This window comes from Citrobacter sp. Cf116, assembly GCF_030336505.1.
GTDB lineage: Bacteria > Pseudomonadota > Gammaproteobacteria > Enterobacterales > Enterobacteriaceae > Citrobacter > Citrobacter freundii.
The window spans coordinates 633,793-691,463 of sequence record NZ_JAOWEQ010000034.1; the positions used below are offsets into that span (position 1 = coordinate 633,793).

At 51.9% G+C, this 57,671-nt stretch carries 53 protein-coding genes and 1 other RNA gene (2 of these 54 only partly in view); 23 read left to right on the forward strand and 31 right to left on the reverse strand.

What is annotated here, in order from left to right:
• From OGV74_RS08420 to garP, 14 genes are all read right to left on the reverse strand, one after another.
• On the reverse strand, positions 1 to 394 hold the 5' portion of the coding sequence (locus tag OGV74_RS08420) for an L-cysteine desulfidase family protein (protein ID WP_086504594.1). Its footprint begins 917 nt before the window's first position; only the first 394 of its 1,311 coding nucleotides appear in the window; its start codon is at positions 392 to 394; the stop codon falls past the left edge of the window.
• A 24-nt stretch (positions 395 to 418) separates the two neighbouring features.
• Positions 419 to 1,750, reverse strand: a complete 1,332-nt coding sequence (locus OGV74_RS08425; RefSeq protein WP_016151027.1) for an SLC5/6 family protein — start codon at positions 1,748 to 1,750, stop codon at positions 419 to 421.
• Between the two features lie 283 nt (positions 1,751 to 2,033).
• Complete coding sequence (tdcG, locus tag OGV74_RS08430; protein ID WP_003024868.1) at positions 2,034 to 3,398, reverse strand: L-serine ammonia-lyase; 1,365 nt, start codon at positions 3,396 to 3,398, stop codon at positions 2,034 to 2,036.
• An 87-nt stretch (positions 3,399 to 3,485) separates the two neighbouring features.
• Entirely contained in the window at positions 3,486 to 3,881 is a 396-nt protein-coding gene (locus OGV74_RS08435; protein WP_003024870.1) for an enamine/imine deaminase, read from the reverse strand.
• 13 nt (positions 3,882 to 3,894) lie between these two features.
• Complete coding sequence (gene pflB, locus OGV74_RS08440; RefSeq protein WP_086504595.1) at positions 3,895 to 6,189, reverse strand: formate C-acetyltransferase; 2,295 nt, start codon at positions 6,187 to 6,189, stop codon at positions 3,895 to 3,897.
• A 28-nt stretch (positions 6,190 to 6,217) separates the two neighbouring features.
• Complete coding sequence (gene tdcD, locus OGV74_RS08445; protein ID WP_003024873.1) at positions 6,218 to 7,426, reverse strand: propionate kinase; 1,209 nt, start codon at positions 7,424 to 7,426, stop codon at positions 6,218 to 6,220.
• Positions 7,427 to 7,457: 31 nt separating this feature from the next.
• The gene (gene tdcC, locus OGV74_RS08450; protein WP_003024875.1) at positions 7,458 to 8,789 is read right to left on the reverse strand and encodes a threonine/serine transporter TdcC; all 1,332 of its coding nucleotides are present in this window, start codon (positions 8,787 to 8,789) and stop codon (positions 7,458 to 7,460) included.
• Between the two features lie 22 nt (positions 8,790 to 8,811).
• The gene (tdcB, locus tag OGV74_RS08455; RefSeq protein ID WP_003024877.1) at positions 8,812 to 9,801 is read right to left on the reverse strand and encodes a bifunctional threonine ammonia-lyase/L-serine ammonia-lyase TdcB; all 990 of its coding nucleotides are present in this window, start codon (positions 9,799 to 9,801) and stop codon (positions 8,812 to 8,814) included.
• 98 nt (positions 9,802 to 9,899) lie between these two features.
• On the reverse strand, positions 9,900 to 10,838 hold the full coding sequence (gene tdcA / locus OGV74_RS08460) for a transcriptional regulator TdcA (RefSeq protein ID WP_003024882.1): 939 nt from the start codon (positions 10,836 to 10,838) through the stop codon (positions 9,900 to 9,902).
• Between the two features lie 1,076 nt (positions 10,839 to 11,914).
• Positions 11,915 to 12,291: RNase P RNA component class A (gene rnpB / locus OGV74_RS08465), an RNA gene on the reverse strand.
• A 32-nt stretch (positions 12,292 to 12,323) separates the two neighbouring features.
• A complete protein-coding gene (garK, locus tag OGV74_RS08470; protein ID WP_286520650.1) occupies positions 12,324 to 13,469 on the reverse strand; it encodes a glycerate 2-kinase in 1,146 nt (381 codons plus the stop codon).
• A 65-nt stretch (positions 13,470 to 13,534) separates the two neighbouring features.
• Positions 13,535 to 14,425, reverse strand: coding sequence for a 2-hydroxy-3-oxopropionate reductase (garR, locus tag OGV74_RS08475; protein ID WP_003024889.1), 891 nt, complete (start codon positions 14,423 to 14,425; stop codon positions 13,535 to 13,537).
• A gap of 30 nt (positions 14,426 to 14,455) precedes the next feature.
• The gene (garL, locus tag OGV74_RS08480) at positions 14,456 to 15,226 is read right to left on the reverse strand and encodes a 2-dehydro-3-deoxyglucarate aldolase (RefSeq protein ID WP_003840018.1); all 771 of its coding nucleotides are present in this window, start codon (positions 15,224 to 15,226) and stop codon (positions 14,456 to 14,458) included.
• Positions 15,227 to 15,241: 15 nt separating this feature from the next.
• Positions 15,242 to 16,576, reverse strand: coding sequence for a galactarate/glucarate/glycerate transporter GarP (gene garP / locus OGV74_RS08485; RefSeq protein ID WP_086504597.1), 1,335 nt, complete (start codon positions 16,574 to 16,576; stop codon positions 15,242 to 15,244).
• A gap of 402 nt (positions 16,577 to 16,978) precedes the next feature.
• Between garP and garD the strand changes: the two genes are divergently transcribed.
• The 7 genes from garD to OGV74_RS08520 all read left to right on the forward strand — a co-directional run bounded on the left by garD (position 16,979) and on the right by OGV74_RS08520 (position 25,373).
• On the forward strand, positions 16,979 to 18,550 hold the full coding sequence (gene garD, locus OGV74_RS08490) for a galactarate dehydratase (protein WP_086504598.1): 1,572 nt from the start codon (positions 16,979 to 16,981) through the stop codon (positions 18,548 to 18,550).
• A 355-nt stretch (positions 18,551 to 18,905) separates the two neighbouring features.
• On the forward strand, positions 18,906 to 20,165 hold the full coding sequence (locus OGV74_RS08495; protein ID WP_057064124.1) for an ABC transporter substrate-binding protein: 1,260 nt from the start codon (positions 18,906 to 18,908) through the stop codon (positions 20,163 to 20,165).
• A gap of 78 nt (positions 20,166 to 20,243) precedes the next feature.
• Entirely contained in the window at positions 20,244 to 21,188 is a 945-nt protein-coding gene (locus OGV74_RS08500) for a carbohydrate ABC transporter permease (protein ID WP_057064126.1), read from the forward strand.
• Between the two features lie 10 nt (positions 21,189 to 21,198).
• Positions 21,199 to 22,023, forward strand: a complete 825-nt coding sequence (locus OGV74_RS08505) for a carbohydrate ABC transporter permease (RefSeq protein WP_003024907.1) — start codon at positions 21,199 to 21,201, stop codon at positions 22,021 to 22,023.
• A gap of 11 nt (positions 22,024 to 22,034) precedes the next feature.
• Positions 22,035 to 23,141, forward strand: a complete 1,107-nt coding sequence (locus OGV74_RS08510) for an ABC transporter ATP-binding protein (protein ID WP_003024911.1) — start codon at positions 22,035 to 22,037, stop codon at positions 23,139 to 23,141.
• 36 nt (positions 23,142 to 23,177) lie between these two features.
• Complete coding sequence (locus OGV74_RS08515) at positions 23,178 to 24,434, forward strand: Gfo/Idh/MocA family protein (protein WP_003840006.1); 1,257 nt, start codon at positions 23,178 to 23,180, stop codon at positions 24,432 to 24,434.
• An 18-nt stretch (positions 24,435 to 24,452) separates the two neighbouring features.
• Positions 24,453 to 25,373 (forward strand): ROK family protein, encoded by a 921-nt coding sequence (locus tag OGV74_RS08520; RefSeq protein ID WP_003024918.1) that lies wholly within the window; start codon positions 24,453 to 24,455, stop codon positions 25,371 to 25,373.
• A gap of 37 nt (positions 25,374 to 25,410) precedes the next feature.
• On the opposite strand, the gene agaR is transcribed toward OGV74_RS08520, so the two are convergent.
• Together agaR and OGV74_RS08530 are read right to left on the reverse strand one after the other, a co-directional pair.
• Positions 25,411 to 26,181, reverse strand: coding sequence for a transcriptional repressor AgaR (gene agaR / locus OGV74_RS08525; RefSeq protein ID WP_003024920.1), 771 nt, complete (start codon positions 26,179 to 26,181; stop codon positions 25,411 to 25,413).
• Between the two features lie 324 nt (positions 26,182 to 26,505).
• Positions 26,506 to 27,312, reverse strand: coding sequence for a DeoR family transcriptional regulator (locus OGV74_RS08530; protein WP_003024922.1), 807 nt, complete (start codon positions 27,310 to 27,312; stop codon positions 26,506 to 26,508).
• 249 nt (positions 27,313 to 27,561) lie between these two features.
• Between OGV74_RS08530 and kbaZ the strand changes: the two genes are divergently transcribed.
• The 8 genes from kbaZ (at position 27,562) to kbaY (ending at position 34,939) form a co-directional block, all read left to right on the forward strand.
• Positions 27,562 to 28,857: a tagatose-bisphosphate aldolase subunit KbaZ gene (kbaZ, locus tag OGV74_RS08535; protein ID WP_286520654.1), complete on the forward strand. Its 1,296-nt coding sequence runs from the start codon at positions 27,562 to 27,564 to the stop codon at positions 28,855 to 28,857.
• 19 nt (positions 28,858 to 28,876) lie between these two features.
• Positions 28,877 to 29,350, forward strand: a complete 474-nt coding sequence (gene agaV / locus OGV74_RS08540) for a PTS N-acetylgalactosamine transporter subunit IIB (protein ID WP_003024925.1) — start codon at positions 28,877 to 28,879, stop codon at positions 29,348 to 29,350.
• 10 nt (positions 29,351 to 29,360) lie between these two features.
• On the forward strand, positions 29,361 to 30,140 hold the full coding sequence (gene agaW, locus OGV74_RS08545) for a PTS N-acetylgalactosamine transporter subunit IIC (protein WP_003839998.1): 780 nt from the start codon (positions 29,361 to 29,363) through the stop codon (positions 30,138 to 30,140).
• A complete protein-coding gene (gene agaE / locus OGV74_RS08550) occupies positions 30,130 to 31,008 on the forward strand; it encodes a PTS N-acetylgalactosamine transporter subunit IID (RefSeq protein ID WP_086504600.1) in 879 nt (292 codons plus the stop codon). Before agaW ends, agaE begins: the two co-directional genes overlap by 11 nt.
• Positions 31,009 to 31,024: 16 nt before the next feature.
• Entirely contained in the window at positions 31,025 to 31,459 is a 435-nt protein-coding gene (gene agaF, locus OGV74_RS08555; RefSeq protein ID WP_003024930.1) for a PTS galactosamine/N-acetylgalactosamine transporter subunit IIA, read from the forward strand.
• Positions 31,456 to 32,589, forward strand: a complete 1,134-nt coding sequence (gene nagA, locus OGV74_RS08560) for an N-acetylglucosamine-6-phosphate deacetylase (protein WP_194857373.1) — start codon at positions 31,456 to 31,458, stop codon at positions 32,587 to 32,589. The genes agaF and nagA overlap by 4 nt, the downstream gene beginning before the upstream one ends.
• Positions 32,590 to 32,890: 301 nt before the next feature.
• Complete coding sequence (locus OGV74_RS08565; RefSeq protein WP_086504602.1) at positions 32,891 to 34,045, forward strand: AgaS family sugar isomerase; 1,155 nt, start codon at positions 32,891 to 32,893, stop codon at positions 34,043 to 34,045.
• 12 nt (positions 34,046 to 34,057) lie between these two features.
• A complete protein-coding gene (gene kbaY / locus OGV74_RS08570; RefSeq protein WP_003024936.1) occupies positions 34,058 to 34,939 on the forward strand; it encodes a tagatose-bisphosphate aldolase subunit KbaY in 882 nt (293 codons plus the stop codon).
• A gap of 55 nt (positions 34,940 to 34,994) precedes the next feature.
• Here the strand turns inward: kbaY and rsmI are convergent, their stop codons facing one another.
• Positions 34,995 to 35,858 (reverse strand): 16S rRNA (cytidine(1402)-2'-O)-methyltransferase, encoded by an 864-nt coding sequence (rsmI, locus tag OGV74_RS08575; protein ID WP_003024942.1) that lies wholly within the window; start codon positions 35,856 to 35,858, stop codon positions 34,995 to 34,997.
• Between the two features lie 63 nt (positions 35,859 to 35,921).
• Between rsmI and OGV74_RS08580 the strand changes: the two genes are divergently transcribed.
• From OGV74_RS08580 to dolP, 4 genes are read left to right on the forward strand one after another with little or no spacing between them, the layout of a single operon-like run.
• The gene (locus OGV74_RS08580) at positions 35,922 to 37,973 is read left to right on the forward strand and encodes a penicillin-binding protein activator (protein ID WP_086504604.1); all 2,052 of its coding nucleotides are present in this window, start codon (positions 35,922 to 35,924) and stop codon (positions 37,971 to 37,973) included.
• On the forward strand, positions 37,931 to 38,326 hold the full coding sequence (locus OGV74_RS08585; RefSeq protein ID WP_003024946.1) for a YraN family protein: 396 nt from the start codon (positions 37,931 to 37,933) through the stop codon (positions 38,324 to 38,326). Before OGV74_RS08580 ends, OGV74_RS08585 begins: the two co-directional genes overlap by 43 nt.
• A 34-nt stretch (positions 38,327 to 38,360) precedes the next feature.
• Positions 38,361 to 38,951: a DnaA initiator-associating protein DiaA gene (diaA, locus tag OGV74_RS08590; protein ID WP_003024948.1), complete on the forward strand. Its 591-nt coding sequence runs from the start codon at positions 38,361 to 38,363 to the stop codon at positions 38,949 to 38,951.
• A gap of 9 nt (positions 38,952 to 38,960) precedes the next feature.
• Complete coding sequence (gene dolP / locus OGV74_RS08595; RefSeq protein WP_003024954.1) at positions 38,961 to 39,536, forward strand: division/outer membrane stress-associated lipid-binding lipoprotein; 576 nt, start codon at positions 38,961 to 38,963, stop codon at positions 39,534 to 39,536.
• Positions 39,537 to 39,629: 93 nt separating this feature from the next.
• Here the strand turns inward: dolP and OGV74_RS08600 are convergent, their stop codons facing one another.
• Together OGV74_RS08600 and OGV74_RS08605 are read right to left on the reverse strand one after the other, a co-directional pair.
• Entirely contained in the window at positions 39,630 to 40,265 is a 636-nt protein-coding gene (locus tag OGV74_RS08600; protein WP_003024957.1) for an NAD(P)H-binding protein, read from the reverse strand.
• 37 nt (positions 40,266 to 40,302) lie between these two features.
• Positions 40,303 to 40,731, reverse strand: a complete 429-nt coding sequence (locus OGV74_RS08605; protein ID WP_003024960.1) for a YhbP family protein — start codon at positions 40,729 to 40,731, stop codon at positions 40,303 to 40,305.
• Between the two features lie 43 nt (positions 40,732 to 40,774).
• On the opposite strand from OGV74_RS08605, the gene OGV74_RS08610 reads away from it, so the two are divergent.
• A complete protein-coding gene (locus tag OGV74_RS08610; RefSeq protein WP_086504605.1) occupies positions 40,775 to 41,083 on the forward strand; it encodes a GIY-YIG nuclease family protein in 309 nt (102 codons plus the stop codon).
• Here the strand turns inward: OGV74_RS08610 and OGV74_RS08615 are convergent.
• Together OGV74_RS08615 and ubiT are read right to left on the reverse strand one after the other, a co-directional pair.
• On the reverse strand, positions 41,070 to 41,573 hold the full coding sequence (locus OGV74_RS08615; RefSeq protein ID WP_003024966.1) for a GNAT family N-acetyltransferase: 504 nt from the start codon (positions 41,571 to 41,573) through the stop codon (positions 41,070 to 41,072). The genes OGV74_RS08610 and OGV74_RS08615 overlap by 14 nt on opposite strands.
• Complete coding sequence (gene ubiT / locus OGV74_RS08620; RefSeq protein ID WP_003024968.1) at positions 41,567 to 42,091, reverse strand: ubiquinone anaerobic biosynthesis accessory factor UbiT; 525 nt, start codon at positions 42,089 to 42,091, stop codon at positions 41,567 to 41,569. The genes OGV74_RS08615 and ubiT overlap by 7 nt, the downstream gene beginning before the upstream one ends.
• Before the next feature lie 220 nt (positions 42,092 to 42,311).
• Between ubiT and ubiU the strand changes: the two genes are divergently transcribed.
• From ubiU to OGV74_RS08635, 3 genes are all read left to right on the forward strand, one after another.
• Positions 42,312 to 43,307, forward strand: coding sequence for a ubiquinone anaerobic biosynthesis protein UbiU (ubiU, locus tag OGV74_RS08625; RefSeq protein WP_003024971.1), 996 nt, complete (start codon positions 42,312 to 42,314; stop codon positions 43,305 to 43,307).
• Between the two features lie 8 nt (positions 43,308 to 43,315).
• On the forward strand, positions 43,316 to 44,194 hold the full coding sequence (locus OGV74_RS08630; protein WP_003024974.1) for a U32 family peptidase: 879 nt from the start codon (positions 43,316 to 43,318) through the stop codon (positions 44,192 to 44,194).
• A 176-nt stretch (positions 44,195 to 44,370) separates the two neighbouring features.
• Positions 44,371 to 45,378: a luciferase-like monooxygenase gene (locus OGV74_RS08635; RefSeq protein WP_003024976.1), complete on the forward strand. Its 1,008-nt coding sequence runs from the start codon at positions 44,371 to 44,373 to the stop codon at positions 45,376 to 45,378.
• An 87-nt stretch (positions 45,379 to 45,465) separates the two neighbouring features.
• Here OGV74_RS08635 and mtr read toward each other — a convergent pair whose 3' ends face one another.
• From mtr to nusA, 10 genes are all read right to left on the reverse strand, one after another.
• Positions 45,466 to 46,710: a tryptophan permease gene (gene mtr, locus OGV74_RS08640; protein WP_032950309.1), complete on the reverse strand. Its 1,245-nt coding sequence runs from the start codon at positions 46,708 to 46,710 to the stop codon at positions 45,466 to 45,468.
• Positions 46,711 to 46,855: 145 nt separating this feature from the next.
• A complete protein-coding gene (locus tag OGV74_RS08645) occupies positions 46,856 to 48,784 on the reverse strand; it encodes a DEAD/DEAH family ATP-dependent RNA helicase (protein ID WP_032950310.1) in 1,929 nt (642 codons plus the stop codon).
• The gene (gene yrbN / locus OGV74_RS08650; protein WP_010723222.1) at positions 48,777 to 48,857 is read right to left on the reverse strand and encodes a protein YrbN; all 81 of its coding nucleotides are present in this window, start codon (positions 48,855 to 48,857) and stop codon (positions 48,777 to 48,779) included. The genes OGV74_RS08645 and yrbN overlap by 8 nt, the downstream gene beginning before the upstream one ends.
• Positions 48,858 to 48,963: 106 nt before the next feature.
• Positions 48,964 to 49,848, reverse strand: a complete 885-nt coding sequence (nlpI, locus tag OGV74_RS08655; RefSeq protein WP_003024982.1) for a lipoprotein NlpI — start codon at positions 49,846 to 49,848, stop codon at positions 48,964 to 48,966.
• Positions 49,849 to 49,957: 109 nt separating this feature from the next.
• Positions 49,958 to 52,090, reverse strand: a complete 2,133-nt coding sequence (gene pnp, locus OGV74_RS08660) for a polyribonucleotide nucleotidyltransferase (RefSeq protein ID WP_003024984.1) — start codon at positions 52,088 to 52,090, stop codon at positions 49,958 to 49,960.
• 246 nt (positions 52,091 to 52,336) lie between these two features.
• Positions 52,337 to 52,606, reverse strand: coding sequence for a 30S ribosomal protein S15 (gene rpsO / locus OGV74_RS08665; protein ID WP_000059465.1), 270 nt, complete (start codon positions 52,604 to 52,606; stop codon positions 52,337 to 52,339).
• A 273-nt stretch (positions 52,607 to 52,879) separates the two neighbouring features.
• Positions 52,880 to 53,824, reverse strand: a complete 945-nt coding sequence (truB, locus tag OGV74_RS08670) for a tRNA pseudouridine(55) synthase TruB (protein WP_003844848.1) — start codon at positions 53,822 to 53,824, stop codon at positions 52,880 to 52,882.
• Complete coding sequence (rbfA, locus tag OGV74_RS08675) at positions 53,824 to 54,228, reverse strand: 30S ribosome-binding factor RbfA (protein ID WP_003024988.1); 405 nt, start codon at positions 54,226 to 54,228, stop codon at positions 53,824 to 53,826. The genes truB and rbfA overlap by 1 nt, the downstream gene beginning before the upstream one ends.
• A 146-nt stretch (positions 54,229 to 54,374) precedes the next feature.
• A complete protein-coding gene (gene infB / locus OGV74_RS08680) occupies positions 54,375 to 57,065 on the reverse strand; it encodes a translation initiation factor IF-2 (protein WP_003844847.1) in 2,691 nt (896 codons plus the stop codon).
• Between the two features lie 24 nt (positions 57,066 to 57,089).
• A protein-coding gene (gene nusA, locus OGV74_RS08685; protein ID WP_003024992.1) for a transcription termination factor NusA crosses the window boundary here: on the reverse strand, positions 57,090 to 57,671 show its final stretch. 906 nt of this gene lie beyond the right edge of the window; 582 of the gene's 1,488 nt are visible here — the last part of the coding sequence; its start codon lies off the right edge, out of view — the gene reads right to left on this strand; the stop codon is at positions 57,090 to 57,092.

Consider the following 57,671-nt stretch of genomic DNA (forward strand, 5'->3'; position numbering starts at 1 on the left):
CGCGGGAAAAGAGGATATCCTCGCAAGGTTCCTGCAGCATCACCGCAACCTTGCCAGCGCTCAACATCGCTTTCGCATCAGCGATTGCTTGGGGCGACGCATCTTTCAGTACCTCTAAACCAGCACGGGCATTTCCCCCCAGCGCACCCAGCGCCGCCGCGACAGGTAACCCGACCATTCCGGTACCCGGCACGGTAACGCCCATGCCGTTTTTCATCAGGTTCGGTGAGACCCACGCATCGATACGTTCAACCGCGCCGTCCAGCTCAGAGGATGCGACCGCTGCCGCCAGCGCCAGAGAGATAGGTTCCGTACAACCCAGCGCAGGCTTAACCTCTTCCTGTACCGCGCGGATAAAACTATCCCATAATGGATTCAATGTAGTCTCAAACATAACAACAACCTTTGCTCAGATAACTCAGGAAAATGCCAGGAACGGAGAAACGCACAGCAGCAGGCCCGTGATAATAATCAGATACAGGGAAGCGCCTTTGTATTTGTGCAGTGAAGGAACTTTGTAGACCAGCCAGGCCGGGATCAGACAACCCACCATGCCGAAGATAGGACTACAAATAGAGGTGAAGCTCAGTACTGGCGCATTGAGCACAATTGCACTCCAGGCCAGCAGGATGGCAAAAATCATAATGCCGCGCTGAACCAGGGTTTCGTTGATTTTCTCGGCTGGCATTTTGCGGCGCAGCACGTTCATTACGATCCCCTGAGTCGCTTCACGGAAACCTAAGTAGACGCCGAAGAAAGCGGTCATAACGGCAAAGATGTTCAAAACTACGCTGACGATTTTCACCCAACCAGCACCCGCACCGCTGATAAACTGCGCGGCAATCGCCAGAGCGGAAATATTCTGCTCATAAGCTTTAACCGCTTCGTCATGGCCCATCGCCAACGTGAAGGAAACGGCGTAGAAAAAGACGGTCACGAACAGAATACCGAACGCGATATTCATCGCTCGCAGGGCTTTATGGCGCGCCACTTCAATGGATTTGTTGCGAGAACGATACGAGATAACCATCGGGCTTAATGTCTGAATAAACAGAATTGAGGTCAGCGTAAATGGCAACGTTATGATCGCGTTTTTGATCAGCAGCGCCATCGGCGGCAGTAAACCTACGTTATACAAATGCCACATCCCAACCATCGATACGCCAAGCGCTGCCACTACCAGCAGCTTGGTCAGCACCATGCCGGTGGAGATTTTAAACAGCAGTTTTTCCCCGCGTGACGAGATGGCCACCAGGATGCAAATCAGCACCAGGCCATAGAACGGGCTGTCGGACAGTAAACCTTCAGTAACGCCAAACGTGTGCAGATAAGAGGCGCTATCGTTGGTGATGGCGGTGGAATAGACAAACATCCAGATAACCAGCATCACAAAATACAACGCACCTAACAGGATGCCCCAGTTCTTACCCAGATAGCCGCTGATCACGCTTGGGTAATCTTTACATTCCGGGGACTCAGCCAGCGTATTGATAAACAGGCGCTGGAACAAATACATGGCTGGATAGCCGATGATAGAAGAGAGTAAGAACACCCACAGCCCCATCAATCCTACCTGGACGGGAAGAAAAACAATCCCCGCGCCAATTGCCATACCGATACTCATAATGACCCAGCCAGTGTCCATGCTGTCGAATTTAATGGCTTCACGCCATTCACTTTCGGTCATCCCCGCCCGACGCGCCGGAGCAGATGCGTCGAGTATTACGCTGTTATTCGTTGCCGTTTCCATAAAAATCTCGCTCAAAATGTAGGGTAAGGTTTTATTATTTTTCCGTTCCGCATCAATGCGATACGCGGTACGAGTCGTGCAGGCGAGTTCGTTAGAATGGAGAAATCATACGCCGAGGGTCAGAGAAAAACTTCACATAAATACCCACTCATTTCATAATGTTTAATAAAATTTTTCTATTTTATATTTACAAAATGGGATTAATTTCCCTTTTTGAAGCGGATCACAACAAAAAAAAGGGCGCACTCAAGTGCGCCCAAAGGAGAAATAAACACAAATTTAGTTAAGTGCAAATCACTTTGATAGCCAGACCACCACGTGACGTTTCACGGTATTTGTCGTTCATATCTTTGCCCGTTTCATACATGGTCTCGATCACTTTATCGAGCGAAACGCGTGGCTCAGATGTTCGACGTAGCGCCATACGCGCGGCGTTGACGGCTTTTACCGCGTTGATCGCATTGCGCTCAATACATGGTATTTGCACTTGTCCGGCGACCGGATCGCAGGTCAGTCCCAGGTTATGCTCCATGGCGATTTCCGCCGCAATACACACCTGAGACGGGCTACCGCCGAGCAACTCGGTCAGCCCGGCAGCAGCCATTGAACAAGCAACGCCAATCTCACCCTGACAGCCCACTTCGGCACCCGAAATCGAGGCGTTCATCTTATACAGCGCACCTATCGCCCCCGCGGCCAGTAAGTAGCGGGCAATGGAGTTTGCATTCACCGGGCGGCGGAACTTGTCGTAATAGGCCAGGACAGCAGGGATAATCCCACATGCTCCATTGGTCGGTGCCGTCACAACCCGGCATCCGGCGGCGTTTTCTTCGCTCACGGCCAGCGCGAACATGTTGATCCAGTCGATAACGTTCATTGGGTCGCTGGACAGGTTATCGCTGGAAACCAGCAACCGACGTAATGCCACGGCGCGGCGCGGGACGTTCAGTGGACCCGGCAGAACGCCTTCGGTGTTCATGCCTCGCTCAATTCCAGCGTGCATAACGTCCCAAATGGCAGCAAAGCCAGCATCGATTTCTTCTTTGCTGCGCATCGCCAGTTCGTTTTGCATCATCAGGCCGGAAACAGACAGCCCGTTGCGCTCGCACAGTTTCAGCAGTTCGCTGGCGGAATGAAAATTGTAGGGTACGTGTGCTTCAACATCATGCGCCTGACCAAATTGCTCCTCTTCAACGATAAAACCACCGCCGACGGAGTAATAGGTTTTGCTTAATAGTGTCTCGGTACCGTTCCACGCGGTGATACGCATGCCATTTTCATGGCGCGGCAGCGTTTCGGTATGAAAGAGAATATTTTCGTCTGGGGAAAAATCGACAACATGCGTGCCCTCTGCAACCGGTAAACGTCCGGTACGGGCCACTTCCTGAGTAAAACCAGCGATAGAATCTATATTAACATTTTGTGGACTGTTACCGGCCAGTCCCATCATGATGGCGACATCTGTCGCATGACCTTTTCCGGTCAGGGAAAGCGATCCATAAAGATCGACCACAATATGCGTAGCTTTGGGGAGTTCCCCGCTGCTGACCAACAGATCGATAAAGCTTTTACCTGCGTTCATTGGCCCCACGGTATGGGAGCTGGAAGGTCCAATGCCAATCTTAAAAATATCGAATGCGCTAATCATATCCACACCCTCGGATTGCCGTTCAGTGAAGACCAGGTTTCACACTCATTAAGGATCGGGGCGATCCTGAGATCGCCCCGCAAGGGATTACAGCGTGTCGCCACGTACGGCGATGGCTTCAATCTCCAGCTTCACATCCTTGGGTAAGCGGGCGACCTGCACGCAGCTGCGCGTGGGGTAGATTGCCTTATGCTCATCAAAGAACTGCTGGTACACCTGATTGATGGTGGCGAAGTCGTTCAGGTCGGAAACGAAAACGGTGGTCTTGACGATATCGCTCACTTTCAAACCTGCAGACTCGACAATCGCTTTCACGTTTTCCAGGCTTTGACGCGCCTGATCGGATACGTTTTCAGCCACTTCACCGGTCTGTGGACACACCGGGATTTGACCTGACGTCAACACCATGCTGCCCAGATCCACACCCTGTACGTAAGGCCCAATCGCCCCTGGCGCACATTCGGTTGCAATAACTTTTCTCATAGTCCCTCCGGCGTCAAAGCGCCTGGGTGAAAGTACGTGAAATAACATCCTGCTGCTGTTCGCGGGTCAGCGCGTTGAAACGCACCGCATAGCCAGATACGCGGATCGTCAGGTTCGGATAGTTTTCCGGGTGCTCAATGGCATCCATCAACATTTCACGGTTCATAACGTTAACGTTCAGATGCTGCCCACCTTCCACATGCGCTTCATGGTGGAAGTAACCGTCCAGCAGACCGACCAGGTTGGTTTTACGCACTCCATCCTCTTTGCCCAGCGCTGCCGGTACAATGGAGAAGGTGTACGAGATACCGTCTTTGGCATAGGTGAACGGCAGTTTGGCGACCGAGGTTAACGACGCCACCGCACCTTTACGATCGCGGCCGTGCATCGGGTTTGCCCCTGGCGCAAACGGCGTACCCGCGCGACGTCCGTCTGGCGTGTTACCAGTTTTCTGTCCGTACACCACGTTGGAGGTGATGGTCAGAATGGACTGCGTCGGCACCGCATTACGATAGGTTGGCAACACTTTAATTTTCTTCATAAAGCGTTCGACCAGATCGCAGGCAATACTGTCTACGCGCTCGTCGTTGTTGCCGTATTGCGGATAGTCGCCTTCGATTTCGAAATCAATTGCCAGGCCGTTTTCATCGCGAATCGGTTTCACGCGAGCATATTTGATAGCCGACAGAGAATCCGCCGCCACGGACAGACCCGCTATACCACAGGCCATCGTGCGATAGACATCACGATCGTGCAGCGCCATCAGCGAAGCTTCGTAGCTGTACTTGTCGTGCATGTAGTGGATGATGTTCAGTGCGCTGATGTACTGCACGGCCAGCCAGTCCATAAAGTGGTCCAGGCTCTCCATCACCGTGTCGTAGTCCAGCACGTCATCCATCAGTGGTGCCGTTTTCGGCCCGACCTGGATTTTCAGCTTCTCATCCACGCCGCCGTTGATTGCGTACAGCAACGTTTTAGCGAGGTTGGCACGCGCCCCGAAGAACTGCATTTGTTTGCCGATAACCATCGGGCTGACGCAGCAGGCAATGGCATAGTCATCGCTGTCAAAGTCGGCACGCATCAAATCGTCGTTTTCATACTGCAAAGACGAGGTGATGATAGACACCTGGGCAGCGTACTTTTTAAAGGCGATTGGTAGCTGTTCAGACCACAGCACCGTCAGGTTCGGCTCTGGTGCCGGGCCCATGGTGTGCAGCGTATGCAGATAGCGGAACGAGTTTTTCGTCACCAGCGTGCGGCCATCAAGCCCCATACCACCGATAACTTCAGTCGCCCAGATAGGGTCGCCTGAGAACAGGGTGTCGAATTCCGGCGTACGCAGGAAGCGCACCATACGGATCTTCATAATGAAGTGGTCGATCAGCTCCTGCGCCTGCTGCTCGTTTAAAATCCCCGCTTTGAAATCGCGCTCAATGTAGATGTCTAGGAACGATGCGGTACGGCCCAGCGACATCGCGCCGCCGTTCTGCGATTTCACCGCAGCCAGGTAAGCAAAGTACACCCACTGCACCGCTTCTTGCGCATTACGCGCCGGGCGGGAGATATCGCAGCCATACTTCGCAGCCATTTCCTGCATTTGCAGCAGAGCGCGACGGTGCTCAGACAGCTCTTCACGCAGACGAATCGTGGCTTCAAGATTCTGGCCCCACTCCAGGTTCGACTGGAGATCGGCAAACTGCAGTTCACGCTCGCGCACCAGGTAGCGAATACCGTACAGCGCCACGCGGCGATAGTCACCGATGATACGGCCACGACCATAGCCGTCCGGCAGACCGGTCAGCACGCCGGATTTACGGCAGCGCAGCATATCCGGAGAGTAGGCGTCGAATACGCCCTGGTTATGGGTTTTACGCAGTTCAGTAAACTGGTATTCAAAATCAGCATCCATCTCACGACCATAAGCATCAAAAGAGCTTTTGATCATGTTGATGCCACCAAACGGATGCAGAGCGCGCTTGAGCGGCTTATCCGTTTGCAGACCAACGATTTTTTCCAGTTCTTGTTCAATATAACCCGCATCATGCGCGGTTATCGTGGTAGCAATATTAGTATCGAAATCAACCGGCGCGTGCGTCGAGTTTTCAATACGGATGCCCGCCATCACTTTTTCCCACAATGCAGTGGTCGCAGGCGTTGCTTCGGCGAGGAAAGATTCATCCCCTTCATAAGGCGTATAGTTGTGCTGAATAAAATCACGGACATTAATTTCTTCTTTCCAGTCCGTACCTTTAAAGCCATTCCAGGCTTCGGCATACAGCATATCGCTGGTATCGATATTTACCTTCATGAAAAATAATCTCTCTGCTGAAAATTAATTATGCAAATTCTACTGATGTATTAATTTTGCCTAATGCAATGGCATCACGTGCAATCATTTTCTCTTCGTTTGTGGGAATTACCGCACAAACAACACGAGCATCTTTATTTGAGATAATTCTTTCGCCATGGGAATTTGGCAGACTATTCATTTCGTTGTCGATATTCACGCCTAAAACAGCAAGGTGCTCAATAACCAGACGACGAATTAATACCGAGTTCTCACCTATGCCACCGGTGAAAATAATCCCATCAAGACGATGCAGCGATGCAGCATGGCCGGCGATATGACGCGCGATACGATGCACAAACGTTTTAATCGCCAGCTGCGCACGCTCATGTCCCTCGTGCCAGGCTTTTTCTAACGTACGTAAGTCAGAAGACAAACCGGAAATACCCAGTAAACCGGACTCTTTATTCACTACGCGCTCAAGGTCGCTCAGCGTCTGGTTGGTTTCGCTGGCAATCCACGCCATCGCGCCGAAATCGACGTCGCCGCTGCGTGTCCCCATCATCAACCCTTCCAGCGGCGTCATGCCCATTGAGGTATCAACGCTCTGCCCGTTACGCACCGCACAGATTGACGCACCGTTCCCCAGGTGAGCCACAACCAGACCCGAGTCATCACTCTGCAGGTCGAGAAGGTCATGCGCTTGCTGAGAAACATAGCGATGCGACGTGCCGTGGAAGCCGTAACGACGAACGCCCAACTCTTCGAAATATTTCCACGGTAAACCGTACAAATAGGCTTCAGGGGCCATCGTCTGGTGGAAGCTTGTATCAAATACCGCAACCTGCTGTACGCCTGGGAAAAGGTGCTGAGCAGATTCGATCCCACTCAGGTTCGCATAATTATGTAACGGTGCTAGCGGCGATACCCGGCGGATATTATCAATAACTTCGTCAGTAATAATTGCTGATTCGGTAAAGATATTTCCGCCGTGTGCAATGCGGTGGCCAATTAAGGCCACGCTGTCCATTAAATTACGTTTCTCTAGTTCAACGGCAATTGCTTTTAATGCGTCTTCGTAGCTGTGGTGAGCCAGCTTAGCTGGCTCTCCTCCATTAATTGCTATGAACGCATTTTCAGAGTTAATACCGTCCGCGATTCCCGCCATTAAAACTTCACAGTTAGCTGCATCCAGCACTGAGAATTTAATGGAAGACGAACCACAGTTAATAACCAGTACTACCGGAAACTCATTCATTTCACTACTCCGCTCATCCTGAGCTTAAGGATTAAAACAGTTTGTAGACAATGTTCAGGATGGTCAGCAGACCAATCACGGTAACAAACACGTTATCCAGACGGCCACGGTATTTCGCCAGTGATGGCGCTTTACGGATGGCATACATCGGCAGCAGGCAGAGCAGAGAGGCAATAATCGGCGCGCCCATTGCTTCAATAAGGTCCAGGATGTTCGGGTTGGCGTAAGCCACAACCCAGGTGGAGCCCATGATGAAGATCATGCTGATGGTGTTCAGTTTGCCGGCGGAAACTTTGGTCTTATCGCCTTTGTAACCAAACTTCAGCACCAGACCGTTCAGACCTTCCAGCGTACCCAGGTAGTGGCCGAAGAACGATTTGAAGATAGCAACCAGGGCGATAATAGAAGCACCGTATTCCAGAACGGTCGCGAAGGTGGACTTCGTCCCGGACAGTGAAGCGAAGTGGTTCGCCAGATAAGACAGTACTGGAATGTTCTGCGCTTTCGCATCCGCCATGTTTGCCGGAGACAGCGTGAACAGGCAGCTAAAGGCGAAGAACATTACCACCGCAACCATCAGCATACTGGCGCGGGAGATGATTTTAGAACATTTCTGCTCGGTAAATTCGCGACCGAAATCTTTCTCATACTCTTCGCGTTTAGAGACCACGAAGGAAGAAACGATTGGCGAGAAGTTGAAAGAGAACACCATGATGGAAATACCCAGCCATACGGTAACCAGGATGCCGTCATGGCCAGTCAGAGCGATATTGCTGATATCAACCTGATCGATAACCGCTGAGTTCCAGTAAGGAATCAGTGACAGAGAGATAAGCACCAGGCTGGCAATGAACGGCCATACCAGGTAGCTCATCACTTTAACCATCAGATCTTTACCAAACCAGATGACGAATGCCATCAGCAGCAACAGGAACAGCGCCACGAAGCCACGGTTCAATGCTGGCATCTGCAGCTGGTTTTCCCAGAAGGTCATAAAGGTGTTGGTAATGGTGACGCCATAAATCCACAGCAGCGGACAAATCGCAAAGAAGTAGAGGAACGTGATAACCACGCCGCCCGTTTTACCAAAGTGCTCTTCAACCGTTTCTGTGATGTTACCGGAAGGATTAGAACCGGAAAGACACAGGCGTGCCAGCGCACGGTGGCAATAGAACGCGATGGGGTATGCTAACACCAGCATGATCAGAATGGGGATCAGTCCGCCAAAACCTGCGCGGATAGGGAAGAACAGCACCCCAGCGCCGATGGCAGTACCAAATAAACCCAGTGTCCAGGTGGTGTCCGATTTGCGCCAGGACGACTGTTTTGTCTGGCTGGATACAATGCTATCAGTAGTACTCATATCCTATCCTCAACGAAGTATATTAAGCGTCAACTAAACCAGTAATTTGAGATACACGAGAAAGGTCGATATTACCGCCAGAAATAATGCTGACTGTTTTTCTGTTCTGGATATAGCTATCTAATTTCCCGCTTAATAATGCTGCGCATGCCAGCGCACCGGCACCTTCAGTTACAACTTTATTTCGCTGAATTAATGCCACCATGCTGTTGCGAATTTCATCTTCGCTGACCAGGACAATGTCATCCACCAACTCACGAACGATTTCATACGTTAAAGTACCCGGGCGAGAGACGTCACAACCATCTGCCAGGGTGCCGGTCGTTCGGTGCGTGGTTATTTCTCCAGCGTGGAAAGAAGCCGCCATGCCGTGAACGTTTTCAGACTGCACGCCAATAATTTTAATGGTCGGGTTAATAGATTTAATTGCCACCGCAATACCCGCAATCAGTCCACCACCGCCAATTGGCACAATCACGTTATCGACATCGTACAGATCTTCCAGAATTTCCAGACCAATAGTGCCCTGACCAGCAATAACTTTCGGGTCATCATATGGTGGAATAAAGATACGGCCTTCCGTTTCCACAATCTCGCTAACCTTAGCGATGGTGTCGTTGAAGTTGTCGCCATGCAGCACAACTTCCGCGGAATAATCGCAGGTTGCCGCTACTTTAGACTTCGGTGCGCCTTTCGGCATTACCACTTTGCCGTCGATACCGAGCATAGCGCAGGAGAGAGAAACCCCTTGCGCATGGTTACCTGCAGAGCAAGCCACCACGCCCTTCATTCTTTCTGCTTCTGTTAAGGAACTGAGCTTGTTAAAAGCGCCACGGATTTTAAATGAACCGGTACGCTGCATGTTTTCAAACTTGAGGAAAATTTCCCCTTTGCAACGTTCACTAAAATAGTTAGAGCGAGGCATTCCCGTTTTATAAATTTTCCCCGCCAGTCTTTTTTTCGCTTCGAGGATATCTTCAATTGCAACTGGGAGATCGTATGTAATGTGCATTAGAACCTCTTACTAGGGTATTAAAGTAAATAGATAGCCGTGACCATTGTCAGATATAGACAGATGGCGTTTATTTTTTGTTAAAACAATTTCAATCTTTAATCAATTTCAATTAATTGCCTTCGTCTCCGACAATTATATGATGAATACTCTTTGGCTAATTCCACCAAAATAGATGCTGCTTTTTTAATTCGATAATTTTTCGACCACACGGCGGCGTAACGCGCGACGGGTAAAGTTTCTTGTACCGGGATAGTAATAAACTGGTTTGAGCCAAACGGTGTGGTCATATCGCAGGGAATTACTGTTAAGAAATCAGCATTGAGAACAAGATTATAAATGGTGACGACGGAGTCAGTATTAACGATGTTTTCACTGCTGATGCCATTATTCTGTAACGTAGTAAGAAGTTCGCTGTAGTACCCCATATTCGTTTGTGGCAACACCCACTGTTCGTTTTTCAACGCGCTCAGCGAGGTGATGCCGGTGCATGTTCGGGACTTGCTGGCAACCAGGATAAAGTCTGACTCAAAGAGCGGCTCCACATGCAGATCGTGCAGTTTCATCTCATCGCTCAGCGTACCGATGGCAAAATCCAGACGCCCGTCACGGATTGCCGGTAAGAACGAGGAGAGCTGAGCTTCATACATAGAAACCTGTGCTTTCGGGAATACCTCTTTGAATTTTTTAATCATGCCGGACATGATGGTGAAGGCAATCAGTGAAGGAAAACCAAACGACACATCAACGACCGCATTGCTCGTCATGCTGTTCATCTCATCAACCATGTTTTTCATTTCACGGGTAATTGATTCAGACCATGAGAGCATCACCTGACCTGCCTGAGTCAATGTCACACCAGTATTTTTACGCACAACTAACTCAATACCAAAATAAGCCTCAACATCGTTGATGATTTTACTGACAGCGGGTTGAGTTAAACCTAATTCTTTTGCAGCTGAGCCGATAGAACCGCTTCTAATGACTTCCTGAAAGACCACTAAGTGCTGTGTTTTAGGGAGTGTAATAGTATTCATATCGACCTGCGTTAATTACTTTGTTGACGGCAGGAAGTGTACCAAATTAAGCAAACAAGGATATGTGCTACCCCTCACAAATCCCCTTGACTTACATTTTGTAAGACTATTATAAAAAATGAAACCACTTATAAATCATATAGATATAAAATACACATCTCACTTTACCCTGACTTTAATCAAAAAAAGATGGGGGGATAACGATTTTTTATGGCTATAACATCGCCATTTTATCTGTTATTTCTAAAAACCAGGAAAGGCTATATTTCAATCAATTACAGCGCAATTATCGGGCAGAATGACACTTAAATTTAATGAGTAATTTATCAAATATAATTATATTTTACCGTTTGTGGTGATTAAATAACGCCATGCATCACATTTTTTCGCCATATTTGTTTGTAAAGAAACATTGCGTTTATTAAAATTCAATCTAGACAATACAAATAATTATCATATGCAACATTGTATTAACACTAATTTTGTACACTTTATTAGCGCGTAATTTTGTGATGGCGATCGATTGCGTTCGATTATTCTCGATAAAAACGTATCGCTCAGCGTTTTGTGCTAGCCATCACAAAAACGAAAATACCCTACAACGCATTCCCTCAAATAAAAGACATTCAGCGCATAAATAAAGGTCAAATAAAGAGTAGATGAAGAGAAAATAAACGCCAGAGTCGTGTTAAACCAAGCGTAACGCGACAGATATCACGTCTGCCGGATGGCGGTGTAAACACCTTATCCGGCCTACAAAACCCGTTCCAGCCATCCCTGTAGGCCTGATAAGCGCAGCGCCATCAGGCATAACAACCTGCCCAGAAAGCAAAAAACCCATCAAAGCGGGGTTTTATAAAGAGTGAAGCTGACCGATAAGCCGCGTTCTTTTGAGCATAGCGTCGTGGACAGTCATTCATCTGGCCTATCCGGAAAGCAAAAACCCCGCCGAAGCGGGGTTTTATAAAGAGTGAAGCTGACCGAGAAGCCGCGTTCTTTTGAGCATAGCGTCGTGGACAGTCACTCATCTGGCCTATCCGGAAAGCAAAAACCCCGCCGAAGCGGGGTTTTATAAAGAGTGAAGCTGACCGATAAGCCGGGTTCTGTCGTGGACAGTCATTCATCTAGGCCAGCAATCACTCACTGGCTCAAGCAGCCTACCCGGGTTCAGTACGGGCCGTACCTTGTGAACCCCTATTTGGCCTTGCTCCGGGTGGAGTTTACCGTGCCACGGACTGTTACCAGCCGCGCGGTGCGCTCTTACCGCACCCTTTCACCCTTACCTGATCCCACTTACGTGGGCCATCGGCGGTTTGCTCTCTGTTGCACTGGTCGTGGGTTTCCCCCCCAGGCGTTACCTGGCACCCTGCCCTATGGAGCCCGGACTTTCCTCCCCTCCGCCCGTCTCCCCCGAAGAGGACGACGACGAAGCGGCGACTGTCTGGTCAGCTTCGGCGCGCAGTATAGAGGGTTTGCGGGGTAATGTCACCCCGCACTGCGCATTCCTATCGCCAACGTAGCGGCGATGTTTCTTGAGGCGCGATAAATATTATCAAATGCCCCACGGAAGGCCTCTTCCAGCGTGCTGATGCTGGTCAATACGCTAAACACCGCATCGATACCATATTGATGCACCACTTCCACATCGGGCGTCAGGCTGCCGCCAATACCAATTACCGGTTTGTGGTATTTCTTCGCGACATTCGCCACGCCAACCGGCACTTTGCCGTGAATACTCTGGCTGTCGATGCGTCCTTCGCCGGTCACCACCAGCGTACAGTCGTGAATATGCTCTTCCAGGTTGAGCGCCTGGGTCACAATCTCAATACCACTGCGCAGGTCCGCGCCTAAAAAAGCCATTAACGCGGCACCCATTCCGCCTGCCGCTCCTGCGCCGGGAACCTCTTTCACCTCAACCCGCAGCGATTTTTTAATGATGTCGGCATAGTGAGACAAATTTCGGTCCAGTTCGAGAATGCGTTCTTCCGTCGCCCCTTTCTGCGGGCCGAAGATGCGCGAAGCGCCAGTATCACCTGTGAGCGGATTGGTCACATCGCAGGCCACGCGAATGGAGCAGGTTTTTAATCGCGGATCCAGACCGGAAATGTCGATGCTGTTGAGGCTCATCAGACTGCCGCCCCCGTAGCCAATCTCTGTCCCGTTAGCGTCGCAAAGTTTCGCGCCCAGAGCCTGCACCATACCCGCACCACCATCGTTGGTTGCACTACCGCCAATACCGATAATAATGCTCTGCGCCCCGCTATCCAGTGCCTGCAAAATCAATTCCCCGGTACCACGTGACGTGGTGACTAACGGGTTACGCTTATCAGGAGGTACTAACGCCAGACCACTGGCTGCCGCCATTTCGATAAACGCAGTTTTACCATCTCCGGACATGCCCCAGCAGGCATTCACTTTTTCGCCCAGCGGGCCCGTTACCCACGCGGAATATTCACTCCCTTGCGTGGCGGCAATCATGGCTTCGACCGTTCCTTCGCCGCCGTCGGCCACCGGAACTGAAACATATTGCGCATCGGGAAATATTTCCCGAAATCCTTTTTCTATTGCCTGAGCGACCTCAGTGGCAGATAGACTTTCTTTATAAGAGTCTGGGGCAATTACGATTTTCATAGTTATGTAGCCTGACTGTGCCGCGCAAGGCAAGAAATACAGGGCGCACATCCGCGCCCTTCTTGTTAGCGTGTGACTTCCACTTTCGCCAGTTTTTCGTAGTAGCACGCGAGCGCGCTGTGATCGGCGGTGCCCAGCCCATCTGCGCGAAGCGCCTGCATCATCTCCATGACTGCAGCAGTCAGCGGCAACTGCGCGCCGACCCCATGAGAAGTGTCCAGCGCATTCGCCAAATCTTTGATATGCAGGTCAATACGGAAACCTGGCTTAAAGTTGCGGTCCATGACCATCGGCGCTTTCGCGTCCAGCACGGTGCTTCCCGCCAGTCCGCCACGGATCGCCTGATACACCAGATCCGGGTTCACACCCGCTTTGGTCGCCAGCGTCAGCGCTTCAGACATCGCCGCAATGTTCAGCGCCACAATCACCTGGTTCGCCAGCTTAGTGACGTTACCCGCGCCAATGTCGCCGGTATGTACCACTGAACCAGCCATCGCTTTCAGCAGATCGTAATACTTGTCGAAAATCGCTTTATCGCCACCGACCATCACCGACAACGTGCCATCAATCGCTTTTGGCTCGCCGCCGCTGACCGGCGCATCCAGCATATCCACGCCTTTCGCTTTCAGCGCCTCGCTAATTTCACGGCTGGCCAACGGTGCAATGGAGCTCATGTCGATCAGCACAGTGCCCGGTTTCGCACCTTCAATAATTCCGCCTTCACCCAGCGCCACTTCCTTAACATGCGGCGAGTTCGGCAGCATGGTGATGATCACATCGCACTGCTCGGCAATATCTTTCGCCGTGGCGGCGGTTTCTGCACCAGCGGCAATGACTTCCGCAATGGATTCCGGGTTACGGTCAGCAACCACCAACGAGTAACCTGCCTTGAGGAGGTTTTTACTCATTGGTTTACCCATGATACCGAGGCCAATAAAACCAACTTTCATTGTCATGTCTTTATCTCTCTCTACTGTCGATGGTGGTTATTTCTTAAAAGAATCAGCCAGTTTCTGCGTGGCTGAACGGAACACGCCAAGGTCGCTGCCAACAGCAACAAAGGTCGCGCCCCACTCCAGATAACGACGCGCATCCGCCTCTACCGGCGCCAGAATTCCGCTTGGTTTGCCATGTGCTTTCGCGCGGGCAAAAATGTGCTGGATAGCTTTCTGCACATCAGGATGTGACGCATTGCCGAGGTGGCCTAGCGCCGCAGCCAGATCGCTTGGGCCGACGAAGACACCGTCTACGCCTTCGGTCGCCGCGATGGCGTCAACGTTATCAACGCCCTGCTGACTTTCGATCTGCACGATGATGGTGATGTTCTTATTCGATTGCGCAAAGTAGTCCGGTACGGTGCCAAACATATTGGCGCGATGGGAGACGGACACGCCGCGAATACCTTCAGGCGGATAGCGGGTCGACGCCACGGCGTTTACCGCCTCTTCTTGTGTCTCAACGAACGGGATCAGGAAGTTGTAAAACCCAATATCCAGCAGGCGCTTGATAATCACCGGCTCGTTGGTCGGTACGCGTACGACCGGCGCGCTGGCGCTGCCTTTCAGCGCCATCAATTGCGGGATAAACGTCGAGATATCGTTCGGCGCGTGTTCGCCGTCCAGTACCAGCCAGTCAAAACCCGCCAGGCCTAAAACTTCGGTACTGATTGGGCTGGCCAATGCAGACCAGCAGCCAATCTGAATCTGTTGCGCCGCGAGGGCCGCTTTAAACTTATTCGGGAAAATCGTGTTATTCATCGCCTATACCTTTGTTTATTTCTGCAATTCCATACGTTTAATGTCACCGACAATAAACAGGTAGCAAACCATTGCCATCAGCGCCGAACACCCTACAAATATCAGCGCAGCATTAAATGAGTGCAGCTCGCTCACCAGATAACCAATCACCAGCGGAGTGACGATAGAGGCTACGTTGCCAAATACGTTAAATACCCCACCGCACAGACCAACGATTTCTTTCGGCGCGGTATCGGAAATCACCGGCCAACCCAGCGCGCCGAAGCCTTTGCCGAAGAACGCCAGCGCCATCAGCGCAACCACCAGGGTGGTGTTATCGGTGTAGTTACACAGAATAATGGTCGACGCGAGCAACATTCCGAGCACAATCGGCAGCTTACGTGCCAGGGTGATGCTGAAGCCACGTTTAATCAGATAATCAGAGAACACACCGCCGAGCACGCCACCGGCAAATCCGCACAGCGCAGGAATCGACGCCACCAGACCGACTTTCAGGATCGACATGCCTTTTTCCTGTACCAGGTAAATCGGGAACCAGGTAAGGAAAAACCAAGTGATGGTGTTGATAAAATACTGTCCGAAGAACACGCCAAGCATCATGCGGTTGGTCAGCAACTGCTTGATATAATGCAGTTTAGGACCACCTGATTTCACATCGCCGGGCTTTTTATGGTCCATATCCACGACCGCGCCGTTTTCAGAGATAAACTTCAGCTCTTCCTGCGACATACGCGGGTGATCGGTTGGGTTATGAATAAACTTTACCCACAGGCCGGTGAGCACAAAACCGATCACGCCCATCACGGTAAAGACGTGCTCCCAGCCCCAGGCAAAGGTCAGCCAGCCCAGCAGCGGTGAAAACAGCGCCAGGGAGAAATATTGTGCGGAGTTAAAAATCGCGGATGCCGTACCGCGCTCTTTCGTCGGAAACCAGGCGGCCACAATACGGGCGTTCGCCGGGAAGGACGGCGCTTCCGAGAAGCCCAGCATGAAACGCATGATGAACATTGAAATACCCGCCCAGGCCAGCGGGAACATATCGACAAAACCCTGCAGAAAGGTGAACAGCGACCAGAAGAACAGACTGTAAGTGTAGACTTTCTTCGAACCGAACTTATCCAGCAGCCAGCCGCCAGGGATTTGCATCAACAGGTAAGCCCAACCGAAGGCGGAGAAAATGTAACCCATTGAAATGGCACTGAGCTGCAACTCTTTCGCCACTTCCGTGCCGGCAATAGATAGCGTGGCACGGTCCGCGTAGTTAACGGCGGTAACAATAAATATTATTAGCAATATTAAGTAACGGGTGTGCGTACCTTTCTTTTTCTCGACAACTGTATCCAGTATCATTCTAATTACCTCGGGTACATAAAAGTTTTATTATTATTTGGCAGATATCCCTGGTGATAAATTACCGATAATAAAAACGTATAATAATTTATCAGACGCAATGAAACCGTGATTTAGTATAATCAGCAGCGCAACGTTAATCATTGTGCAAGCGCTCATTAAATATGCGTTATTAAATTAATGTTTTGGGCATATGCACACATGCATGGGCGCTAATCCACACATTTACGTATTGCTCCCCCTGCTGGCGCGGTCTTGCTGAGTTTAAGTGATCATTGTCACATTCTTCACGATAAACTCCTGACATTCTTATTTCACGATACCGAATCTTTATTACTGACAATGAGATTCAAAATATAAATATCCACACTATTATCACCACTTGTTGGAGAATACTGGACAATGGCCGACATCGAAATTAGACAAGAATCGCCAACGGCGTTTTATATTAAAGTTCACGAAACAGATAATGTGGCGATAATTGTCAATGACAATGGTCTGAAAGCCGGAACGCGTTTTCCGGACGGACTGGAACTTGTTGAACATATTCCCCAGGGTCATAAAGTGGCGCTCGTGGATATTCCTGTTCATGGTGAAATCGTGCGTTATGGCGAAGTGATAGGCTATGCCGTTCGCGACATCCCCCGCGGCAGTTGGATTGATGAATCAATGGTTGAGCTGCCCAAGGCTCCGCCGCTGGAGACGCTGCCGCTGGCAACTAAAGTGCCTGAGCCGCTGCCGCCTCTCGAGGGTTATACCTTCGAAGGTTACCGCAATGTTGACGGTAGCGTTGGCACCAAGAATCTGCTCGGCATCTCCACCAGCGTGCACTGCGTGGCGGGCGTGGTGGACTATGTGGTGAAAATCATTGAACGCGATCTGCTGCCCAAATACCCGAATGTTGACGGTGTGGTGGGGCTCAATCATCTGTACGGTTGCGGCGTGGCGATTAACGCTCCAGCCGCCATCGTGCCCATTCGAACTATTCATAATATTGCGCTGAACCCTAACTTTGGCGGTGAGGTAATGGTCATTGGCCTCGGCTGTGAAAAACTGCAGCCAGAGCGCCTGCTGGAAGGTACGCACGATGTAAAAAGCATTCCGGTCGACAGCGCCAGCATCGTCAGCCTGCAGGATGAAAAACACGTCGGCTTTCAATCGATGGTTGCCGATATTTTGCAAGTGGCCGAACGCCATCTGGCAAAGCTCAATCAGCGCCAGCGTGAAACCTGCCCGGCATCAGAACTGGTGGTCGGCATGCAGTGCGGCGGCAGCGATGCGTTTTCCGGCGTGACGGCCAACCCAGCGGTAGGTTATGCCTCCGACCTGTTAGTACGCTGCGGCGCGACAGTGATGTTCTCCGAAGTCACCGAAGTACGCGATGCCATCCACCTTCTGACCCCGCGCGCGATTAACGAAGAGGTGGGTAAACGCCTGCTCGAAGAGATGGCCTGGTACGATAACTACCTGGATATGGGCAAGACTGACCGGAGCGCCAACCCATCACCGGGCAACAAGAAAGGCGGTCTGGCAAACGTGGTAGAAAAAGCGCTGGGTTCTATTGCGAAGTCGGGCAAGAGCGCGATTGTCGAAGTCTTGTCGCCGGGCCAGCGTCCAACCAAACGTGGCCTGATTTACGCTGCCACCCCCGCCAGCGATTTTGTCTGCGGTACGCAACAGGTTGCTTCCGGGATCACAGTACAAGTCTTTACCACCGGTCGCGGTACGCCGTATGGCCTGATGGCCGTGCCGGTGATTAAAATGGCGACACGCACCGAGCTGGCCAATCGTTGGTTTGACCTGATGGACATTAACGCCGGTACCATCGCTACCGGAGAAGAAACCATTGAAGACGTGGGTCTGAAACTGTTCGGGTTTATTCTCGACGTCGCCAGCGGACGTAAGAAAACCTTCTCAGATCAGTGGGGACTGCATAACCAGCTGGCGGTGTTTAACCCGGCGCCAGTGACCTGATTATCGAAACGAAAGCCAACGAAAAAACGGGGATTTGTCCCCGTTTTTGATGTCGATGCTTCAACAAATAAAGTGATAACGTTCGCATTTTAAGAGGTTTTTTTAAACATCTATTTTTTTCGATTCAAACCTACCAAATGAACCTAACGACATGAAATTAAAAGAAATAATACCACCATTGTTTTACGTTATATTTTCGTTTTGATAAAAGAGAAACCTACCGAAAGACGACCTTGTTTTAATGCGATAATCCCCTCTTTTTTACTGCTTTGACTTTCTCCGGTGTAAAACAGATTATTCATAGGCTCCTGTAATTTACCTCATAAGCATTCTGACCTGAATAAAGAGGGAAGTTATGTATACCCTGAATAAAAATAATGTCGCATTGGCTTGTCTTATTTCCTGTTTACTGGCAACTCCTGTCTTCGCGAGTGCTGAAGGCCAGTCGGACGCAAAGCCTGTTAAATTACGCTACACGTTATGGGACCGCAATCAACTCCCTGGCGAACAACAGCTCGTTAATGAATTTGAAAAAGACAACCCCGGAATTAAGGTCGAAATTGAACTAACTCCTTATGACCAGTATTTTATCAAACTCAGTTCAGCAGTCGGTGGAAATGTAGCACCGGATGTATTCTGGATGAACATGCCTAATTTCCAGCAATATGTGAAAAATGGCATGCTGGAACCACTAAGTAGTTATCTGAAAGATAAATCAGCGCCGAAACTGGATGATTTTGTTAAAAGCTCAGTCGATGCCTACCAATACCAGTCGCAACAATATGCCATCCCAAGGGATATTGATGCAATTGCCGTCTGGTACAACAAAAAAATGTTCGATCAGGCTGGTGTGAGTTATCCCGATAAAAACTGGACGTGGAACGATCTAAAACAAAAATCAGATCAGTTACGTAAAGGGCTGGATAAACAGTCTTATCCACTGGCAATGGAATTCAGCAGCGGACAGGATAGTTACTTTAACCTGCTATTACAGGCCGGGGATAAGATTGTACTACCTGAGGGCAAAACGGATGTTGCCAATGACAAAGCTATCGCCGTCTATCGCGATGTTCAAGGCATGCTGAACGCGGGACTAATCCAACCGCCAGGCGAGATGGAAGCCTCAGACGTCTTCCAGTCAAACCGGGTAGCCATGGTCTACGCAGGCTCATGGTGGGCATTACCCTTCTCTCAAAACGAGTTGATTAAAGATCACATCGGCGTAGTGCCAATGCCAAAAATGGCAGAGCAGGCAGGTGTATCCCATAGTCTTGCATTTGCTATGTCAGCCAAAAGTCAGCATAAAGATGCGGCGTGGAAGTTCATTGAGTTCATGAGTTCTGAGCATGCGCAGCAGACTCTGGCTACGGGAAAAGTCGTGATCCCCGCTAACCAAAAAGTGGCCAAAGAGTGGGCTGAAGGCTTTAAGGATATTGATGTTTCAGCCTATATCGATTCGTTGGCTTTCTCACATAAATATCCAACCGCGGGCTCCAATACCGCTAAGTGGAACAGCATTCTGAATGATGGCTTGAAAAAAGTGTGGACGGGTACTGACCCAGAGAAAGTCATGCCTGGTGTTGCTAAACGCGTTGAACGAGAAATGCAGAAATAATCCTGAGGGAGCCATGCTCCCTCTCGCTTTCGCCCGCGCAATATACTTTGGTTGCACAGTGAGCACCCCGGAGTCTGTATGAGCTATTCAGATGAAGCTGCATCCCCACAATTACCGGCCAGAGAAGTGCAAAAAAAATCCCTGACCAAGCTGGAAAAAGAAGAACGCTTCTGGGGATGGATAATGATTATGCCGTTACTGGCGGGGTTAATTGTTTTTTACTTTACTCCATTCTTCCAGAACGTTTTTTATAGTTTCACTGACCTGGGAGAGTTTCAGATCTGGACGACGATCAGCTTAGATAACTATATTAATTTATTCAGCGATGATGAGTTTCGTTCAGCAATATATAACACCTTGGCCTATGTTTTTATTTGCGTACCAATAATCACCGTTTTGTCATTACTGCTCGCAATTGGCCTGAATCAGGCGATTCGCGGTCAGTGGTTGTTTCGCACGCTGTTATTTCTGCCCGCTGTCACTATGCCTGCGGCCATTGCTATGGTCTGGCAGTGGTTGATGAACCGAAACTTCGGCTTAATTAATCAGATCCTGGCCTTTTTCGATCTTCCGGCCATCGGTTGGTTATCCGATCCCGATGTCGTCCGCCTGAGCGCCTCGTTGGTTATCATCTGGTCGGCTATTGCGCTGAAGATGATCATTCTGCTCGCTGGATTGCAGGGGATCCCCAAACAAATTTATGAAGCGATGTCGCTGGATGGCATCAGCAAATTTCGTGGATTCTGGTCTATTACCTTACCGCTAATGATCCCCACGTTGTTTTTCGTACTGGTGATCTCTTTTATCGAAACGCTGCAAATTTTCGATGTGGTTTATCTGCTGTTTGGCAGTTCATCCATGGTGGACGATCAGACGATGACTATCGCCTATCTCTTCTATAAATACGCCTTTATCTACCATGAAAAAGGGTATGCCTCAGCGATCGCCGTGGTGATTTTCGTTATCACGATGGTCCTGACGCTGCTGCAAATATGGATTGGTAAACGACTTAAAGCACAGTGAGGCAACCACGATGTTCATGACTAAACGTGAAAAATGGCTAATTTACGGCTTGATGATCCTCGCGACGCTGGTAACTGTGGTTCCCTTCATCTGGATGATCATCACCTCTTTTAAAACCCAGGCAGAAAGCATCGCCTTTCCGCCGATCCTGCTACCTGCCAACCCAGGGTTTCAGGCTTACGGTAAAATCTTGCATGAAATGCCTTTTGGCAGCTTTTACTTTAACTCGATCGTCTCCACGTTGGTCATCGTCATTTTGCAGACGCTGATTGCGGCAATGGCAGCGTACGGTTTCTCCCGACTGCGTTTTAAAGGGCGAGATGTCCTGTTTATGCTGTGTATTTCAATTCTGATGGTGCCCGGTCAGATCTTTTTAATCCCACAGTTTTTAACCGTTGAAAAAATCGGTTTGCTGAACTCAATTCCTGGACTGGTGCTACCGGGTTTATTCAGCATATATAGCGCCTTTTTATTGCGTCAGTTTTTTCTGTCAGTACCTAAAGAACTGGAAGAGGCAGCCATTATGGATGGGTATAACCATCTGACTATTTTCTTCAAAATTATGCTGCCATTAATTAAACCAGGGCTGATTGCCTGCGTCATTATTAACGGATTGTGGAGCTGGAATAACTTAATGTGGCCGCTGATCGTCAACACCTCCATGGATAAAATGACATTACCGGTGGGGTTAGCCTCACTTTCCGGACGCTCAGGCGTGGAATATCCGATGTTAATGGCGGGCGCATTGCTGGCGATTATCCCGATGTTGTTACTTTATATCTTCTTCCAGCGCTATTTTATTCGCGGCATCGCTGGTGCCGGAATTAAAGGATAAGGGGCAGTGTTATGTCAGGTATTCAATTACAGGCAGTAAGCAAAGTCTATCCCAATGGCTTCCAGGCGATCCATGGCGTTGATCTTGAAATCCACGATGGCGAATTCATGGTGTTTGTCGGGCCATCAGGCTGCGCCAAATCAACGCTGCTGCGCATGATTGCAGGTCTGGAAGATATCACTCATGGTCATATCGCAATCGGAGAGAAGTGCGTCAACGACCTGCTACCAAAGGAGCGAGGCGTTGCCATGGTCTTCCAGAATTATGCCCTCTATCCCCACATGACGATTTATAAAAATATGGCATTCAGTCTGTTAGGGAAAATGAGCAAAGAAGAGATTGATATCCGCGTACGGGAAGCTGCACACAAGCTGGAAATAGAGACATTACTCGATAAAAAGCCCGGCCAACTTTCGGGCGGTCAATGTCAGCGCGTTGCCGTTGGCAGGGCCATCGTGCGTAAGCCAGACGTTTTTTTGTTTGATGAGCCGCTTTCCAACCTGGATGCAAAGCTGCGTGTTTCAATGCGCGTGCGGCTGACAGAACTGCATCGACAACTGCGTCACGAAGGCGTGAGCGCAACCATGGTGTACGTCACGCACGATCAGATTGAAGCGATGACGATGGGAGACAGGATTTGCGTTCTTAATGGCGGTCGTATTATGCAGGTGGATACCCCAGGAAATATCTACCATCACCCCAGGAATAAATTTGTTGCTGGTTTTATTGGTAATCCGGCAATGAATATTATGCTGCTTGATATTGAACCCGGTACTCGTGGTCTGCGCCTGGCTGATAATTTAATCCTGCCATTAAATACACGCTTGAGTAACCTACTGGAGCAATATCCGCACTCCAGCGTCTGGTTCGGCATCCGGTCAGAGGCCATTCAGTTAGCCTCGCAGCATGACGTCTCTGCGTTCGATGCGCACATTACCAACGTAGAAAGGATGGGCAACGAAGACCTTCTGCATTTTGATATTGGTGAGCAACATATGATCTTACGTATTAACTCCTCACCCGACTGGGCCCCTCTTCCCGGCGAATCTATCAAAGTGAAATTTAATCTGGAAGCCGCCTTTTTGTTTGATAAAAAACATGAAGAAAATTTGGCCTGACCGTTATTCAGGCTAAGTGAAAAATGAGAGGTTTATATGTGTGCGAATAAAGTGACCGTATTAGTGGTAGGAGCTGGTGCGCGCGGAGAAATATATGCTCGCTATGCGCTTGAACATCCAGACAGAATGCAGGTAGTAGGCGTTGCTGAGCCCAGAGAGGCGTATCGCCAGCAGTTTGTCGCACAGCATAAGATTGCCCCAAATAACGTATTTTGCGACTGGCAAGAGGCTGCGGCCCAACCCAAAATGGCCGACGTAGTACTTATTTGCACGCAGGATAATATGCACAAAGATCCTGCCGTGGCGTTTGCCAATCTCGGCTATCACATTCTGCTGGAAAAACCGCTCGCCCCTACGCCAGAAGATTGCCGGATCATTATTGATGCGGTTAAACGCAACAACGTATTACTGGCCGTCGCGCACGTCCTGCGGTACACCCGCTATACGCAAAAGCTGAAATCACTGCTTGATGATGGCGTAATTGGCGATATTGTCAGCATGCAGCATCTCGAACCCGTAGGTTACTGGCATCAGGCGCACTCGTTTGTACGTGGTAACTGGCGCAATGAAGCAGAATCGTCATTTATGTTATTACAGAAATCCTGTCATGATTTGGACTGGATCCGCTACATCATGGGCGACAACTGCAAGGACGTAGGATCATTTGGCAGCCTGAGCCACTTTGTGAAAGAGAATCAGCCTGCTGGCGCCGCCGACCGCTGCCTTGATTGTCAGGTTGAAGCAACCTGCCCCTGGTCTGCCTGCAAAATTTATCTGGGTGAAAACCACAAATGCACTCCTCACTTCCGTCGGGTGCTGACTGCAGATCCCAGCGAAGAAAATGTCCGCCAGGCGCTGCGCGATGGGCCTTATGGTCGCTGCGTTTATCGTTGTGATAATGATGTGGTGGATCATCAGGTTGTTAACTTACGTTTTGCCCACCAGCAGACGGTGACCTTTACCATGACCGCATTTACCAAAATGGAAGATCGAAAAACGCGCCTGTTTGGCACCAGAGGTTATCTGGAAGGTGATGGCGAGCAGATCCGGGTGTTTGATTTCCTGACAGACAAAGAAACAGTGCATCAGATCGAGGAGATCGCCGCTGGAACACAAACACAGATGGGGGGACATGGTGGTGGCGATTACTACCTGATGGATCGCTTTATCCATGCAGTGATGGCCAACGATCAAAATATGATCCTTTCTGGCCCGGATGAGTCACTGGAAAGTCACTTAATGGTCTTTGCCGCAGAACGCGCTCGCAAGGAAAACAGTCTGGTTACGCTGTGAAGCCGGAGGAGATGAGGCATGTTTTACGGTGTTGATATTGGTGGAACCAAAACTGAAATTGTCGCTTTTGATAAGGAAATGCAGGTTTGCTGGCGTAAGCGCGTTGCCACGCCAGTTCAGGATTATGAACTCTTTCTTTCGACCTTTACTTCACTTATTGATACCGCCGACTGGGCGACAGGAACGCAAGGAAAAATTGGCATCGGCATGCCCGGTCTTATGGACAGACATACCGGAAAACTACTGTCATCTAACGTGCCCTGCCTGACCGGACGCCAGGTGATGAACGATTTAGCTAACCGCCTCAATCGTTCGGTTGAGCTGGACAATGACTGCTGCTGCTTTGCGCTCTCGGAAGCCCATACCCAGCAGGCTCGCCAGTTCTCCAGAATTTTTGGTGCCATTATTGGCACCGGCATGGGTGGAGGGTTAGTCATTGACGGTCAGCTGTATAGGGGTCGCAACCGAATGGCCAGTGAGTTTGGCCATTTACCGCTTCCGGCAACGTTTATGCGTCGTTATCATTTACCGGAACTGAAGTGCGGTTGTGGCTTACAAGGGTGTCTGGAACGCTATCAATCCGGCCCCGGTTTACTGTGGCTCCACAAACACTTCAGCGGAGAACAACTCAAAATGGAGACCCTGCTGGAGCATTATCGTCATGGCAATGCCAGCGCCGTTACTACCATAGAAGCATGGATTGATATGTTGGGTTGTACGCTGGCGCAATTGCAGTTGATTCTGGATGTCGATGCTTTTGTTCTCGGCGGTGGGGTTTCCAACATCGAAGAAATTTATACGTTGCTGCCGCAGGCCATGTCACGTTATTTGTTCCCGGGATTAGAACCTGCCCGCGTATTCCCGGCCATCCATGGCGCATCCAGCGGGGTTCGCGGTGCCGCATTGCTGCTGGTTGAACAGGGTACGCAGACCCACTAAAAAACTGCTGGCGGGGGAATCTCGCCAGCAATTTCAGTTATTCATCCGCAATCACCACATCCACCCCAAGCTGGATTAACGTCCGGTGATAATTTTCTGGGATCCCGCTGTCGGTAATCACCCGGTCAATCCCGCTGATTTCGCTAATCATACAGAAACTTTTGCGGCCAAACTTGCTGGAGTCAGCGACCACCGTGACCTCCTGCGCAACTTCACACATTACCTGATTCAGATGTGCTTCTCCCGGATGTGGCGTGGTAATACCCGCTTCCAGGCAGAATCCGTCAACGCCTAAGAAAAGCTTATCAAACCGGTATTGTCTAAGCTGGTGTTCTGCTGAAGGGCCATACAATGAATAGACGCTTTGCCTGACATTCCCTCCCAGAATCATGACGTCTACGCGCTCAAAATTCGCCAGTTCCCATGCAATGTTGAGCGCATTGGTCATCACCACCAGATCGCGGCGATTTTTTAACATAGGAGGAATGAGCGTGGTGGTCGAACCGGAATCGAGGATTAACGTGTCACCATCTTTCACAAAGCTGGCCGCTTTTTCGGCAATACGCGTTTTCACATCGCGATTCAGCCGGTCCTTATCCTGCAAAGGCCGGTCAAGGGCAAAGTGCTGATTGAGAACCGCCCCGCCGTAGGAGCGCATGACACATCCCTTCTGTTCCAGATAACGTAAGTCGTTGCGGATCGTAACCGATGACACACCAAAATGGACGCTCAGTGGCTCGACACGAACGCTACCCTGATCGCATAGCAGATCAATTATTTGCTCGCGACGTCTTAAGTTATCCAGCATTTCTATTGCTCCATCAAATATTCATGTTGTTTTGTTTTAGCGCTTTAGCACTTTCGTTTTCTTTTGAATATATTACATCAGAAGCAATAAGGTGAATTTGTGCGCACTGGCCCAGCGTTGAATTTAACAAAAATTGACTATTTTCTTTCGTTTTAGCAAATCGAAACGAAGAAAACCGAAAAAATGAAAAGACTCAAAATGGGTAAGATGCGAGAAAGAGGCGGGAAGCATGCGAAAAAACGAAAGCGAGCTACTAAAAAAGCTCGCTTATGGTTTGTTTTTGTTTAATTGAAAGGGATCACATTTTTGAATTTTAGAGCGGGACTACTCAACAATGATCACTTCAACACCGCTGCGGCGTAGTTCCTGCAAGCTCTCCTCTGGGATGCCTTCATCAACAATGATGGTATGGATCCTCTGGGTATCAATGATCTTATGCAGGCTGGAGCGGTTAAACTTCGTCGAGTCGGTAACGACAATGATACGTTCAGCCACTTCACACATCCGGCGGTTGAGACGCGCCTCATCTTCGTTGTGCGTGCTAACACCACGCTCTAAATCGATAGCATCAACGCCAAGAAACAGCATGTCGAAGTGATAATTTTGTAGCGACTGCTCAGCCTGATCGCCATAAAACGATTGTGACTGACGACGCAAATGACCGCCGGTCATCAGCAGCTCAACCCCTTCGGCTTCCAATAACGCATTGGCGACATTCATACCGTTGGTCATAGCAATGACATTAGTATGCTGGCGCATCAGGCGGGCAATTTCATAGGTCGTGGTGCCGGAGTCAAGGATCACGCGGTGTCCCGGTTGAATTAACTCTGCGGCGGCTCTGGCAATACTGCGTTTTACTGCCGTATTAAGTGAACTCTTATCTTCTACAGAAGGCTCCACAACAGGCGCATTGCTCTCGCATATTAGCGCTCCGCCATAGGCACGTACCGCAATCCCCTGCTTTTCCAGAAAGGCGAGGTCGTTGCGAATAGTGACCGTGGAGACGCCAAAAAATAAGGAAAGATCGTTAACCTGAACGCTTCCCTGCTGCCGTAACCGCTGGATGATCTGCTCACGTCTTTCGCTGGTGCCAATAACGCGCTTGTCTGCAGAGGACTCGGTGTTACTCATAAGAAATCCTTTAGTTAAACCTTTCGTTTTATTTCGTTTTGTCTATTAACGCCTTTCTTTTGCGCGAATGCAAGCCCCGCAAGCAGGGAAGAGCCGGACGAACTTACGCTGAAACCTTTCATTGTGTTTCTTTTGTGAAACAGATCGGAAAACTATTATCTTTCGTTTTATTTTTATAACACCATGATGCAGTATTAAATGAAACAAAACGAAAGATTGATGTCGCAGTAATCTGACCTGGAGAGGAAAGTGAAACATCTAACTAAAATGGTCGAGCAGCATAAACGGGGGAAGGCAAACGGGATTTATGCCGTTTGTTCCGCGCATCCAATCGTATTGGAAGCCGCAATACGCTACGCCCATGCAAACCATACACCGCTGTTGATCGAAGCAACCTCTAATCAGGTTGACCAGTTTGGCGGCTATACGGGTATGACACCAGCCGATTTTCGCAGTTTTGTCTGCCGTTTAGCCGACTCGCTTGATTTTTCTCAGGATATGCTGATTCTCGGCGGAGACCATCTCGGGCCAAACCGTTGGCAAAATCTGCCTGCGGAACAGGCAATGGCCAATGCAGACGATCTGATCAAGAGCTATGTCGCCGCAGGCTTTAAAAAAATCCACCTCGATTGCAGCATGTCTTGTGCTAACGACCCGGTTCCACTGACGGATGAAATTGTCGCTGAGCGCGCCGCACGCCTGGCAAAAGTCGCCGAAGAAACCTGTATGGCACATTTTGGCGAGTCTGACCTGGTCTATGTGATTGGTACAGAAGTTCCGGTTCCTGGTGGTGCCCATGAAGCGTTAACCGAACTGGCGGTAACAACGCCCGATGCCGCACGCGCAACGCTTCAGGCCCACTATCACGCCTTTGAAAAGCGCGGGCTGGAAGGTATCTGGCCGCGTATTATCGCCCTGGTGGTGCAACCTGGCGTTGAATTCGACCACACGCACATCATTGATTATCAACCGCAGAAAGCCGTGGCGCTCCGCAAAATGGTGGAAGACTACGACACGCTGGTTTTTGAAGCGCATTCTACCGATTACCAAACGCCACAGTCCTTGCGCCAACTGGTTATAGATCACTTCGCTATCCTGAAAGTAGGACCCGCACTGACCTTCGCCCTGCGTGAAGCGCTGTTTTCATTAGCCGCCATTGAAGAAGAATTGCTGCCTGCAAAAGCCAGCTCGGGCCTGCGACATGTGCTGGAGAGCGTAATGCTTGATCGACCAGAGTACTGGCAGAGCCACTATCACGGCGATGGTAATGCACGCCGTTTGGCTCGCGGGTATAGCTACTCCGATCGGGTTCGTTACTACTGGCCGGACAGTCAGATTGATGAAGCATTTGAACGTCTGGTACGTAACCTGGCGGATGAGCCCATTCCACTGCCGCTGATTAGCCAGTATTTACCCTTGCAGTACGTAAAAGTGCGCGAGGGAGATCTCAGCGCCACGCCGCGAGAACTCATCATTAACCATATTCAGGACATACTGCAGCAATATCACTGCGCCTGCCTGGGTGCTCCAGCTCGTAACGCATAACAAAAAAGAGAAAAATACCATGCCAAACATTGTATTAAGTCGCATTGATGAACGTCTGATTCACGGTCAGGTTGGTGTGCAATGGGTCGGGTTTGCGGGGGCAAACCTGGTGCTGGTCGCTAATGATGAGGTGGCTGAAGATCCAGTGCAGCAAAACCTGATGGAAATGGTACTGGCAGAAGGGATCGCCGTACGCTTCTGGTCACTACAAAAAGTGATCGACAATATTCACCGTGCCGCCGATCGCCAAAAAATTCTGCTGGTCTGCAAATCGCCTGCGGATTTCTTCCGTCTAGTCGAAGGCGGTGTTCCTGTTAACCGTATCAACGTTGGCAATATGCACTACGCCAACGGCAAGCAACAAATCGCCAAAACGGTTTCTGTAGACGCTGCCGATATTACGGCGTTCAACGGGCTAAAAGCCGCTGGGGTGGAATGCTTCGTTCAGGGCGTTCCAACAGAACCCGCCCAGGACCTCTATAAACTTCTCTGAGGGATTCACAATGGAAATCAGTCTGTTGCAGGCTTTTGCGTTGGGTATTCTCGCCTTTATTGCAGGCCTGGATATGTTCAACGGGTTAACGCACATGCACCGCCCAGTTGTTCTCGGGCCGCTGGTCGGCCTGATTCTGGGCGATCTGCATACCGGTATTTTAACAGGTGGTACGCTGGAACTGGTGTGGATGGGTCTGGCCCCACTGGCAGGAGCTCAGCCGCCAAACGTGATTATCGGCACTATCGTGGGAACCACGTTTGCCATAACGACCGGAGTGAAACCTGAAGTTGCCGTAGGTGTGGCGGTACCGTTCGCCGTAGCAGTACAGATGGGGATTACCTTCCTGTTCTCTGTGATGTCCGGGGTGATGGCTCGCTGCGATCGCATGGCAGCGAATGCCGATACAGCCGGAATTGAGCGGGTCAACTATCTGGCGTTGCTCGCGCTGGGGACCTTCTACTTTTTATGCGCGTTCCTGCCAATTTACTTTGGCGCGGAACATGCCAAAACCGCGATAGATGTTCTGCCGACGCGTCTGATTGACGGCCTCGGCGTGGCAGGCGGCATCATGCCAGCTATCGGCTTCGCCGTACTGCTGAAAATCATGATGAAAAACGTCTATATCCCCTACTTCATCCTGGGTTTTGTCGCCGCAGCCTGGCTCAAACTCCCTGTGCTGGCAATCGCCGCCGCAGCACTGGCAATGGCGCTGATCGATTTTCTGCGTAAATCACCTGAACCTACAGCTCCCGCAGCACAAAAAGAGGAATTCGAAGATGGCATCTAATCAAACGGCTCTGCCGAACGTTTCCGAAACCGAAGAAACGCTGCTGTCCGGCACCAATGAAAACGTCTACGAAGACCAGAATATCGGTGCCGAGCTGACGAAAAAAGATATCAACCGTGTTGCCTGGCGTTCAATGCTGTTGCAGGCCTCTTTTAACTACGAACGTATGCAGGCATCAGGATGGCTGTACGGCCTGTTACCTGCTCTGAAAAAGATCCACACCAATAAGCGCGATCTGGCGCGTTCGATGAAAGGCCATATGGGCTTCTTCAACACGCACCCATTCCTGGTCACGTTTGTTATCGGGATTATCCTGGCGATGGAACGCTCCAAGCAGGATGTGAACAGTATTCAAAGCACCAAGATTGCCGTGGGTGCGCCACTTGGCGGTATCGGTGATGCCATGTTCTGGTTAACGTTACTGCCTATTTGCGGCGGTATCGGGGCCAGCCTGGCGCTGCAAGGCTCTATTCTTGGCGCTGTTGTCTTTATTGTTATGTTCAACGTGGTTCATCTTGGTCTGCGCTTTGGGCTGGCACACTATGCTTATCGAATGGGCGTTGCTGCCATCCCGCTGATTAAAGCTAACACCAAAAAGGTTGGACATGCGGCATCCATCGTTGGGATGACGGTGATCGGCGCGCTGGTAGCGACCTATGTTCGCCTGAGCACTACGCTGGAAATCACTGCTGGCGATGCAGTAGTGAAACTGCAAACAGATGTGATAGACAAGCTGATGCCTGCTTTTTTATCGCTGGTCTACACATTAACCATGTTCTGGCTGGTCCGCCGTGGCTGGAGTCCTCTGCGCCTTATCGCCATTACCGTGGTGCTCGGCGTCGTAGGTAAGTTCTGTCACTTCCTGTAAACATAAGGGGTTGTAGATGTTAGGTATTATTTTGACGGGTCATGGCGGGTTTGCCAGCGGAATGGAAAAAGCGATGAAACAGATTCTGGGTGAACAATCACAGTTCATCGCCATCGACTTTCCGGAAACCTCAACCACCGCCTTACTCACATCGCAGCTTGAACAGGCGGTGAGTGAACTGGATGCGCAGCAAGACATCGTGTTTCTGACAGACCTGTTAGGCGGGACACCATTTCGCGTCGCTTCCACCCTGGCCATGCAAAGGCAAGGCACCGAGGTGATCACCGGCACTAATCTGCAACTACTGCTGGAAATGGTGCTGGAGCGCGATGGCCTGACCAGCGAAGCATTTCGCTTGCAGGCGCTGGAGTGCGGGCACCGTGGTTTAACTAGCCTGGTGGACGAACTGGGACGCTGTCGTGAGGAAAAGCCCGTTGAGGAAGGGATATGAGACAGCTACTTCGCGCCAGACGTCTACTGACCGAACGAGGCTGGCTGGACGATCATCAAATACACATTGAAGACGGCATCATTGCAGAAATAGAGCCAATACCCTCCGGCGTTATGGTCCACGATGCAGAGCTGCTTTGTCCGGCTTACATTGATATCCACGTGCACGGCGGTGCGGGCGTCGATGTGATGGATGAAGCACCGGATACGCTCGACAAACTGGCGATGCACAAAGCACGTGAAGGGGTAGCCAACTGGCTACCCACTACCGTCACCGCTCCACTACCAGATATTCGCAAGGCGCTTGAGCGTATCGCCCATCGTTACCATTCCGGAGGGCCCGGCGCACAGGTGCTGGGCAGTTATCTTGAAGGCCCGTACTTTACGCCGCAGAACAAAGGGGCGCACCCGCCTGAGCTTTTCAGGGAACTGGAACTCAGTGAACTGGATGAACTGATTGCGATTTCCCAGCAAACATTGCGCGTCGTTGCGCTGGCACCAGAAAAACCCGGTGCATTACAGGCCATCGAACATCTGAAGCAGCGCAACGTACGGGTGATGCTGGGACACAGCGCTGCTACCTGGGAACAAACCCGCGCGGCCTTTGACGCCGGTGCTGACGGACTGGTGCACTGCTATAACGGTATGACCGGCTTACATCATCGGGATCCAGGAATGGTTGGCGCAGGGTTAACCGACCCTCGCGCCTGGCTGGAACTTATCGCTGACGGACACCATGTCCACCCAGCGGCCATGAAGCTCTGCTGCTGTTGCGCCAAAGACAGGCTGGTGCTGATCACCGATGCCATGCAGGCTGCAGGAATGCCAGACGGGCGATATACGCTCTGCGGTGAGGAAGTGGAAATGCACAGTGGTATTGTGCGTACCGCTTCCGGTGGTCTGGCTGGTAGCACGCTCTCGGTTGATGCCGCCGTACGTAATATGGTCAAGCTCACCGGGATAACGGCAGAAGAGGCAATTCATATGGCCTCTCTCCACCCCGCACGTCTGTTGGGTATCGATCGCCACCTGGGATCGTTAGCAGTGGGAAAACGTGCCGACGCGATCGCGCTTAATAGCGGGCTGCATTTACAACAGATCTGGATTCAGGGTCAGGCTCTCCCCCTTTGACCTTTCATTTTGTCTCGTGTTGGCCTGCGGTCTTCGATCGCAAGGCCTTTCTTTTCCTTTCGCTTGAGTAAATACCTAACCATCATACAACAAGCGTACTTCTTATAGATCAATAAGATAATCATTCCTTTCGTTCTCACGATCACAAATTTCGTTTTATTTCATTTTGGATCATTGCTCTTTCGATTTCTTTCATATAGATTTTAATCAATCGACAAGATGAACAAGTGAAACGAAACGAAAGATAGCGACATTCTTGCCAGCGTCTTATGTGGAATTTACAAGACTAAGGACTTAAGTTATGCCAGAAACCTATACCCCTGTTACCGCGGTAACGGGCACCTGGACCGAAGAAGAGATCCGTCAACAACCTGCCAGTTGGATCCGTTCCCTTACGAATATCGACAACATTCGCTCTGCCATTGACAGCTTTCTCGCACCATTACTGCGCAAAAACGATCTGCGGATCATACTGACCGGGGCCGGAACATCAGCATTCATTGGCGACATCATCGCCCCCTGGCTGGCAAGCTATACCGGTAAAAACATCAGTGCTGTGCCAACCACCGATCTGGTCACTAATCCGATGGATTACCTGAATCCCGCACATCCGCTGCTGCTCATTTCTTTCGCTCGCTCAGGAAACAGCCCTGAAAGTGTTGCGGCAGTGGAACTGGCTAATCAGTTTGTACCTGAGTGCTATCACCTGCCAATCACCTGCAACGAAGCAGGTAGCCTCTATCAAAACGCAGTCGCAAGCGACAATGCCTTTGCTCTGTTGATGCCCGCAGAGACACATGACCGTGGTTTCGCCATGACCAGCAGCATTACCACCATGATGGCCAGCTGCCTGGCAGTATTCGCCCCGGAAAAAATCAACAGTCAGACCTTCCGCGACGTGGCCGATCGGTGCCAGGCGATTCTGACTTCACTGGGTGATTTCAGCGACGGCGTATTTGGCAATGAACCCTGGAAACGGATCGTTTACCTCGGTAGCGGTGGATTACAGGGAGCTGCGCGGGAATCGGCACTGAAAGTCCTGGAACTGACAGCAGGCAAACTGGCCGCATTCTATGACTCCCCTACAGGCTTTCGTCACGGTCCAAAGTCGCTGGTTGATAATGAAACGCTGGTAGTGGTCTTTGTTTCCAGCCATCCCTATACACGTCAATACGATCTCGATCTGCTGGCAGAGTTACGCCGCGATCGGCAGGCATTGCGGGTTGTCGCGATTGCCGCACAAACCCATGAGACGATTGAAGCTGGCCCACATATTCTGCTGCCACCAGCACGCTCTTTCATCGATATGGAATTGGCATTCTGCTTCCTGATCTACGCCCAGGTCTTTGCTTTGACGCAATCCATCAATATCGGCAATACACCGGATACGCCTTCTGCCAGCGGCACTGTGAACCGCGTTGTACAGGGCGTTGTTATTCATCCCTGGAACGCCTAAAAGGATCGTTTTATGAGCATTATTTCCACGAAATACCTCCTGCTGGATGCCCAAAAAAAGGGTTATGCCGTACCCGCCTTTAACATTCATAACGCCGAGACGATCCAGGCGATCCTTGAGGTGTGCTATGAAATGCAATCGCCGGTGATCCTTGCCGGAACACCGGGCACCTTTAAGCATATCGCGCTGGAAGAGATCTACGCGCTGTGCAGCGCTTATTCCACCAGCTACGGTATACCGCTGGCGCTGCACCTCGATCACCATGAGTCGCTGGACGATATCCGTCGTAAAGTGAATGCAGGAGTGCGCAGCGCAATGATCGACGGCAGTCACTTTCCGTTTGAAGAAAACGTGAAGCTGGTGAAATCCGTTGTAGATTTTTGCCATGCCAAAGATTGCAGCGTGGAAGCTGAGCTGGGCCGCCTCGGTGGCGTAGAAGATGATATGAGCGTGGATGCGGAAAGCGCCTTCCTTACCGATCCACAAGAAGCCAAACAGTTTGTTGAGCGTACCGGCGTAGACAGCCTTGCCGTAGCCATCGGCACTGCACACGGGTTGTATACCAAAACGCCCAAAATCGATTTCCAACGGCTGGGTGAAATTCGTGAAGTGGTGGATATTCCGCTGGTACTACATGGCGCAAGCGATGTTCCTGACGAATACGTCCGCCGCACGATCGAGCTTGGCGTGTGCAAAGTTAACGTCGCTACTGAACTGAAAATCGCTTTTGCCGATGCGGTCAAAGCGTGGTTTGCGGAAAATCCGCAGGGCAACGATCCTCGCTATTACATGCGGGTCGGTATGGATGCGATGAAAGAAGTCGTGCGAAGTAAAATCACTGTATGCGGGTCAGCAAACCGCTTATTAATCAGTGAAACTGCCGCTCAGTCTTAAGCTCTGTGTTAGCTTATGGCCATACCCTTGTCGGTTTGGCCATCAACAATCGGGCTTACTCTCCCTGTTGTTCCAGTGCGTGCTTATACAGCGCATTCTTTTTCACGCCGTGGATTTCAGCGGCCAGCGCGGCGGCCTTTTTCAGCGGCAGTTCGGCTTGCAGCAGCGCCAGGGTCCGCAGCGCATCGGCAGGGAGATCGTCTTCCTGCGCTTTATGCCCTTCGACAATCAGCACCATTTCACCTTTACGACGGTTTTCATCTTCCTTGACCCACGCAAGCAGTTCGCCGACCGGTGCGCCGTGAATGGTTTCCCAGGTTTTGGTCAGCTCGCGCGCCAGCACCACGTAACGGGATTCGCCCCAGACGGCAACCATGTCTTCCAGGCTATCCAGCAAGCGGTGGGTAGATTCATAAAAAATAAGCGTACGCGGCTCTGCCTCAATGGCTTTCATCGCATCACGACGCCCTTTCGATTTGGCAGGCAGAAAACCTTCATAGCAAAAGCGGTCTGAAGGCAAACCAGCAGCGCTTAGGGCAGCAATCGCCGCGCAAGGGCCCGGCAGAGGAACAACGCGGATCCCCGCTTCGCGACAGGTGCGCACCAGATGGTAGCCAGGATCGTTAATCAACGGTGTTCCGGCATCGGAAACCAGCGCAATGTTTTGCCCTTCTTTGAGTTTCGCCACCAGCGTTTCGGCCTTTTGCTGCTCGTTGTGGTCATGTAGCGCGAACAAACGCGCGTTAATCGCGAAGTGTTGTAACAATAATCCTGTATGACGTGTGTCTTCAGCGGCAATCAAATCAACGGCTTGTAAAACTTCGAGCGCTCGTTGGGTAATATCAGCCAAATTTCCTATAGGAGTAGGTACAATAAAGAGTTGGCCTTGAGAATTATCCGCCGATTCGTGTTGTTTCATTGTGTCGTCCGTATTGCCGATTTAATATTGAGCATTGAGTAAAAAAATATCACTGGATACAGTATGGTACCCTCAACATTTTCTCGTTTGAAAGCCGCGCGCGCGCTACCAGTCATTCTGGCAGCACTGATTTTCGCAGGCTGTGGCACCCAGGCGCCAGACCAGAGTGCAGCCCATATGCAGGGCACTGCGCAGGCTGATTCCGGCTTTTATCTGCAACAAATGCAGCAAAGCTCAGATGATAGCAAGACCAACTGGCAATTACTCGCCATTCGTGCACTGCTGAAAGAAGGCAAGAGCCAGCAGGCTAGCGAGCTGTTCAACCAGCTGCCGCAGAAACTAAACGACACTCAGCGTCGTGAGCAGTCTCTGCTGGCCGTCGAGATCAAGCTCGCACAGAAAGATATCGCTGGCGCTCAGGCCCTGCTGGATAAACTCACTCCTGCCGATTTCGATCAAAACCAGCAGGCCAGATACTGGCAGGCGCAAATCGACGTCAACCAGGGTCGTCCATCGTTGACACTACTGCGCGCCCTGATCTCCCAGGAACCGCTGCTGGCCGCGAATGCTAAGCAGAAAAACATCGATGCCACCTGGCAGGCGCTGTCATCCATGACCCAGGAGCAAGCACAGGCACTGGTCATCAATGCGGATGAAAACGTGCTGCAAGGCTGGTTGGATCTCCAGCGCGTCTGGTTCGATAACCGTAACGATCCAGACATGATGAAAGCCGGTATTGCGGACTGGCAGAAACGTTATCCGCAAAACCCGGGCGCAAAAATACTGCCAACGCAGTTGGTTAACGTCCAGAGCTTTAAGCCCGCCTCCACCAGCAAAATTGCGCTGCTGCTGCCGCTGAACGGTCAGGCCGCTGTATTTGGCCGGACTATTCAGCAAGGCTTTGAAGCGGCAAAAAATATGGGTACTCAACCCGTAGCGGCCCCTGCTGTAGCTGCGCCTGCGGTGGATACAACATCTGCGACGACCACAGAACAGCCGCAAACGACTGACGGCGTTGCCAGCCCTTCTCAGGCGTCAGTAAGCGATCTGACCAACGAGACGCCAGCACAGCCAGAAACACCTGCTGCGCAGCCCGCAGCACCCGCTCAGCCAACAACCGCCAGCGCACCGGCGAATCCATCAGCAGAGCTGAAAATCTACGACACTTCATCACAGCCTCTGAACCAAATTCTGACTCAGGTTCAACAGGATGGCGCCAGCATCGTGGTTGGCCCACTGCTGAAGAACAATGTTGAAGAGCTGATGAAAAGCAATACGCCATTAAACGTGCTGGCACTTAATCAGCCGGAGTCGGTGAAAAACCTGCCGAACGTCTGCTACTTCGCTTTGTCGCCAGAAGATGAAGCGCGCGACGCCGCGCGTCACATCCGCGATCAAGGAAAACAGACGCCGCTGTTGTTGATCCCTCGGAGTTCATTAGGCGATCGCGTTGCCAACGCCTTTGCACAGGAATGGCAAAAGCTGGGCGGCGGCGTAGTGTTGCAGCAGAAGTTTGGCTCCACCGCCGAGCTGAAAATGGGCGTCAACGGCGGTTCGGGAATTTCCCTGACGGGCAGCCCGGTGGCCTCCTCTGTACCTGCGCAACCTGGCGTGACGATTGGCGGCCTGACGATTCCGGCTGCGCCTACAGATGCGCAGATCACCGGCGGCAGCGGCCGTGTTGATGCCGTGTATATTCTGGCGACGCCGGAAGAAATTGCCTTTATTAAGCCAATGATCGCTATGCGCAACGGCAGCCAGAGCGGCGCAACGCTGTACGCCAGCTCCCGTAGCGCGCAGGGAACTGCTGGCCCGGATTTCCGTCTGGAGATGGAAGGCTTGCAGTACAGCGAAATACCGATGCTGGCAGGTGCTAACGCTCCTCTCATGCAGCAGGCGCTTGGCGCGGTTCGTAACGACTACTCACTGGCACGTATGTATGCGATGGGCGTCGATGCCTGGTCACTTGCCAACCACTTCTCGCAAATGCGTCAGGTACAGGGTTTCGAAATTAACGGCAACACCGGGGCCTTAACCGCAACGCCGGATTGTGTGATTAACAGGAAGTTATCATGGCTCAAATACCAGCAAGGACAAGTCGTCCCCGCCAGTTAACGAGTAAACAGACCGGTGACGCGTGGGAATCCACCGCGCGTGACTGGCTGCAAAGCAAGGGACTGCATTTTATCGCCGCCAACGTGCGTGAACGTGGCGGCGAAATCGACCTGATAATGCGTGAAGGCAGCACCACCGTCTTTGTTGAAGTCCGCTATCGGCGCTCGGCCCAGTTTGGCGGCGCAGCGGCGAGTGTGACCCGGAGCAAACAACACAAATTATTACAGACCGCCCGCTTGTGGCTTGCGCGCCACAATGGGAGTTTTGATACTGTGGATTGCCGGTTCGATGTGTTAGCCTTCACCGGAAATGATGTTGAGTGGTTTAAGGACGCGTTCAACGACCGCTCATAGTTGAAGATTCAGAGCCTGGTTCTTAAGGATTAGCGTGTTAGATAGAATTAAAGTCTGCTTTACAGAAAGCATTCAAACTCAGATAGCTGCGGCTGAAGCACTTCCGGATGCGATCTCCCGTGCCGCCATGACGCTGGTTCAGTCCCTGCTCAATGGCAACAAAATTCTCTGTTGTGGTAATGGGACGTCCGCTGCCAACGCACAGCATTTTGCTGCCAGCATGATCAATCGTTTTGAAACAGAACGCCCAAGTTTACCTGCGATTGCACTAAACACTGATAATGTGGTCTTAACTGCGATTGCCAACGATCGCCTGCACGACGAAGTTTATGCAAAACAAGTCCGTGCGCTGGGACATGCAGGAGATGTTCTGCTGGCAATCTCTACGCGTGGTAATAGCCGCGATATCGTAAAAGCCGTTGAAGCCGCCGTGACACGCGACATGACAATCGTCGCGCTGACCGGGTATGACGGAGGGGAACTGGCCGGATTACTGGGGCCGCAGGATGTTGAAATCCGTATCCCCTCACACCACAGCGCCCGCGTTCAGGAAATGCACATGCTGACGGTCAACTGCCTTTGCGATCTCATCGATAACACGCTTTTCCCTCACCAGGATGATTAAGGAGTACACATGAAGGCATTTTCGCCGCTTGCTGTGATTATCGCTGCACTGCTGCTGCAAGGCTGTGTCGCTGCTGCCGTTGTCGGAACTGCTGCTGTCGGCACCAAAGCCGCGACGGATCCTCGCAGCGTCGGCACCCAGGTAGATGATGGAACCCTGGAATTACGCGTCAATACGGCGTTGTCGAAAGATGCCCAGATCAAGAAAGAAGCGCGAATCAACGTGAGCGCATATCAGGGTAAAGTGCTGCTGGTCGGTCAGTCGCCAAATAGCGAACTGTCTGCACGAGCAAAACAGATTGCGATGGGCGTAGAAGGTACGACTGAGGTCTTTAATGAGATCCGTCAGGGCCAGCCAATCGGTCTGGGCGATGCGTCCAACGATACCTGGATAACCACCAAAGTACGTTCCCAGTTACTGACCAGCGATCAGGTGAAATCCTCTAACGTGAAAGTCACGACCGAGAATGGAGAAGTGTTCCTGTTAGGTCTGGTGACCGAACGCGAAGCGAAGGCGGCGGCAGACATCGCCAGCCGGGTAAGCGGCGTGAAACGCGTCACGACGGCCTTTACGTTTATTAAGTAATACTGATGCCGGATAGCGACGCCTGAGCGTCTCATCCGGCCTACAGGACGTTATCGTTTGTAGGTCGGATAAGCGTCAGCGCCATCCGGCATTTTATTTAGCCCTTTCGCGTAACTCAGAAGAGGTCAGGATCGAAACCCCTTCATGCCCAGGCGCCAGCGCTTCTGCCAACATTGCCCGCGCAACATCGCGCGCTTCAATCGACTTCCAGTTACCCGGCAGCAGCCTGAACAACGGCGCTAAAAACATCTCATTCGCCCGCTGTTTGTCCCTATCACCCAGTAGCATTGAAGGCCGGGCAATGGTCAGCCGAGGCCAATTCTGCGCGATCAGCGCCTGCTCCATTTCACCTTTCACCCGGTTATAAAAAAACGGTGAATTGGCATTAGCGCCCATCGAACTCACCACCAGCATATGCTGTGCCCCCAGCCGACGCCCCGTCAGAGCTGTATCCACTACCAGCGTATAGTCAGCGTGGATAAATGCTTCTTTGCTGCCCGCTTCACGTCGGGTCGTTCCCAGACAACAAAAGACAATATCGACCGGATCGGTAACCTGCGCCAGAGCATCGGTTAGCTGCGGATCGTGGGGATTATAGATGCCAACCGTATCAGCCAGCGGTCGACGCGTCGGCGCCGTAATGGCATTGATCCGGGGTTCATTCAGTAGCATCCGCAATAAATGTCCACCCACCAGACCCGTTGCACCGGTTATTAACACCTGACTCATCGTTTATTTTCCCCTGACGCTTCAATCACTCTTTTAACTATAGATCACGTAGCCAGTGCATCTTTTTACCGAAGCCCAGCGTGTTGTCCGTGAATTTGACTTCATCCAGTCGAATCTCCCACACGGGCGCTGGCAACATTCTGGCGACGGGGAAACGGCGGTTGTAGGCGTTACGCGCGGCTTCACTCTCCTGCCCTTCAAGACGGCGAATCTCCCCCTTAAACTGCACGCCACGAATCAGGGCGACCGTTTTGGGCTGACCATTTACCGTGCCGGCAATCGGTGCACACGGTCCCGACATCTGCGCATGGCGCGTTTTATCTTCGGTCAGCACATAGAATGCCATCTTCTGCGCATCAAACAGGTAAAACGCATTGGCGCACCACAATTCACCTTCATGGTATACGCACCAGGTCACGACGTGCTGTTTTGCCAGCCAGCGAGACACCGCAGTCAGTGTTTCCATTTCTGTTCTCTTTTATACTGTAGGCCTGAAAATTATCACGTCGATGGTGACAATGACACCCTGGTATCTGTACCTGATCCGTACCGCTGACAACGCCTTATACACCGGAATTACCACCGATGTGCAGCGCCGCTATAAGCAGCATCAAAGTGGGAAAGGCGCGAAGGCGCTACGTGGAAAGGGGGAACTCACGTTGGCATTTGCGGCGCAAGTTGGCGACCGTTCGCTGGCCCTGCGCATAGAGTATCGCGTCAAACAGCTCACAAAGCGTCAGAAAGAGTGCCTTGTAGAAGGCGAAGGGCTTGAGGCTCTACTGAGCAGCCTGCAAGCCCCGGATGTTAAAAACGATTGAAGTGGTCGTGGTATTCCACCAGGCCCGTCACGCCCTCCAGCGCATCGTCCGCCAGGCGATGAACCTGGAACGCGCTTTCGGTGCCCGGCCAGCGGCAACGCAGGTCATGATGCGCTGCCAGCTCAAAGCCAAAGCGGCTGTACAGTGCCGGATCGCCCAGCGTAACCACCGCGGCGTAGCCAAACTCGTTCAGGGAATCGAGTCCTTCATAGACCAGTTGACGCGCCAGGCCCTGCCCCCGGTAGTTTTCATCCACCGCGAGCGGCGCCATGCCGACCCATTGCAGATCTTCACCCTGAACATCGACAGGGCTGAACGCGACGTAACCCACTACCTGACCTTCATCATCGGTAGCAACCAAACCCAGCGTTAAGAAACCATCTTCACGCAGGTCGTGCACTAATTTTGCTTCCGCATCGCTCTCAAATGAACGGCGCAGCAACGCATCAATACCAGGGGCATCAATGGGAATCTCAACTCGAATCAGCATGGCTCACCTACCGAGGTCTGTTTGGTTTCTGGCGACGTTTTCATCCCCGCCTCAACAAAATCCGCCAACTGCATCAGCATGACGCGCAACGCTTTAGGCATCTGCTCCAGTTCGATGGCATCCATCAGATTTTTTACGTATAGCCCTAATTCTGTATCACCTTCAATCACCAGGCGACGCTGGAAGAAAAGCGTATCCGGATCCTGCTTGCGGGCCACGATCATCAGGAGATCGCTGGCATCGGCGCTAAAACTCACATCCGCATCTGCATTCTGGCTGACGATAAGTTTATCGTTTTCAACAGAGGTATACCATTTGAGGTCAATGTCACGCACATGAATGCTCAGCCAGCGACCTTCGAGAAACTCCAGCTCCCCATCGGCCAGCGCCTGACTAAACTGCCAGCTCAGGACCTGCTCCAGAACCTGGCGCTTCAGCGCAAAGGGCGTCAGTTTAACCGGTACACTCATCAGAGAAGGACCTAAATGTACTAAGCGTGAACGCAGTTTATCCAACACGAGCTTTACTCCCTGTTTCAATAGTCCTGCTATTTTGCCATATCAAATAAACGACATAGCGGCATAAATCAACAATTCGCTACGAAATTGTTACCTCTTTATTGGTGTCACCAATACGACTTTAACTGCCTCAAATCAAAAATTGTCTCAGCAAGGTTAACTAAAATCCCTCTTCGTTAACATTTCTGCGCCCTACATGGCGCAACGTTCAGGATAAATTATGGAGCTGCTCTGCCCTGCCGGAAACCTCCCGGCGCTTAAGGCGGCCATCGAGAACGGCGCTGATGCTGTCTACATCGGGCTGAAAGATGATACCAACGCCCGTCATTTCGCCGGCCTTAATTTTACCGAGAAAAAATTGCAGGAAGCGGTGAGTTTCGTTCATCAACATCGCCGTAAGCTGCACATTGCGATTAACACCTTTGCGCACCCGGATGGTTACGCGCGCTGGCAGCGTGCCGTTGATATGGCTGCGCAACTGGGTGCAGACGCGCTGATCCTCGCCGACCTCGCCATGCTTGAGTATGCCGCAGAGCGCTACCCGCATATTGAGCGCCATGTCTCTGTTCAGGCATCTGCAACCAATGAAGAGGCGATTAATTTCTACCATCGCAACTTTGACGTCGCCCGCGTGGTTCTGCCGCGCGTGCTGTCTATTCATCAGGTGAAGCAGCTTGCTCGCGTCACGCCAGTTCCCCTGGAAGTGTTCGCCTTTGGCAGCCTGTGCATTATGGCGGAAGGCCGCTGCTATCTTTCGTCTTACCTGACGGGCGAATCTCCTAATACCGTCGGTGCCTGCTCCCCTGCCCGTTTTGTTCGCTGGCAGCAAACCCAACAAGGGCTGGAATCCCGTCTTAATGAAGTGCTGATCGATCGCTACCAGGATGGCGAAAACGCCGGGTATCCAACGCTGTGTAAAGGGCGCTACCTGGTGGATGGCGAGCGCTACCATGCGCTGGAAGAACCCACCAGCCTGAATACGCTGGAGCTGCTGCCGGAACTGCTGGCAGCCAATATTGCCTCGGTGAAAATCGAGGGACGTCAGCGCAGCCCGGCCTATGTCAGCCAGGTGGCGAAAGTGTGGCGTCAGGCAATCGACCGCTGTATGGCCGACCCGCAAAACTACGTCCCGCAGGCCGCGTGGATGGAAACGCTCGGTTCAATGTCCGAAGGCACACAGACCACGCTTGGCGCGTATCACCGTAAATGGCAGTGAGAGAAGCAATGAAATATTCCTTAGGGCCGGTGCTATGGTACTGGCCGAAAGAAACGTTGGAAGATTTTTATCAGCAGGCCGCCGTAAGCCAGGCCGACATTATCTATCTTGGCGAAGCGGTATGCAGTAAACGCCGTGCCACCAAAGTAAGCGACTGGCTGGATATGGCGAAATCACTCGCTGGCAGCGGTAAACAGGTGGTGCTGTCGACGCTGGCGCTGGTGCAGGCCTCTTCTGAGCTGGGAGAACTGAAGCGCTATGTTGAAAACGGCGACTTCCTGCTGGAAGCCAGCGATCTCGGGGTGGTAAACATGTGCGCCGAGCGTAAGCTGCCGTTTGTCGCCGGGCATGCGCTCAACTGCTACAACGCGGTAACCCTGCGTTTACTGCTCAAGCAGGGCATGACGCGCTGGTGTATGCCGGTAGAGTTATCCCGCGACTGGCTGGTAAACCTGCTCAACCAGTGTGATGAGCTGGGTATTCGCAATCAGTTTGAAGTCGAGGTACTGAGCTATGGGCATCTGCCGCTGGCATACTCCGCCCGATGCTTTACCGCACGCTCTGAAGATCGTCCAAAAGACGAATGTGAAACCTGCTGCATCAAATACCCGAACGGACGCGATGTGCTGTCGCAGGAGAATCAGCAGGTCTTTGTGCTCAACGGGATCCAGACCATGAGCGGCTATGTTTACAACCTCGGCAACGAGCTGACATCAATGCAGGGTCTGGTTGATATTGTGCGCCTGTCCCCCTCGGGCAGCGAAACATTCGCCATGCTTGATGCATTCCGCGCCAATGAAAATGGTACGGCCCCATTACCGCTTGCCGCCCACAGTGACTGCAACGGCTACTGGAAGCGACTGGCTGGTCTGGAGCTGCAGGCCTAGCCGGATGGCGGCAAATTGCCTTATCCGGCCTACAAATAGCGATCCCGTAGGCCCGATAAGCGCAGCGCCATCGGGCATTGTTTTTGCCGTCAGTCTCATAAAGCTCACTTTGTTAACAACGGTAATCAAATTTTAATGCAGTATTAAAAGATTAACCGGTAACAAAGTGAGCCGTTATGACTGACAAAACTATTCCGTTCTCGGTGCTGGATCTGGCGCCAATCCCTGAAGGATCTTCGGCAAAAGAGGCCTTCACGCACTCGCTTGATCTCGCCCGACTGGCTGAAAAGCGCGGCTACCACCGCTACTGGCTGGCGGAGCATCACAACATGGTCGGTATCGCCAGCGCGGCAACTTCAGTGCTGATTGGCTATCTGGCTGCCAATACCACCACGCTGCATCTCGGGTCTGGCGGCGTGATGCTGCCCAACCATTCGCCGCTGGTGATCGCCGAGCAGTTCGGTACCCTGAATACGCTGTATCCGGGACGCATCGATCTTGGGCTTGGCCGCGCGCCGGGGAGCGATCAGCCAACGATGCGTGCGCTGCGCCGCCATATGAGCGGTGATATCGATAACTTCCCTCGCGACGTCGCTGAACTGGTGGACTGGTTCGACGCCCGCGATCCTAACCCCCATGTACGCCCGGTTCCCGGCTACGGCGAGCAGATCCCGGTCTGGTTATTAGGCTCCAGCCTGTACAGCGCACAGTTGGCGGCCCAGCTCGGCCTGCCGTTTGCCTTCGCCTCGCATTTTGCTCCGGATATGCTGCATCAGGCGCTGCATCTGTATCGCACCCAGTTCAAACCCTCAGCGCGGCTGGCAAAGCCGTATGCGATGGTGTGCATCAACATCATTGCCGCTGACAGCAATCGCGACGCCGAGTTTCTTTTCACCTCGATGCAGCAGGCGTTTGTGAAACTGCGTCGTGGCGAAACCGGCCAGCTACCACCGCCGGTAGAGAATATGCATCAGCTGTGGTCCGCTTCTGAACAGTACGGCGTACAACAGGCGCTGAGCATGTCGCTGGTTGGTGATAAGGCGAAAGTGCGACACGGGCTGGAGGCTATCTTGCGTGAAACCCAGGCCGATGAAATTATGGTTAACGGCCAGATTTTTGATCATCAGGCACGTCTTCATTCGTTTGATTTGGCGATGGATGTGAAGCAGGAATTGTTGGGGTAGCGCGGTTTGTGCCGGATGGCGGCTACGCCTTATCCGGCCTAAACGGTACTGTAGGCCCGGTAAGCGTAGCGCTACCGGGCAACGGTTTTACTGATAGACCGGTAACAGATCCACGCTCGACAGAATATGGATAACCGCGTTGCCGATACCGAACACCAGGATCAGCGCAATCATCGGCTTACCGCCCCAGACACGGAATTTCGGGCTACCGAAACGCTCGCGGGATTTACGTGCCAGCAGCGCCGGAACAATGGCAGCCCAGATGGTTGCTGCGAGTCCTGCATAGCCAATGGCGTACAGGAAACCGTTCGGCCACAGCAGGCCACCGATAATTGGCGGGACAAACGTCAGCAATGCCGTTTTGAAACGTCCCATTGCCGAGTCATCAAAGCCAAACAGATCCGCCAGATAGTCAAACAGACCGAGCGTAACGCCGAGGAATGAACTCGCCACCGCAAAGTTGGAGAACACCACCAGCAGCAGATCCAGACTGCGGCTGTTTAGTACGCCGCTCAGCGCCTGTACCAGCACATCAATGTTACCGCCCTGTTGCGCAATACCGATAAACTCTGGACGCGGAATGTTGCCCATCGTTCCCAGCAACCATACGGTGTACAGCACCAGCGCCAGCAGCGTGCCGTACACCAGACACTTAACGATGGTCTTCGGATCTTTGCCGTAGTACTTCATCAGGCTCGGGACGTTGCCGTGATAGCCGAATGAAGCCAGACAAAACGGCAGCGTCATCAGCAGGTACGGCGTATACGAAGCGTTGCTCTGCGCCACGTTAAACAGTGTTGCGGGCTGCACGTGCCCCAGCAGGCTGCCGAAGGTCAGGAAAAAGGTAATCACCTTTGCGCCCAGCACAATCGCCGTCATGCGGCTAACCGCTTTGGTGCTTAACCACACCACAAATGCCACCAGCAGCGCAAAGCCAAGACCTGCCGCGCGTGCCGGAACATTCAGCGACATCTCGGAGAAAGTGTGATGCAGAATCGACCCGCTCGCTGAGATATAGGCGTAGGTCAGGATATAGAGAACGAAGGCGATCGAGATGCCGTTCACTACGTTCCAGCCTTTACCCAGCAGATCTTTCGTGATGGTGTCAAAGCTGGAACCAATGCGGTAATTGAGGTTAGCTTCGAGGATCATCAGTCCGGAATGCAGCATGCAGAACCAGGTGAAGATCAGCGCCGCCATTGACCAGAAAAACCACGCCCCGGACATGACCACTGGCAGAGAAAACATCCCCGCGCCAATAATGGTGCCGCCGATAATCACCACGCCGCCGAGCAGCGAAGGTGACGTTTGGGTGGTGGTTAGTGTTGCCATTTAGCCATCTCTCCAGTCATTTATATTGTGACTACATCTCAATGTGCTGCACTGTACCAGTACACGAGTACAAATGAAATAAAAAAAGCCCCGATTGTTGAGATCGGGGCTGTATATATTACTTTACGCTTTTATACCGTGAGGCTTATGCGTCACCGCCGAAACGACGACGACCAGCGGAGTCATCACGACGCGGAGCAGAAGAATCGTCACGACGCGGACCACGGTTGCCTTCACGACGTTCGCCGCTGAAACGACGACCATCGCCACGACCGCCTTCACGACGCTCACCGCTGAAATTACGACCTTCGCCACGACCGCCTTCACGACGCTCGCCGCTGAAACGGCCACCACCACGACGCTCACCACCGGTGTGCGGAACTGCATCGCCAACCAGCTGCATGTTCATCGGCTTGTTCAGGATGCGAGTACGGGTAAAGTGCTGCAGCACGTCGCCCGGCATACCTTTCGGCAGCTCAATGGTGGAGTGGGAAGCAAACAGCTTGATGTTACCGATGTAACGGCTGCTGATATCGCCTTCGTTAGCAATCGCGCCAACGATATGACGAACTTCAACACCGTCATCACGGCCCACTTCAATGCGGTACAGCTGCATGTCACCAACGTCACGACGTTCACGACGCGGACGATCTTCACCACCACGGTCATTACGGTCACGAGGGCCACGATCGTTACGATCGCGCGGACCACGGTCATCACGATCGCGGAATTCGCGTTTCGGACGCATTGGTGCATCTGGCGGCAGGATCAGCGGACGTTCGCCCTGAGCCATTTTCAGCAGTGCGGCTGCCAGCGTTTCGATATCCAGCTCTTCTTCCGGCTGCATTTTTGCCAGCAGAGCACGGTACTGATCCAGATCGCTGCTTTCCAGCTGCTGCTGTACTTTAGCGGCGAATTTTTCCAGACGGCGTTTGCTCAGCAGGTCTGCGTTCGGCAGTTCTACTTCCGGAATAGTCAGCTTCATGGTGCGTTCGATGTTACGCAGCAGACGACGCTCGCGGTTCTCAACGAACAGCAGCGCACGGCCAGCACGACCCGCACGACCGGTACGGCCGATACGGTGAACGTAAGACTCGGAATCCATCGGGATGTCGTAGTTAACAACCAGGCTGATACGCTCAACGTCCAGGCCACGGGCCGCAACGTCGGTAGCAATCAGGATATCCAGGCGGCCATCTTTCAGACGTTCCAGAGTCTGCTCACGCAGGGACTGGTTCATGTCACCGTTCAGTGCAGCGCTGCTATAACCGCTACGCTCCAGCGCTTCTGCCACTTCCAGGGTCGCATTTTTGGTACGAACGAAGATAATCGCCGCATCAAAATCTTCTGCTTCCAGGAAACGCACCAGCGCTTCATTTTTACGCATGCCCCAGACAGTCCAGTAGCTCTGGCTGATGTCAGGACGCGTGGTAACGCTGGACTGAATGCGTACTTCCTGCGGCTCTTTCATAAAGCGACGGGTAATACGACGAATCGCTTCCGGCATGGTTGCAGAGAACAGAGCGGTCTGATGACCTTCCGGGATCTGCGCCATGATGGTTTCAACGTCTTCGATGAAGCCCATACGCAGCATTTCGTCAGCTTCGTCCAGTACCAGACCGCTCAGTTTGGAGAGGTCCAGAGTACCGCGCTTCAGGTGATCCAGCAGACGGCCCGGCGTACCGACGACGATCTGTGGTCCCTGACGCAGGGCACGTAATTGCACGTCATAACGCTGGCCGCCGTACAGGGCAACCACGTTCACGCCGCGCATGTGTTTAGAGAAATCCGTCATGGCTTCTGCTACCTGAACCGCCAGTTCGCGGGTCGGTGCCAGCACCAGAATCTGAGGTGCCTTCAGCTCAGGATCAAGATTGTTGAGCAGCGGTAAAGAGAACGCTGCAGTTTTGCCGCTACCTGTCTGGGCCATACCCAGAACATCGCGGCCGCCCAGCAGATGCGGAATGCACTCTGCCTGGATTGGAGATGGTTTTTCGTAACCCAGATCGTTAAGGGCTTCAAGGATAGGAGCCTTCAGGCCCAGATCTGCAAAAGTGGTTTCGAATTCAGCCATGTAGTACGTGTGCCTCAAAATTAATGGCGGCCAGTCTACATAACTCATCATGAAATTGATCTGCAATTTTCATTGAAAAGTGTGAACCGGCTCAAAGTAGGTGTATTAACGAACAACAACGCCCTCACCCGTGAAGGTGATGGCAATCAAAAAAGATTACGGGCTGATGTGTACGTCAGCTATTGCTGGTCCGATTCTGCCAGGTCATCTTGGTCCTGGCCCAGGAGCGATAATTCCAACAATGCGTATCGGTGCTCAACAAAGTTATGAACGTTGTTAGCCACCGCCAGTTTGAACAATGCCGTAGCGTTGTCCAAATCCCCCAGACTTAGGTAGTACTTACCTAAATAGAAGTTGGTTTCACTGAGATGCTCAGCGAGCGAGGTGTTATCCGTTGCGTCCGCCTTCAGGCGTTCCATCAGCGTTGCTTCGCTAATGTTGCCCAGGTAGAACTCGACAATGTTCCATCCCCATTGCTCTTTATCCGATTTCTCAAAGCGTTGCTTCAACGCTTCTTTAGCCTGCTTCTCATCGAGCTTCTGCTCGGCAAGATAAAGCCACAGACTACGGAAAGGATCATTGGGATCGTCTTGATAAAACGCTAGCAGATCATCTTGCGCTAACTTGTCGCGACCGCCGTAATACAATGCGATACCGCGATTTAAGTGCGCGTAGTTGTAAGTTGGATCAAGCTCAAGTACAGAATCAAACGCTTCATAGGCAGCATCAAAATTGCCTGCCTGCGTTAAATATATACCTAAGTAATTGAATACTTCAGGCATATCTGGTCGGATTGCCAGCGCTTGTGAAAAATCATTTCGCGCCAGTGCCCTCAGACCGAGACTATCATACAACACTCCGCGCTCATATAAAAGCTGTGCGCGTTCGTCATCGGTTAAAGCCCGACTGGCAAGAATTTGTTCCATACGTGCCAGAATCACTTCCTGCTGCAAAGTCGGTTGCAATGGTACTGCGAGGACTTCACTCTTTCGCCAGGCGGAATTACTGCATCCAGCCAGCGTGAGTGCTGTCGCAACGAAACACCAGCGCAAAAAAGGCTTCATTTCCCACTCCCGAAGACAACGATTGAATGAACGTCCAGGTTCCCCGGTTGCTAACAAGGCATCCTGCCGGGTTAAAGGCCCTCCGCTTTCACGGAGGGCAATGGCAACCTTACTCGCCCTGGCTTGCCGGAGCTTCCGGTTCGCCTGCAGGCTGAGACTGCTCAGTTGCTTCTTTAATGCTCAGACGTACACGGCCCTGGCGATCAACTTCCAGAACTTTGACCGGTACTTCCTGGCCCATCTGCAGGTAGTCGGTCACTTTCTCAACGCGCTTATCAGCGATCTGAGAGATGTGTACCAGACCTTCTTTACCGCCACCGATGGCAACGAATGCGCCAAAGTCAACGATACGGGTCACTTTACCATTGTAGATACGGCCTACTTCGATCTCTGCGGTGATCTCTTCGATACGACGGATAGCATATTTCGCTTTTTCGCCGTCAGTCGCAGCAATCTTCACGGTACCATCATCTTCGATTTCAATGGTGGTGCCGGTTTCTTCGGTCAGAGCACGGATAACAGAACCGCCTTTACCGATAACGTCTTTGATCTTGTCCGGGCTGATCTTGATGGTGTGGATACGCGGAGCAAATTCAGAGATATCGCCACGCGGTGCGTTGATCGCTTGTTCCATCACACCCAGGATGTGCAGACGCGCACCTTTAGCCTGGTTCAGAGCAACCTGCATGATCTCTTTGGTGATACCTTCAATTTTGATATCCATCTGCAGTGCAGAGATACCGTCGCGGGAACCCGCCACTTTGAAGTCCATATCGCCCAGGTGGTCTTCGTCGCCCAGGATGTCAGACAGAACAACAAAGTTGTCGCCTTCTTTCACCAGACCCATCGCGATACCCGCAACGGCGGCTTTGATCGGCACGCCTGCATCCATCAGCGCCAGGGAAGCACCACATACGGAAGCCATGGAAGAAGAACCGTTAGATTCGGTGATTTCAGAAACCACACGCACGGTGTACGGGAATTTATCCAGTTCCGGCATTACTGCCAGTACGCCACGTTTCGCCAGACGGCCGTGACCAATCTCACGACGCTTCGGAGAACCGACCATACCGGTTTCACCTACGCAGTACGGAGGGAAGTTGTAGTGGAACAGGAAGTTGTCAGTGCGCTCGCCCATCAATTCGTCAAGGTTCTGCGCATCACGAGTGGTGCCCAGGGTCGCAGTAACCAGCGCCTGAGTTTCGCCACGGGTGAACAGTGCGGAGCCGTGGGTACGCGGCAGAACGCCAGTACGCACGTCCAGACCACGGATCATGTCTTTTTCACGGCCATCGATGCGCGGCTCGCCTGCCAGTACGCGGCTACGAACAACGTTTTTCTCGATAGCGTGCAGGATTTCACCCAGTTCGTTAGCGTCCAAGGTTTCGTCTTCAGCCACCAGAGTCGCGATGGTTTCAGATTTGATTACGTCAACCTGAGCATAACGCTCTTGTTTGTCGGTGATGCGGTAAGCATCGCTCAGGCGAGCTTCTGCCAGTGCGGCAACGCGTGCGTTCAGCGCTTCGTTGACGGCTTCTGGCTGCCAGTCCCAACGCGGTTTGCCAGCTTCTTTCGCCAGCTCGTTGATAGCCTGAATCACAACCTGCTGCTGTTCGTGACCGAACACAACAGCACCCAGCATCTGATCTTCGCTCAGCAGTTCTGCTTCGGATTCAACCATCAGTACGGCTGCTTCAGTACCCGCAACAACCAGGTCCAGCTTGCTTTCTTTCAGTTCGTCCTGAGTCGGGTTCAGTACGTACTGGTCATTGATGTAACCAACACGTGCAGCACCGATCGGGCCGTTGAATGGAATACCAGACAGAGTCAGCGCAGCAGATGCACCAATCATTGCCACGATGTCCGGGTTAACCTGCGGGTTAACGGAAACAACGGTCGCGATAACCTGAACTTCGTTAACGAAGCCTTCCGGGAACAGCGGGCGAACCGGGCGGTCAATCAGACGCGCGATCAGGGTTTCGCCTTCGCTCGGACGGCCTTCACGACGGAAGAAGCTACCCGGGATACGGCCAGCAGCGTAGGTACGCTCCTGATAGTTAACGGTCAGCGGGAAAAAGTCCTGGCCTGGTTTCGCTTTTTTCTGGCCAACAACGGTAACGAATACCGCGGTGTCATCCATGCTAACCATAACAGCGGCAGTCGCCTGACGCGCCATCATGCCGGTTTCCAGCGTAACGGTATGCTGACCGTACTGGAATTTACGAACGATCGGATTAAGCAAAATAATATCCTTTCTCTATTTTTTGACGGCACATTTTTGCGCCATCGTTAATACCCGATCTTCTGCGCATCCTCGCGACTAATGACAACCCTAACCCATAAGCATGAGTAAAGCCTCTCATTAGCCGCGCGAACCTCTGCAACGGAAGATCATTCTTAGCAACAATACATTAGTTTCCAGCGAATTGCTGCCATCTGCTGGAAAAAAGGGGCCATGAAGGCCCCCTCTTTCTGAAACTCGAAAGAATTAGCGACGCAGGCCCAGACGCTCGATCAGCGCGGTGTAACGTGCAACATCTTTACGTTTCAGGTAGTCGAGCAGTTTACGACGCTGAGAAACCATGCGCAGCAGACCACGACGGCTGTGGTGATCTTTTTTGTGCTCTGCAAAGTGACCCTGCAGGTGGTTAATCTGTGCAGTCAACAGAGCAACCTGAACATCGGTAGAACCGGTGTCGTTTGCATCACGACCAAACTCAGAAACGATTTTAGCGGTAGCTTCAGTACTTAGAGACATTTTAAAACTCCAAAGTGATAAGAATGAAAGGATGCCGATCTCTAATTCAGCTATCCCAGTGTATACACTTTATCCTTCAAACTGACTCTGCGTTGGCTGCGTCCGCTCACCTCAGTCACTTACTTAAGTAAGTGACTGAGGATTCTCAGACTTGCCGCCTTGATGCAGCTCGAATGATTTTGTGTATACGTCGCGTAGATTGTTAAACAATTTACGCGACGTTAAGCGGCAGTATTCTACTCGCAGCGCCCTTTTATCGCAAGACAGAGAGCGCTATGCAGGATACTCAACCACCAGGCGACGGGGGGCGACACGACCTTCATCGTCCATCTCCCCCATGCCAATAAACTTGCCGTCATCGCCTTCCGTCACGCGGACCAGCCCTTCCAGCGGCGCGCCTGATGTCCGTACCGGGTTACCATTTTTAAAGTAAACCGAGGATGTTAAAGGCAAATTAACAACAGGATAGTCCGATGCTGGACTGTCCATTGGCATCAGCAAAGGATCAAGCAGCTGTGCCGCCGGAATGTTCTGCAGCTCGGCCTGTTCAACCAGCTCACGCAGATGTTCCAGCGTCACCATTCGATCCACCGGATACTTGCTGACCGTCAAACGACGCAGATACGTGACGTGCGCGCCGCAGCCCAACTTCTCACCAAGATCGTCAACAATGGTGCGAATATAGGTGCCTTTGGAACAGTGAACTTCCAGCTCCAGTTCGTTACCTTCGTGACGGATAAACAGCAGCTCATAGACGGTAATCGGTCGCGCTTCACGCGGCACTTCAATACCCTGGCGCGCATATTCGTACAGCTTCTTACCCTGATACTTCAGCGCCGAATACATTGACGGGATCTGCTCGATATCGCCACGGAAAGTCTCCAGCGCGCTCGCCAGTTGTTCTGCGGTGAAGGTTACCGGACGTTCCTGCACGATTTGCCCATCGGCATCGGAAGTGTCTGTACGCTGGCCCAGACGGGCAACCACACGATAGCGTTTGTCAGAATCCAGCAAATACTGTGAAAACTTAGTCGCTTCACCGAGGCAGATTGGCAGCATGCCTGTCGCCAGCGGATCCAGTGCGCCGGTATGTCCCGCGCGGTTGGCATTGTAGATGCGTTTTACTTTTTGCAGTACATCATTGCTGGACATGCCCTGCGGCTTATCCAGCAGCAGGACACCGTGAATGTCGCGACCACGACGACGAGGACGACTCATCAGTCCTCCTTGCTGTCGTCCGCTGGGTTCACACGACGCTCATCGTCATGTTTCACCACGCTGGTCACCAGGTTGGACATGCGCATCCCTTCAACCAACGAGTTGTCGTAGAAGAAGGTCAGCTCAGGCACGATACGCAGACGCATGGCTTTACCCAGCAGAGAACGGATAAAACCAGAGGCTTCCTGCAGTGCTTTGATGCCGTTTTTCACAGCAGCTTCGTCCTGATCGTTGAGGAAAGTCACGAATACTTTGGCATATGCCAGATCACGAGACATCTCAACGCCCGATACGGTGGTCATCATACCAACACGCGGGTCTTTGATTTCGCGTTGCAGGATGAGTGCGATCTCTTTCTGCATCTCTTGCGCGACACGCTGCGGGCGACCAAATTCTTTCGCCATAATAAATTCTCCAGAATAAAGACAAAAAAGGGGCCATAAGCCCCTTTTTAAATTTCTTGCCGGGTGGCGCTTCGCTTACCCGGCCTACACCTAATCATCTTCTAAGGATTTTGGGCTGCAAATTGCGGCCCAAAAGACGACGAAGATTAAGCGATAGTACGTTGGATCTCGATGATCTCGAACACTTCGATCATATCGCCAACGCGAACGTCGTTGTAGTTCTTAACGCCGATACCACATTCCATGCCGTTACGGACTTCGTTAACGTCATCTTTGAAGCGACGCAGGGATTCCAGCTCGCCTTCATAGATAACCACGTTGTCGCGCAGAACGCGGATTGGGTTGTGACGTTTAATCGTGCCTTCGGTAACCATACAGCCTGCGATAGCGCCGAATTTCGGTGATTTGAACACATCACGAACTTCAGCCAGACCAATGATCTGCTGTTTCAGCTCCGGAGACAGCATGCCGCTCATCGCTGCTTTCACTTCGTCGATCAGATGATAGATGACGGAGTAGTAACGCAGATCCAGGCTTTCAGATTCGATAACTTTACGTGCAGAGGCATCAGCACGGACGTTGAAGCCAACCAGAATCGCGTTGGATGCCGCAGCCAGGGTCGCGTCGGTTTCGGTGATACCACCTACGCCAGAACCGATGATCTTCACTTTGACTTCGTCGGTAGACAGTTTCAGTAAAGAGTCGGAAATCGCTTCTACAGAACCCTGAACGTCAGCCTTCAGGACGACGTTCACTTCGTGAACTTCGCCTTCGGTCATGTTAGCGAACATGTTCTCGAGTTTAGATTTCTGCTGACGAGCCAGTTTAACTTCACGGAATTTGCCCTGACGATACAGTGCAACTTCACGGGCTTTCTTCTCGTCACGAACGACAGTAACTTCGTCACCTGCAGCCGGAACACCGGACAGACCGAGGATTTCCACCGGAATGGACGGACCTGCTTCCAGTACTTCCTGACCCAGTTCGTTACGCATAGCACGAACGCGACCGTATTCGAAGCCACACAGTACGATGTCGCCTTTGTGCAGCGTACCTTCACGCACCAGTACGGTAGCAACCGGACCACGACCTTTATCCAGGAAGGATTCGATAACCGCACCGCTCGCCATACCTTTACGCACAGCTTTCAGCTCCAGTACTTCGGCCTGCAGCAGGATAGCGTCCAGCAGCTCGTCGATACCGGTACCCGCTTTCGCAGAAACGTGAACGAATTGGCTCTCGCCGCCCCACTCTTCCGGCATGATGCCGTACTGGGACAGTTCGTTTTTAACGCGATCCGGATCCGCTTCTGGCTTATCGATTTTGTTGACTGCAACCACCACCGGCACACCCGCCGCTTTCGCGTGCTGGATAGCTTCGATGGTCTGTGGCATCACGCCGTCGTCTGCTGCAACAACCAGAACAACGATATCCGTTGCCTGAGCACCACGAGCACGCATGGAGGTAAACGCGGCGTGACCCGGGGTATCCAGGAAGGTGATCATACCGTTGTCAGTTTCAACGTGGTACGCACCGATGTGCTGAGTAATGCCGCCCGCTTCACCAGAAGCCACTTTCGTGGAACGAATGTAGTCCAGCAGGGAGGTTTTACCGTGGTCAACGTGACCCATGATGGTCACAACTGGTGCGCGCGGTTCAGCCGCAGCACCGGTGTCACGGTCGCTCATTACCGCTTCTTCCAGCTCGTTTTCACGACGCAGGATAACTTTGTGGCCCATCTCTTCGGCAACCAGCTGTGCGGTTTCCTGGTCGATGACCTGGTTAATGGTAGCCATTGCGCCCAGTTTCATCATCGCTTTGATGACCTGAGAGCCTTTAACTGCCATTTTGTTCGCCAGATCGCCAACGGTGATGGTTTCGCCGATCACAACGTCACGGTTAACGGCCTGAGCTGGCTTCTGGAAGCCCTGCTGCAGAGCGGAACCTTTACGCTGCTTACCGCCTTTACCGCCGCGAACCGCTGCACGTGCTTCCTCACGGTCAGCTTTAGATTCAGCGTGTTTGTTGCCTTTCTTCGCCGGACGCGCTGCTTTAGTGCTGCGAGTACGACCACGACCGCCTTCGACTTCACGATCGTTCTCGTCTTCAGCCTGGCGAGCATGCTGAGAAGTGGTGACGTGATAATCGCTGGTGTCTTCGACAGGTTCAACGTTATTCACACCATTTTTCTCGTTTTCTTCCGCCATACGGCGAGCTTCTTCCGCTACGCGGCGCGCTTCTTCTTCAAGCTTGCGACGTGCTTCTTCTTCCGCTTTACGCTTCAGTTCTGCGGCTTCATTTTCACGGCGGGCTTTTTCGGCCTGGGCGGTTTTAGTCATATCGTCGGTCTGTTGATTGCTCACTTTGTCTTTTTCCGCAGCTTCACGTTTCGCTTTATCAGCGGCTTCACGCTTAGCTTGTTCTGCGGCCTCACGTTCGGCTTTTTGTTGCGCCTCGCGTTTGGCAGCTTCTTCTGCCTCACGACGGGCTTGCTCTTCCGCTTCACGCTGCGCCTGCTCTTCCGCGGCAAGGCGTTCAGCCTCTTGCGGATCGCGTTTCACAAAGGTGCGTGTCTTGCGGACTTCGATTTGTACCGATTTGCTTTTTCCACCGGTACCTGGAATATTGAGAGTACTGCGCGTTTTACGCTGCAATGTCAACTTATCCGGCGCTGAGCCGTTTTCACGGTTCAAATGCGCCAGTAAGGTTTGTTTCTCTTGTGCGGACACAGAGTCGTCAGCAGACTTCGGGATACCGGCATCAGCAAATTGCTGTACCAGGCGATCCACGGAAGTCTGTATCTCTGCAGCCAGCGTTTTTACGGTTACATCTGTCATACTGTTCCTTCCTGCTACAGTTTATTACGCTTCGTCGCCGAACCAGCAAATATTACGGGCAGCCATAATCAGCTCACCGGCTTTTTCGTCGGTCAACCCTTCGATATCAGCCAGATCATCAATGCCCTGTTCAGCGAGATCTTCCAGCGTACAAACACCACGGGCCGCCAGTTTGAAGGCCATCTCACGATCCAATCCTTCCAGATTCAGCAGATCGTCAGCCGGTTTGTTATCACCGAGGCTTTCTTCCTGGGCCAGTGCCAGAGTGGTCAGTGCGTTTTTAGCACGCTCGCGCAGCGCTTCAACGGTCTGTTCATCCAGGCCGTCAATTTCCAGCAGCTCTTTCATTGGCACGTAGGCCAGTTCTTCCAGCGTCGCAAAACCTTCTTCCACCAGAACGGTCGCGAAATCTTCATCGATATCGAGATATTTGGTGAAGGTATCGATGGCTGCATGTGCTTCAGCCTGATGCTTCGCCTGCAGGTCATCAACGGTCATCACGTTGAGTTCCCAACCGCTCAGTTGTGAAGCCAGGCGGACGTTCTGACCATTACGTCCAATCGCCTGAGCCAGGTTACCGGCTTCAACCGCGATATCCATGGTGTG

What these genes read in the sequence shown, in the direction of transcription:
- dolP (WP_003024954.1), top strand. Translation starts at nt 38,961, where the DNA reads ATGAAGGCATTTTCGCCGCTTGCTGTGATTATCGCTGCACTGCTGCTG.
- kbaY (WP_003024936.1), top strand. Translation starts at nt 34,058, where the DNA reads ATGAGCATTATTTCCACGAAATACCTCCTGCTGGATGCCCAAAAAAAG.
- agaE (WP_086504600.1), top strand. Translation starts at nt 30,130, where the DNA reads ATGGCATCTAATCAAACGGCTCTGCCGAACGTTTCCGAAACCGAAGAA.
- OGV74_RS08505 (WP_003024907.1), top strand. Translation starts at nt 21,199, where the DNA reads ATGTTCATGACTAAACGTGAAAAATGGCTAATTTACGGCTTGATGATC.
- garP (WP_086504597.1), bottom strand. Translation starts at nt 16,576, where the DNA reads ATGATACTGGATACAGTTGTCGAGAAAAAGAAAGGTACGCACACCCGT.
- OGV74_RS08580 (WP_086504604.1), top strand. Translation starts at nt 35,922, where the DNA reads ATGGTACCCTCAACATTTTCTCGTTTGAAAGCCGCGCGCGCGCTACCA.
- OGV74_RS08425 (WP_016151027.1), bottom strand. Translation starts at nt 1,750, where the DNA reads ATGGAAACGGCAACGAATAACAGCGTAATACTCGACGCATCTGCTCCG.
- tdcB (WP_003024877.1), bottom strand. Translation starts at nt 9,801, where the DNA reads ATGCACATTACATACGATCTCCCAGTTGCAATTGAAGATATCCTCGAA.
- ubiU (WP_003024971.1), top strand. Translation starts at nt 42,312, where the DNA reads ATGGAGCTGCTCTGCCCTGCCGGAAACCTCCCGGCGCTTAAGGCGGCC.
- OGV74_RS08515 (WP_003840006.1), top strand. Translation starts at nt 23,178, where the DNA reads ATGTGTGCGAATAAAGTGACCGTATTAGTGGTAGGAGCTGGTGCGCGC.
- OGV74_RS08630 (WP_003024974.1), top strand. Translation starts at nt 43,316, where the DNA reads ATGAAATATTCCTTAGGGCCGGTGCTATGGTACTGGCCGAAAGAAACG.
- OGV74_RS08495 (WP_057064124.1), top strand. Translation starts at nt 18,906, where the DNA reads ATGTATACCCTGAATAAAAATAATGTCGCATTGGCTTGTCTTATTTCC.
- OGV74_RS08610 (WP_086504605.1), top strand. Translation starts at nt 40,775, where the DNA reads ATGGTGACAATGACACCCTGGTATCTGTACCTGATCCGTACCGCTGAC.
- agaW (WP_003839998.1), top strand. Translation starts at nt 29,361, where the DNA reads ATGGAAATCAGTCTGTTGCAGGCTTTTGCGTTGGGTATTCTCGCCTTT.
- OGV74_RS08585 (WP_003024946.1), top strand. Translation starts at nt 37,931, where the DNA reads ATGGCTCAAATACCAGCAAGGACAAGTCGTCCCCGCCAGTTAACGAGT.
- OGV74_RS08435 (WP_003024870.1), bottom strand. Translation starts at nt 3,881, where the DNA reads ATGAGAAAAGTTATTGCAACCGAATGTGCGCCAGGGGCGATTGGGCCT.
- OGV74_RS08635 (WP_003024976.1), top strand. Translation starts at nt 44,371, where the DNA reads ATGACTGACAAAACTATTCCGTTCTCGGTGCTGGATCTGGCGCCAATC.
- OGV74_RS08510 (WP_003024911.1), top strand. Translation starts at nt 22,035, where the DNA reads ATGTCAGGTATTCAATTACAGGCAGTAAGCAAAGTCTATCCCAATGGC.
- tdcA (WP_003024882.1), bottom strand. Translation starts at nt 10,838, where the DNA reads ATGAATACTATTACACTCCCTAAAACACAGCACTTAGTGGTCTTTCAG.
- OGV74_RS08615 (WP_003024966.1), bottom strand. Translation starts at nt 41,573, where the DNA reads ATGCTGATTCGAGTTGAGATTCCCATTGATGCCCCTGGTATTGATGCG.
- rbfA (WP_003024988.1), bottom strand. Translation starts at nt 54,228, where the DNA reads ATGGCGAAAGAATTTGGTCGCCCGCAGCGTGTCGCGCAAGAGATGCAG.
- nagA (WP_194857373.1), top strand. Translation starts at nt 31,456, where the DNA reads ATGAGACAGCTACTTCGCGCCAGACGTCTACTGACCGAACGAGGCTGG.
- garL (WP_003840018.1), bottom strand. Translation starts at nt 15,226, where the DNA reads ATGAATAACACGATTTTCCCGAATAAGTTTAAAGCGGCCCTCGCGGCG.
- rsmI (WP_003024942.1), bottom strand. Translation starts at nt 35,858, where the DNA reads ATGAAACAACACGAATCGGCGGATAATTCTCAAGGCCAACTCTTTATT.
- tdcG (WP_003024868.1), bottom strand. Translation starts at nt 3,398, where the DNA reads ATGATTAGCGCATTCGATATTTTTAAGATTGGCATTGGACCTTCCAGC.
- infB (WP_003844847.1), bottom strand. Translation starts at nt 57,065, where the DNA reads ATGACAGATGTAACCGTAAAAACGCTGGCTGCAGAGATACAGACTTCC.
- pflB (WP_086504595.1), bottom strand. Translation starts at nt 6,189, where the DNA reads ATGAAGGTAAATATCGATACCAGCGATATGCTGTATGCCGAAGCCTGG.
- OGV74_RS08520 (WP_003024918.1), top strand. Translation starts at nt 24,453, where the DNA reads ATGTTTTACGGTGTTGATATTGGTGGAACCAAAACTGAAATTGTCGCT.
- OGV74_RS08500 (WP_057064126.1), top strand. Translation starts at nt 20,244, where the DNA reads ATGAGCTATTCAGATGAAGCTGCATCCCCACAATTACCGGCCAGAGAA.
- garD (WP_086504598.1), top strand. Translation starts at nt 16,979, where the DNA reads ATGGCCGACATCGAAATTAGACAAGAATCGCCAACGGCGTTTTATATT.
- tdcD (WP_003024873.1), bottom strand. Translation starts at nt 7,426, where the DNA reads ATGAATGAGTTTCCGGTAGTACTGGTTATTAACTGTGGTTCGTCTTCC.
- garK (WP_286520650.1), bottom strand. Translation starts at nt 13,469, where the DNA reads ATGAAAATCGTAATTGCCCCAGACTCTTATAAAGAAAGTCTATCTGCC.
- rpsO (WP_000059465.1), bottom strand. Translation starts at nt 52,606, where the DNA reads ATGTCTCTAAGTACTGAAGCTACCGCTAAAATCGTTTCTGAGTTTGGT.
- mtr (WP_032950309.1), bottom strand. Translation starts at nt 46,710, where the DNA reads ATGGCAACACTAACCACCACCCAAACGTCACCTTCGCTGCTCGGCGGC.
- garR (WP_003024889.1), bottom strand. Translation starts at nt 14,425, where the DNA reads ATGACAATGAAAGTTGGTTTTATTGGCCTCGGTATCATGGGTAAACCA.
- tdcC (WP_003024875.1), bottom strand. Translation starts at nt 8,789, where the DNA reads ATGAGTACTACTGATAGCATTGTATCCAGCCAGACAAAACAGTCGTCC.
- OGV74_RS08605 (WP_003024960.1), bottom strand. Translation starts at nt 40,731, where the DNA reads ATGGAAACACTGACTGCGGTGTCTCGCTGGCTGGCAAAACAGCACGTC.
- nlpI (WP_003024982.1), bottom strand. Translation starts at nt 49,848, where the DNA reads ATGAAGCCTTTTTTGCGCTGGTGTTTCGTTGCGACAGCACTCACGCTG.
- agaF (WP_003024930.1), top strand. Translation starts at nt 31,025, where the DNA reads ATGTTAGGTATTATTTTGACGGGTCATGGCGGGTTTGCCAGCGGAATG.
- OGV74_RS08645 (WP_032950310.1), bottom strand. Translation starts at nt 48,784, where the DNA reads ATGGCTGAATTCGAAACCACTTTTGCAGATCTGGGCCTGAAGGCTCCT.
- OGV74_RS08600 (WP_003024957.1), bottom strand. Translation starts at nt 40,265, where the DNA reads ATGAGTCAGGTGTTAATAACCGGTGCAACGGGTCTGGTGGGTGGACAT.
- agaR (WP_003024920.1), bottom strand. Translation starts at nt 26,181, where the DNA reads ATGCTGGATAACTTAAGACGTCGCGAGCAAATAATTGATCTGCTATGC.
- agaV (WP_003024925.1), top strand. Translation starts at nt 28,877, where the DNA reads ATGCCAAACATTGTATTAAGTCGCATTGATGAACGTCTGATTCACGGT.
- yrbN (WP_010723222.1), bottom strand. Translation starts at nt 48,857, where the DNA reads ATGAAAATTGCAGATCAATTTCATGATGAGTTATGTAGACTGGCCGCC.
- OGV74_RS08565 (WP_086504602.1), top strand. Translation starts at nt 32,891, where the DNA reads ATGCCAGAAACCTATACCCCTGTTACCGCGGTAACGGGCACCTGGACC.
- OGV74_RS08530 (WP_003024922.1), bottom strand. Translation starts at nt 27,312, where the DNA reads ATGAGTAACACCGAGTCCTCTGCAGACAAGCGCGTTATTGGCACCAGC.
- truB (WP_003844848.1), bottom strand. Translation starts at nt 53,824, where the DNA reads ATGAGTCGTCCTCGTCGTCGTGGTCGCGACATTCACGGTGTCCTGCTG.